The organism is Corynebacterium striatum ATCC 6940, assembly GCF_000159135.1.
GTDB classification, from domain to species: domain Bacteria; phylum Actinomycetota; class Actinomycetes; order Mycobacteriales; family Mycobacteriaceae; genus Corynebacterium; species Corynebacterium striatum.
In genome coordinates this window covers 374,519-430,125 of sequence record NZ_GG667520.1, presented here as the reverse complement: position 1 = coordinate 430,125, position 55,607 = coordinate 374,519, and the positions used below count along the sequence as shown (strand labels likewise).

The following is a 55,607-nucleotide window of genomic DNA, read 5'->3' as shown; positions in this document are numbered from 1 at the left end:
GCCCGATTCCCGCACGATGCCATTTATGCTCATCTGCTGGGCCCGACACCTAGGCCCAGCAAAGGCTTTGCGCGGATGGCTAGTTGTTCACGCTGGCTTGCACAACCTGCTGAGTTCCCTGCGGCGCAGCGCCCCCATCAGCCGTGAGACCACCAAACACAGTTCCGATGAACACTGCCACGCCGAACACCGCACCAAGAAGATAATTTCCGCGATTCGAGTTTTCACGCGAATTTGCCACCTCGCGCTGACCAGCATGATCGGTGCGTGGACGACACTGAGGAACACCGCTGTATGTTCGATTATCCACACTGAGTGTTCGAACATCACGCACATGTGGACTCCGTGTAGCGCCGTAGCGTGCAGATGCATCAGCATCCCAAACAGACGCCGCTGGAACAACGCTGGCGCGGTACGCACGGGATGACTTGAAGTAGTTAACCTGCTTGTTGTTGGAGTTGAGTACGATTGCCATGATGTTTCCTTAAGCGTTTTTCTTTGACGATTAGTTTGTGGCTACAGCCTATTCAAACGCTACGACACGTTCGAAAATTCCCATCGCCAATTCGTTCGAATTAGTTGCCATGTTCGATTTATAACAGCTTTTCGAAAGTTTGTCCATATCGAAGCGAAAATTCTCGAACATTTGCCCGCAACGTGATAGAAATGAAGAGAAGCTTTTCGAAAATTCGAACAGATAGTAGCTAACCAACCCACCCAAGCAGATTCGACGCCATATCTATCCCACCCAAGGAGACCCGATGCCACGCAAACCCGCCAAGAATTCTGGGAAGCCGGACATCAATTCACTCTCTGCGCGCCAGCGCCGCATCCTGGACGTCATCCACGACGCTGTGATGCTGCGCGGCTACCCGCCTAGCATCCGTGAAATCGGCGACGCCGCCGGACTGCAATCCACCTCCTCCGTGGCCTACCAGCTCAAGCAACTCGAGGAGAAGGGCTTTCTGCGTCGCGACCCTAACAAGCCACGAGCCGTAGACGTCCGACACCTCAATAATGAGGAAGACACCAAGAAGCCGGGCCGCAAGACAGGAGCCAAGGCAGATAAACCAGAACCTGGTTCATCGATGACGCCTGAAGAGGCTTCTGAGGTTGCTTACATTCCAGTTGTTGGCCGTATCGCTGCGGGCTCCCCCATCACGGCTGAAGAAAATATTGACACTTATTTCCCGATGCCAAACGACGTAGTGGGAACCGGTGAGCTATATATGCTGCAGGTTGTCGGGGACTCCATGCGTGATGCCGGTATCCTCAATGGAGACTGGGTCATTATCCGCTCCCAGAATGTCGCTGAAGAGGGCGAATTCGTAGCAGCGCTGCTGGACGGCGACGAGGCAACTGTCAAGGAATTCCACCGCGATTCCTCGGGCATCTGGCTCCTGCCACACAATGACGCCTACTCCCCAATCAAGGGTGACGATGCGGAGATCATGGGCAAGGTTGTTTCCGTCTTCCGCAAGCTTTAGCAGGCGATGTAACATCTTTTCTAGCGGGCATTACCCTCTAATTCCACCCCCTTAAGGGACAGAATTCCACTTCTCGGGTTTTAGCGCCCAAAATCACACATTCCAAAAGTGCAGGCAGTGACTTTAAATTTCACTGCCTGCACTTTTTCTTATATGTGTACACCTTTGGTTTATTCCGATTCGTAGGGTTTTCTGGAAAACTAGGGTTAAGTCAGTTCTATTACTGCGAAAGTACCGCCCCCAACCCCGAGGGCGGAACGGAATACCCAATGCCCCACCCCGTTACGGGCATATTGTTGGAGGACTCTATGTACGCAGAGGAGCGTCGCCGCCAGATCGCATCCCTCACTGCTGTTGAGGGACGCGTTAATGTAACTGAGCTTTCCGAGCGGTTCGATGTCACCGCCGAAACCATCAGACGAGATCTCGCCGTCTTGGATAGAGAGGGCGTGGTTCATCGTGTGCATGGCGGCGCAGTGGCGTCCCAGTCTTTCCAAACCGCTGAGTTCACCTTGGACACGCGCCAGCGTTCAGCCACGGGCGCAAAAATCGCCATTGCGCGCGCCGCGATGCAATTCTTGCCTGAAGCCGGTGGCAGCATCTTCCTTGACGCGGGTACGACCACCAATGCTCTTGCCGATCTGATCGGGCAACAGAATGCGGCGGGTCAGTTCTCTATTGTGTCCAATAGCTTGCCCATCGCTTTGTCTTTGGCTAGCAACGGCGTCCCCGATGTGCAGCTTCTTGGCGGTACCGTGCGCGCTATCACCCAGGCAGTAGTGGGTGATACCGCACTGCGAACCATGGCGCTCATGCGCGCGGACGTTGCCTTCATCGGCACCAACGCCCTTACATTAGATCATGGACTGTCCACAGCCGATTCCCAAGAGGCCGCCATCAAGACCGCCTTCGTGACCAACGCCCACAAGGTTGTAGTTCTCTGCGACTCTTCCAAGCTCGGGAATGATTACCTAGTTAGCTTCGCATCCATCGCCGACATTGATGTTGTGGTCACCGACGCCGCTGCCCCTGAAAGCTTCGTCGAAGCACTGCGTGAACAAGAGATCGAAGTCGTCGTCGCAGCCGAGAAGTAGCTTCCTGCTTAATTACTCCATTCTCAGCTGAGTTTGATCCTCAGCTGAGTTTGTCAGCAGGAGGACAGGGCAGAATCTAAAACGAATCGAAGCCCCCAAAACCGTTGGGGGCTTCCTCGTATCTCAGACTCTTAAGCCTTGAACTCTTCCATCAGATCCAGGGCTGCGGTGCGAGCCTCAGACGGACCTTCAGCGTTAATTGCAGCTTCAGCCAGCTTCTGGCACTGCTCGAGGGTCAGCTCGGAAATCTGAGCGCCAACGCCTGCAACAGCAGTCGATGCAGCGGAAAGCGAGTTGACGCCCAAGCCGGTGAGTACGCAAGCAAGCAGCGGATCAGCTGCAGCCTCGCCACAGACGCCGACCGGCACGTTGTTGTCGCTGCCAACCACGCAGGTGTGCTGGATGAGTCGCAGAACAGCCGGCTGCCACGGATCTGTCAGGTAGGCCAACTGTGGGGAGAGACGGTCCGCCGCCATCGTGTACTGGGTGAGGTCATTTGTACCGATGGAGACGAAGTCGAGGTGCGGCATGATGGTGTCAGCCATAAGCGCAGCTGCAGGGACCTCAATCATGGCGCCAGCAGTCAGGCCGCGTTCGCGGCACAGACCCGCAAACCACTTTGCCTCAACTGCGGTTGCCACCATTGGAGCCATGACCCACGTTGGGACATCGTCGCCACGGTCAGCTGCAGCCTGTGCGATTGCATCCAGCTGGCGAGTCAGCAAAGACTCATTGTCTCGCGCAATACGCAGGCCGCGAACACCCAGTGCTGGGTTTTCTTCCGAAGACAAAGTTGCGTAGGAAATTGGCTTATCGGAACCAGCGTCGAGGGTGCGAACAACGACCTTCGACTCGGGAAAAGCGTTGAAGACCTTGGCATAGATACGTGCCTGCTCGTCCACGGTTGGCTCTTCACTAGCTGAAAGGAAGGACAGCTCTGTGCGGTAGAGGCCAATACCTTCTGCCTGAGAATCGGACGCAATACGAGCTGCGTTGCCGTCAGCAACGTTAGCCAGCAGCTGCACACGGTGACCATCCTTGGTCTGGGCCGGGCCACGCCACTGAGCAACGCGAGCAGCCTTTTCGCGGTACTCCTCCACAGCCTTCAGGGATTCTGCACGGTTAGCGCCAAGGCTGACGGTGCCGACGGACCCATCAACAAAGAGCAGGGTGCCGGACTCGATGTTGCGCAGATCCGCGCCAACCGCCACGATGCAAGGAATGTCCAGCTGACGAGCGATGATCGCGGTGTGGCTAGTTGGGCCACCGAGCTCAGTAACGAGAGCCTTGATGTGTGCAGTATCGAGCGTTGCGGTGTCTGCCGGCGCCAAATCATCGGCCAACAGGACTGCTTCGCCGCTGACCATCGGCAGACCAGGCTCCTGCTCGCCACGCAGCTGTGCGATAACGCGATCGCGGACGTCCTTCAAGTCAGTGGTGCGCTCAGCCATCACGCCACCGGCGGCTTCAAACAGGGTGACAAACTTTTCGGTCGCACTGGCAGTTGCATACTCTGCTGGACGGCCACTGCGGATGCTCTTACGTACTGCCTTGTGCCAGCCACGGTCCTTAACCATGCCTGCAGTAGCTCCCAGCACTTCAGCGGCCTGCCCCTCAGCCCCTGCTGCACGCTGCTCCAGACGACTTGCAACTACGTCGACAGCTTCGAGGAAGCGGTCGTACTCTCCGTCGCGCTTCTCCTCATCGATCAGCTCACCAGCAGTGGGCAGTTCTGGGCGCGGGCGAACCCACACAGCCTCGGCGTATGCGACACCAGCGACAACGCCGGTGCCCTTGATGGTTGATTGAGATACGTTTTCCATCACACATTTCCTTCAGAAGGGGATTTTGCTCTCATCCTAGATCATCACAGACCGGACAAAAAAGCAACGAATACCACAGTGATTTGATTGACTTTCGGACACATTCGGACAACAATCAAAAGTGAACAGAAAACTATGCTTGGCCATCGTCCGGCGCGTTTTCTCCCAATATACGCAAACTGCGAAAGGGACGAGTTTCCACAATGATTCTCACACTGACCCCCAACCCCAGTATTGACGCCACGCTTGCCCTTAACGAGACCATCAATCCTGGTGCAGTCCACCGCGCTTCCCAGGTTTCCCAGGTCGCAGGCGGCAAAGGCGTCAATGTCACCCACGCCGTCCATTTGGCCGGAGTAAAAAGCGTCGCCCTTCTGCCCGCGCACAAAGGCGATCACTTCCTCAACCTGATGGAAGAAGCACACATTCCATTCGACGCCGTCGCAATGCCTGGCACCGTCCGGATCAATACGACGGTCACCGAACCAAACGGTCGCACCACCAAGATCAATGGCCCGGGACCAGTCCTCAACGAATCCGTGCAGTCAGCAATAACCTCTTCTCTCGGCGCGCTCGCAATCGGCGCCGATTGGGTAGTACTTGCTGGCTCCTTACCTAAGGGTGTTCCTACTGAGTGGTACGCCATGCTTGTCGACGCAATCCGTGCCGCAGCGCCCCAGGCCAAGGTTGCGGTGGATACCTCCGATGCCCCGATGGTCGCACTCAGCGAGCGTCTTGAGACCTCTGCGCCGAACCTCATCAAGCCCAATGGCTTGGAACTTGGTCAGCTCACAGGAACCGACGGCGAAGCATTGGAAGCGGCAGCGGAAAAGGGCGACTTCAGCGGAGTCGTGGAAGCTGCTCAAGTCGTTGTAAAGCGCGGCATTGGCGAGGTGCTCGTAACGCTCGGCGGCGCAGGCGCCGTGCTCGTCACTGCTGATGGTGCATGGGCTGCGACTCCCCCACCAACCAAAGTTATGTCTACGGTGGGCGCTGGAGACTCCTCCCTGGCTGGCTACATTCTGGCTCGCCGTGCAGGCAAAGACTTCGCAGAATCACTGCGGCAATCGGTGGCTTATGGCTCCGCAGCGGCAGCGCTTCCTGGCACCCAGATCCCGACCCCCGAACAAATCAATATCGACCAAACAATCGTCTCTTCCTTGTAAAGACTGAATTTTCTCATTAATCGAAGGAGTGTCTCATGGCATCCGATCTCATCACGACTGACCTAGTCGCGTTGGACGCCGATTTCGGCGATAGCATCGAATCAGTCATCACTAATCTGGCCACTTTGGTCCATGGCACCGGTCGCGCTTCCTCTATCGAGGGCTTGGCGCAACCAGCCATCGACCGCGAAGCCAAGGCTGGCACCGGCGTTCCCGGCGGCGTTGCCATTCCGCACTGCCGCTCTGAGGTCGTCACCGAACCAACCCTGGCTTTCGCTCGCCTGAGCCGTGGCGTGGATTTCTCCGGCCCAGACGGTGACGCACAGCTCGTCTTCCTCATCGCCGCACCAGCTGGTGGTGGCAAGGCTCACCTGAAGATTTTGTCCAAGCTAGCTCGAGCTTTGGTCAAGAAAGACTTCTTGGAAGCCCTCCGCTCGGCTCAGAGCAAAGAGGAAATCGTCAAGCTGGTTCTCGACGTAGTCAACGCCGAGAAGCCAAAGAAGCCTGCTGCTGAGGCAGGTGCCGCCGCTGGCGCAGCAGGTGCTGCGGTGGCTTCGGCCGAGCCAGCTACGGCAAAGGCCGGAGCCACCAACATCGTGGCGATTACCGCGTGCCCTACCGGCATTGCGCACACCTACATGGCTGCCGACGCACTGACGCAGACGGCCGCGGAGCGCGACGACGTCAACCTCACGGTGGAAACCCAGGGCTCGTCCAACAACACCTCTGTTTCCCAGTCCGTCATCGATGCGGCTGATGCCGTCATCTTCGCCACCGACGTGGGAGTTCGTGACCGCGAGCGGTTCGCGGGTAAGCCGGTCATCGAGTCCGGTGTTAAGCGCGCTATTAACGAGCCAGGCGTCATGCTCGACGAAGCAGTTGCCGCTGCCAAGAACCCGAACGCTCGTCGTGTTGCTGGCGAGGCGGGCGCGGCGTCGTCAAGCGCTGCTGAAGAAGGCGACTCCCTGGGCTGGGGCAAGCGCATCCAGCAGGCCATCATGACCGGTGTTTCCTACATGGTGCCTTTCGTTGCTGCCGGTGGTTTGCTCCTCGCTTTGGGCTTCCTCTTCGGCGGCTACGACATGGCTAACGGCTGGCAGGCCATCTCTACGAACTACTCGCTGACGAACCTGCCGGGTCACGAGGTTGAGGTCGACGGCACGATGATGACCTTCGACCGCTCCGGATTCCTCCTCTACTTCGGCGCCGTACTTTTCGCTATTGGTCAAGCCGCGATGGGATTCATCGTCGCTGCACTGTCTGGCTACATTGCCTTCGCGTTCGCTGGCCGTCCTGGCATCGCACCGGGCTTTGCTGGTGGCGCCATCGCAGTCACCCTGGGTGCTGGCTTCATCGGTGGTCTGGTTACCGGCCTCATCGCGGGGCTCGTGGCCATGTGGATTGGCAACTGGAAGGTTCCACGCTGGATCGGCTCCCTCATGCCGGTTGTCATCATCCCGCTGCTGACCTCGCTCATCACCGGCCTGCTCATGTACCTGCTGCTCGGCGCTCCGCTGGCTGCACTTATGGAAGGCCTGCAGAACTGGCTGTCCTCCATGTCCGGCTCCTCTGCAGTGCTGCTGGGTATCATCCTCGGCCTGATGATGTGCTTCGACTTGGGTGGCCCAGTCAACAAGGCTGCATACTTGTTCGCTACTGCGGGTCTTTCCACTGGTGACCAGGCTTCCATGGAAATCATGGCTGCGGTTATGGCTTCCGGTATGGTTCCGCCAATCGCGCTGTCCATCGCCACCTTCGTTCGTAAGAACCTGTTCACCCCTGCTGAGCAGGAGAACGGTAAGTCTGCATGGCTGCTGGGGCTGTCCTTCGTTTCCGAAGGCGCTATCCCGTTCGCTGCTGCTGACCCGCTGCGCGTCATCCCTGCGATGATGCTGGGTGGCGCAACCACCGGTGCTCTCTCGATGGCGATGAACGTTGGCTCCCGCGCTCCGCACGGCGGCATCTTCGTCTTCTTCGCAATCGACCCGGCCTGGGCTTACTTCCTCGCAATCGCTATTGGCGTGGTCGTCTCCGCGGCCGCCGTCATTGCGCTGAAGCAGTTCTGGCCAAACAAGACGGTCGAAGAGGCTGCCGCCAAGGCGGAAGCTGCCAAGACTGCACAGGCCGCTGCATAACGCGTACACTTGTAATCACGAAAACACTTACAGTCGAAAGGACTTATCATCATGGCATCTAAGACCGTCAAGGTTGGATCTTCCGTTGGCCTGCACGCTCGTCCGGCTTCCATCATCGCGGACGCTGCTGAAGCTTACGACGAGGACATCTTCCTGACCCTCGTGGGCAGCGATGACGATGAAGAAACCGACGCCGCTTCCTCCCTGATGATCATGGCTCTGGGCGCAGAGCAAGGTGACGAGGTTACCGTTACCTCCGAGAACGCCGAGGCAGTCGAGAAGATTGCCGGCCTCATCGAGCAGGATCTGGACGCTTCCTAAGGCTCCAGAGTCTCCCGACTTAAAGACTTAACTCCCGGGCTCTTTTAGAAGAGCTCGGGAGTTATTTTTATGTTTAATTCTTATGCGCCGAGGCAGCTGTACTTAGTACTTCGCTCCCTTGCCCTCACCGAAGGTTTCATAGAGCCACTTGGCGGCTGGGTAGACCACGATGACGCCGATGGAGCCCCAAGCGATGCCCTCGAGGGAGATGGAGCCGATGTTAAGTGTCAGATTGCCGATGCCGGCGATAAGGGCCACAGCAGCGCAGGTGAGGTTAACCGGATTGTTGAAGTTAACCTTGTTGTCCATCCAGATGCGCACGCCCAGCATGCCGATGAGGCCGTATAGAACCAGAGTGGCACCGCCCAGCACGCCTGTAGGGATGGTGAAGATCAATGCGCCAAACTTCGGTATGAAGGCCAAACAGATAGCGAAGCTTGCCGCGACCCAATAGGCTGCCGTGGAGTAAACACGAGTAGCGGCCATGACGCCGATGTTCTCAGCGTAAGTCGTGGTACCCGAACCACCGAAGCCGCCGGCGATGGCGGTGCCCAAGCCGTCGGCGATGAGGGCGTCACCAGCAAGGTCATCGAGGTCTCGTTTGGTCATCTCAGACACGGCCTTTACGTGGCCGATGTTTTCCGCAATGAGGACCACCAAGACTGGCAGCGCCACGGCAATCGCAGAGAACTTGAATTCAGGGGTGTGGAACTGCGGAAGACCAATCCATGCCGCCTGGCGAATGGTCTCGGCTGTTCCTTCAGCAAGGTTGCCAGTCACCGCCGCGAAGACCCAGCCAATCACAACGCCGATAAGGATGCCCAAGCGCGCGACCATGCCGCGACCGCCCACGGTCGCAACGATGATCGCCACGAGAGTCACCACGGCCACCAGCGGCTGCGTCTGGAAGTTGCTCGTGGCAGCAGGCGCCAGGTTAAGGCCGATGAGCGCAACAATTGCGCCAGTCACCGCCGGAGGCATCACAGCATCAAGCACGCGGCGTCCCGCAGCCTTCACTACAAAACCGATGAGCACCAGCACCAGACCGGTCACCAGAATGGAACCTGCCTGCGCACCAATGCCGTACTGTTGCGAGGCAGACAGCGGCGCGATGAACGCAAAGGAGGAGCCCAGGTACGAAGGAAGGCGGTTGCGGGTGATCAGCAAGAAGAGAATCGTGCTGATTCCGGAGAACAGCAGCGTGGTGTTGACCGGGAAGCCGGTCAGTGTCGGCACCAGCAGAGTCGCGCCAAACATGGCGACCACGTGCTGCATACCGATACTGATGGTGCGGCCCCAGCTCAGTCGTTCTTCGGGCGCGACAACCGCGCCGGGTTCAATATTTTTACCATCGCCGTGCAGGCGCCAACCAAAAGTACTCACGAGCTTTCATTATTACCCACAAGCACGATTTTAGGAAACTTCCTCCACCACGAACTCCGAAAGCTCACGTGCGATGGACGCAGGAAGGCGGACGTCGACAAGCGTGCCCTCGTTGGTGTACTCCTCGTAGCGCACCGTGCCCTCAGCATGCACGCGAGATACGACGTCGCCGCGGGTAAACGGAACCAGTAGGCGGACGTGGCTGTCGCGAGAGTTAAGGAAGAGCTCAATGCGCGAGGTCAGTTCGTCAATGCCCTCGCCGGTGTGCGCAGAAACATACACCACGTTTTCGTGGTCGAGGACGTGGCGAATCTCTGCCAACACCAGCGGGTCCGCCTGGTCAATCTTGTTGATAACAATGATTTCCGGCGGTGCCTGCTCCCCTGTCTCCTTAACAATGTCGTAGATGACCTTGTTTACGGCCTCAATCTGCTTAATGGGGAAAGGATCGGATCCATCCACCACATGCAGCATGATGTCCGCCGCCAAGACTTCCTCGAGCGTGGACTTGAAAGCCTCAACCAGCTGCGTGGGCAGGTGGCGCACGAAACCGACGGTATCGGTGAACACCACCTGGCGGCCGTCTGCAAGCTCAGCGCGGCGCGTGGTGGGGTCCAGGGTTGCGAACAACGCGTCTTCCACCAGCACGCCCGCTCCAGTCATCGCATTAATCAGCGAGGACTTGCCCGCGTTGGTGTAACCCGCGATGGCAATCTGTGGAATCGTTGAAGACTGACGCTTGGAGCGCTTGACCTCACGCGCTGTCTTCATACCGCGCAATTCCTTGCGCAGGCGAGCCATTTCGGTGCGGATGCGGCGGCGGTCCGACTCAATCTTGGTCTCACCAGGGCCGCGCAGGCCGACGCCGCCGTTGGAGCCAGCTCGGCCACCGGCCTGACGGGACAGGTTGCCGCCCCAACCACGCGTGTGGGTGTACAGGTATTCCAGCTGCGCGAGCGAAACCTGGGCTTTGCCCTCTTTGGACTTCGCGTGCTGCGCGAAGATATCGAGAATCAGCATCGTACGGTCAATGACCTTGGTATTGAGCTCGCGCTCCAATGCGGAGAGCTGACCTGGCTGCAACTCACCGTCACAAATGACGGTATCCGCACCCGTTGCCTCAACAATCTCTTTGAGTTCCTGTACCTTGCCGCGGCCAATGTAAGTACCAGGGTCCGGCTTGTCACGTCTTTGGTAGATAGCCTCAACGACCTCGGCGCCCGCGGTCTCAGTCAGCGCCGCGAGCTCAGCCATGGTGGCCTCGACCTCGGCAACCGTACCTTCGGTCCAAACTCCTACGAGAACGACCTGCTCAAGGCGGAGTTTTCGGTACTCAACCTCGTAGCCGTCGGTGGTGTCTTCGGCGCGAATTGTGGTGGAAACGCGGCGGAAAGAATTACGCTCGGCTAGGTCGAGGTCACCCGTTGTAGGGTCTTGCGGCTGATAGTCGCCAAATGCCTGTGCGAGAAGTTCTTCGTGATTTTCGTTCATGTTCCCTCCATTCTTGCACGTCGTTGGCTTAAACCCCCAATTAGCGCTGAGCAAATATAGTTGCCATCTTTTCTCCGGCTTATTCCTTTAATATTCTTCCGCGGCAGCTTTTGGCCAGCACTAACGGCGGGATACAATGGCCACCATGACCGAGAATCCCACCGCCACTAAGGCCAACGCTGAAATGGAGGCCATCGGCCTCAACTTCGAGCGCTGGCAAGATGCCGTCGAGGCAGCCATCTCCACTAATCTGCTCACCGTCACTGGTGAAATCCGCGACGGCCAGCTCATCCAATTCGCAGACCCTTCAGGCGCCCAGATCAACATCTTGGCCGTAGAGCCGTTTGCCACCTACATCGGTTTCGAGTCTGTAACCCAGGCCTTCGCCCACGTATCCATGGTCAACGACGTTCTCGCTTTCTTGGAGATCCTCGATCCGTTCGGCACCGTGCTGGCACAAGCCACCGCCAACCTCGCCCAGGGCCCACTCCTCGTTGACGAGGAAACCCAGCCCTGGCAGCAGATCGGCCTGACTGCTATGGGCCTCAAGGTCCAGCGCTACGCCACTGCGGAAGCCTACGAGGCCGAGTTTGGAGCATACCCGGCCGCCTTCGAGTCCGAGGGGGCGGAAATCGTTTCCTCCGGCTCCGGTGCCGCGGCCCCTACTCCAGGATGCCGTTTCGCAGCTCGCGTTATGGAATCCTCGTGGCGCCACAACCAACTGACCGGTGAAAAGTTCATGCACTTGGTCATGGACGGTGCTTTCCCGTTCGATCTGTGCCTGCCAGCTTCCTTTGGCGAGCTCCCTGCGAAAGATGAAGTATTAGCCGGAACTGCTATGCTGACTGCTTCAATCGAAATGCCGACCGGTGGCTGCGGATCCGGCGGCGGTTGCTCCTGCGGCTCCGGCGGCTGCGGCGGACACTAAGTAGCAAAGCAGAAAGGCCAGGTATGGGTTCAGGCAGTCGTCATGCGCTGGCCATCGCCCTCGCGGTGGTGGCTGCCGTTGCGCTCATCGGGACGCTAAAGCTATCTGGTCTTTTTATTGCCCTTTTGGTTGCGGGCGCCATGTGGTTGCTCGCCTCAAGACGGCCCGATGCTTCCGAGCATTCCGCGCTGCGTACCTCCATCGATCTTTCCGCGGACGATATTCGTGACGTGATCGCTGAATACGACGATTTCTGTAACTCAGAAAGCACCGACTCCATCGCTGATCGCACCATGTACCGTCCAGCGCTGTTGGATCTCGATTGCGTGGATCCCACAATCGAGGCCTTTCACTACGAGCTGGGCGGCGCCAAGCGTTTCCTGCGCCGGCTCGAAACCCGCGTCTACCGCAACGACATCGAGACAGATGAACTCGAATCGCTCCTCAAGGTCACCGATGAGCGCGCCACCGAGCTGCGCGAGACCTGGCTCGCGGCTCGGCGCGCGGCCCATTCGTTGGGCACGAAATATGACCGCCGCCCGCAGGAGAACCGCGAGCTACGTCGCACTGAGTCCCCTAAGGCCCCTGAGGACCCTGAGACCCCTGAGGACAAAGCCTAAAGCTGTGTCTGCAAAGACTGCAGCTAAACAGCCATGAGCTAGAGAACCGTGGTGCCCTCAGCCACGATGCGCGAAGGCCCAGTAAGACGTGAACCCCCGTCGAAGATCTCTACCTGCACCTGGCCGCCGGGAACATTGACGATGACGGTTCCGGCACCCTCGCCGGCGTCGGCAAGCGCGGCTCGTGCCGCGGCCACCGTACCGGTTCCGCAAGACCGGGTCTCCCCCACCCCGCGCTCGAAGACGCGCATGGATACCGCGCCGTCGACAAGCTGTGTCAGTACCTCAACGTTGACGCCATGCGGGAAGAACTCGTGGTCGAACTCCGGCTGCGCGAAAGCCATATCCGCCAAAGACTCCGGCGTGAGGCCCGGAATCACTGCAGCCAAGTGCGGGTTGCCCATGTCAACGCCCAAGCCGGCAAAGTTTTCTCCAACCATCGAGGCAGTGGACACGCCGGTAACCTCCGCAGGGCCCATCTCCACGCTGACCTGCGCATCATGCTCGTCGAAGGAATGCACGGTGACCTGCTTTGCCCCTGCGCGAGTGCCGACGACGAAGCTCTCGCTGTCCACCAAACCGCGGGAGCGCACCCAGTGTGCGAAGACACGCGTGCCATTGCCGCACATCTCAGCCACAGAGCCATCGGCATTGCGGTAATCCATGAACCAGTCCGCAGGGGCAATGCCCTCAGCCACTGGCTCACCCAGTGCGCCAGCGCGCACCACGCGCAGAAGGCCGTCGCCGCCGATGCCAGCGCGGCGATCGCACAGAACGCGGACCCGCTCTGAGCTTAGTTCTAGAGTGCCCTCGTGATCCTCGATGATGACGAAGTCGTTTTCAGTACCGTGTCCCTTGGCAAATTTCATGCCTCAATAATACGCAGCGCCTGCTGGTAGGTATCACCGGCTGCATCCAGCCAGTTGATGCGCTTGTCGCGGTTGAACCAGGCCCGCTGCCGGCGCACATAGCGGCGCGTTCCAGTAATCGTGCGCTCAACGGCCTCTTCCCACGTCAACTCGCCGCGTTGGGCCTGGAATACCTGCGCGTATCCGATTGCGCGGCTCGCCGTGGAATCCTCCACTAAGCCTGCGTCCTGCAGGGCCTCGACCTCTGCCACAAGCCCGCGCTCGAACATGCGCCGGCTACGCAGCTCAATGCGTGGATTGAGCCATTCTGCCTCGGTGCGCAGCCCCAGCAACAACGTGTCCCAGCGCGGCGGCGCATCTTTGGGAGGCTGGCTGGCTTTGAAAGGCTTGCCGGTCAGCTCGATGACTTCCAGGGCGCGAACAGTCCGGCGCGGGTCCTTGTCCTCGATGATCGAGGCTGCGGCTGGGTCAATCTCCGCGAGCTCCGCGTGCAGCTTCTCGATGCCGATATCTTTACGCCGCGCCTCATACTTCGCGCGCACTGCCGGATCCGTGGGCGGAAACTGCCAATCGTCCACGAGTGCTTGCACATAAAGCATGGAGCCCCCGACCAAGATAGGCGTCTTGCCGCGGGCCATGATGTCCTCGACGTCAGCGATGGCGTCTTGCTGGTAGCGCGCCACGGAAGCCGTCTCTGTCACCTCCCACACATCGAGTTGGTGGTGCGGGATGCCTTCCCGTTCCTCTACGGTGAGCTTGGCAGTGCCGATGTCCATGCCACGGTAAAGCTGCATTGAGTCGACGTTTACTACTTCGCCGTCTAGTTCATGGGCCAACTTGACGCCCAGGTCCGATTTACCGGATCCGGTGGGCCCCACGACTGCGATGGGCCTTAGCATTGCCACCCCGCAACGTAGCGCCCTACGCCCAGCGTGGAATCGGCCGCACGCAATTCCGCTTGCGTGGGCCGCAAAGCTGCAAGCTCAGCCCACAAGCGGGTTTCCAGCACGCCCGTCTCCGCCAGCAAAGACTCGTCGCAGTCCACGTCCACGCCGGAGAGCAGGGACTCGCACCACAGGGCGGTGTCTGCCGCGCCGTCGACAAGCGCAAGCGGCGCCCGCGCTGTAAGCCCCGCACTGCCATCCACGCACACCATGGTGAGGACGCCGGCACGCGGGGTACCCACGTGGTCTCGGGTATCGGCGACGCGGTGCTTAACGACGCCGTCTAGCACATACCGCGCCATGAGCTCCGGGAGATAGTTTCCCGCACCAAGCTCGACGCTGGGTGCGCCCCATGCCCGCAGTGAGCCGCTGAGGTTAGTATGCCAACGCGGATCGCGCGAACCGACGATGTCCACCTCGATTTCCGCTGCTTCCTCCCCTAATCTTGAGGCCTCCGCAAACTCCACAACCAGTTGGCGAGCAGCGGCAAGAAGGGCCCGGCTGGCGCCATCAGCAGGCGAAAGCTCAGCCGCGAGGGCGGGGGAAGAAGGCATTACCAAAAGATTTAACATTGCTTCCTCATCCTAGTGTAGGAGAAGGTACTGTAAGGGAGAACACTCTAGGCAGCCGTGACGCGCGGCGCGACTTTTCACGAAGGCGGTTTCAACCATGTCGATCCCAACCCCAGGTTCAATGCCCAAGAAGGGTGCTCGTCCAGGCCCTCGTCCTGGTGCGCAGCCGGTGAAGCAGACTCCTCACAATGATCCGGCCAAGTGGGGCCGCGTGGAAGAAGACGGTTCGGTCTACGTCAACGCCCCGGAGGGCGAGCGCAAGATTGGCGAGTGGAAGGCTGGTACCCCGGCCGAGGGCCTGGCTCACTACGGCGCACGTTACGACGATCTCTCCACCGAGATCGAGCTCCTCGAGGCTCGCCTCAAGGCACATCCTGGCGAGGCTGAGTCCATCAAGGCCACCGCTGCTGAGCTGCGTGAGACCTTGCCTACCGCTGCAGTTATCGGCGACATTGCGGCACTCAATAAGCGCTTGGGCGCTGTCATCGAGCACTCCGTAACTGCTGGTGAGCAAGCACAGGCAGACAAAGCACGCCGCCGCGAGGAAGGCATCGCTGCCAAGGAGAAGCTGGCCGCCGAGGCAGAAGACATCGCAGAAAACTCCACCGACTGGAAGGCCGCGGGTGACCGTATCCGCGCCATCCTCGAAGAGTGGAAGCAGATCCGCGGCATTGACCGCAAGACTGACGACGCACTCTGGAAGCGCTACTCCCGTGCGCGCGATTCTTTCAACCGCCGCCGCGGCGCCCACTTCGCGGAGCTCGACCGCAACCGCGCCGCCGCACGCAAGCGCAAGGAGGAACTTGTTGAGCGCGCCGTAGCACTTCAGGACTCCACGGAATGGGGTCAGACCGCTCGCGCTTACCGCGACCTCATGACCGAGTGGAAGGCAGCCGGCCGCGCACCGCGCGAGGCTGATGACAAGCTCTGGGCGCAGTTCCGCGCCGCACAAGACCACTTCTTCTCTGCACGCAACGCTGTCAATGACGAGCGCGACAAAGAGTTCGCCGCCAACGCTGCGGCCAAGGACGCACTCATCGCTGAGTACGATTCCCAGATCGATCCTTCCAAGTCCATCGAGACTGCCAAGGCAAAGCTGCGTGAGCTGCAGGAAAAGTGGGAGGAGATTGGCTACGTTCCGCGTAACCAGGTCCGCGAGTACGAGGCAAAGATCGAGGTACTCGAAAAGCGCGTCGCTGAGGCCGAGGACTCCGAGTGGCGCCGCACTGATCCAGAAGCACAGGCACGCGTAGCCCAGTTCCAGTCCAAGGTTGATGACTTGACGGCTCAGGCTGCAGCAGCCGAGTCCAAGGGCAATGCCAAGAAGGCCGAGGACCTGCGCGCACAGGCTGCGCAGTGGCAGGAATTCGCCGACGCAGCTGCCGCTGCAGTCAACGACAAGTGACGGTCACCCGCAAGTAATTGCTCGTTCAGATCGTACCCGGCCGCGGGGAGCCCGCCGACTGCGTGCGCAGTTTCGTCTTCGATGCGAACCTTTACGCACAGGAGGCCTCCGGCGATCCCGCGGCCTCTTCCGCGCCTTCGCGGGTGGTACAGCGCCTACAAGGTTCCACCGAATCTGTCACCTACTTGTTTGGACTGACTGAGGACACCCCGCTGGAGGTCGGTGAGCTAGGCTTTCCCACTATTCCAGCGGTAGAGCCCAGCCCGGAGCTCGACTTTGACGGCTTTATCCATATCTCCCTTCCGCTGCTCGAGGAGACCCAGAATGCCGAGATCGAATGCGTGCTCGGCGCTGATTACCTGCCCCTGCCGGGCGAAGAACTTGAGCCCGAGGCGTTGGCAGTAACGCGTCAGCTCGCCGAACACGCAATGGCTTTGGCCCGCCAGTTTGGTCGCAGTGTGGCGCAAATCGGCATGCTCTACCCAGCTGAAGCGGACTACTCTTACGATCCTTTTTCCACCGCTTATACGGAGCTGGGATTCCAGCCCAAGCATTCAGAACACCAGATGTTCATCGAGTTCCCCGACTCCCCTGCCCGGCCTTTCCCGGTGGCGGGCCGCAGCTTCCACGTGTTCGCGGACTATGACATCCCAGAGCATCACCTCGACGACATCTTGGACCTTCTAACGGTCGCATCCACGGATGCGGTCTACGGGGATCTCAACACGGAGCCTATTAATTGGACACGGGAGCGCTTGGCCGAAGCCCACTCCCGCCTGCGGGTGCGCAAGTCACACACGCTGCTCATTGCAGTGGAGGAAGAAGGCCGTATCGTGGCACTCACCGAGTTGGCGCGCCATCACGACGCAGATCCCGAGGTATGCGAGTGGACGCTCACGGTCACTGCGCGCGATAGGCGGCGTGTGGGACTAGCCACGTCAGCGAAGCTGCATGCACTGCACGAGGTGGCTCAGTGGTGGCCTGATACCCGGCGTGCTTATTGCTCGGTAGCCGACGCCGATCCGGCCATGATCCGCATCTACCAGCACCTTGGCGCGGAGGTCATCTCTACCTCGTCGGCGTGGGAGCTCAAGCTTTAGGACTTCTTATAACGCTGCGCTGCTTGGCGACGTCGGTCGTCGATAAGCAGCGGGTTCTCCTCCGGCGGGAGGGTGGTTGCTGCCTCGGTTTGCAGGATTCCCACCTGGTCCAGCTTGCTGGCTTCGCGGCGGGCCTTCTCAGCAGCTGCGACCTGCTCTGGGCTGCGCTTGAACGCCACTTGACAGTATGCAAGAAAGGCGATGAGGCTCGCGAGGGTTCCTACCCACATGCCGATGGAAGGGCTATCAGCGGTGGAACCGCGGAACCAGAAGCTCCACAGGTTAATGAAGAAGGAAATGGTCACCATCATCCACGCGGCGAGCGCAAAGTTGGTGCAACGTGTGGCCACAGTCAGGGTGGTCAGCACGCCAATGCCCACGAGGGAGAACCATGCAGAGACAGTTTCCATGATGGAGATCCGCACGCCGTCATCCGTGGTGCCCAGTTGCAGCGCTTCCCACCCATGCGCCGGGCCAGCATAGGGCAGAACCAAGTACGCAACCCACACCACGATAGCGATGATGAGAGTGACCTTGTGGTTTCCCAGTTCCATCTTCTTGGCAGCCGCGCGTTCAGCGGCGTGGGCTTGTTCGTACTGATTACTCATGGTGGTCTAGCGTACTCCTCTAGCAGCCGCAGGCGTCATCTTGCTGGCGCGCAGGCTTGCCAATCTGCGGCAGTCCCAGGCCCACACCAATCGGCGCGGTGGTGGGTGTCTGACCGGCTGCGGACATATCGCCCGCCTTGGTGCGGCGGTGCGAGGTTACGCCGGAGTCAGCCACGAGGAAGAAGGAACCCGCATCGGTCACGGTGGTGTGAACAACGTCGCCAGGGCGGATGTCCGCGGTGATTTCGGTGCGAGTGCCAGCGGCGTCGACAAGCACGGGCGCAAAGTGCACCAGGCGCCCATCGCGGGAGCGGCCCGTCAGGCGGTGGGTCTCCCCTGCCTTGCGGCCCCCCTCGGCCTGGACCAGCAGCTCAGCGTCGGTGCCGATGAGCTTGGCGTTTTCTTCAGCCTGAATGGAATCCTGCAGGGCAACCAGACGCTCGAAGCGCTCTTGCACGATGTGCTTGGGTACCTGCTGCTCCATCTCGGCAGCAGGGGTGCCCGGGCGCGGCGAGTACTGGAAAGTGAAGGCCGAGGCGAAACGCGCGCGCTTGACGACGTCCATGGTGGCCTCGAAGTCCTCTTCGGTCTCACCCGGGAAGCCGACGATGATGTCGGTGGTGATCGCCGCGTGCGGCATTTTTTCGCGCACTTCGTCGAGGATGGCCAAGAACTTCTTAGAACGGTAGGAACGGCGCATCTCTTTCAGGATGCGATCGGAGCCAGACTGCAAAGGCATGTGCAGCTGCGGACACACGGCCGGGGTCTCAGCCATGGCGTCGATGACGTCAGAGGTGAACTCAGCTGGGTGCGGCGAGGTAAAGCGCAGGCGCTCGAGGCCCTCAATCTTGCCTACCTCGCGCAGCAGCTTGGAAAAGGCGAACTTGTCACGCGGCAAATCTGGGTCAGCGAAGTTCACTCCATAGGCATTAACGTTCTGGCCGAGGAGGGTGACCTCGGAAACACCCTGGTCAACCAAGGCTTGAACCTCAGCGAGGATGTCACCTGGGCGGCGATCCTCTTCTTTACCACGGAGGGAAGGAACGATGCAGAAGGTACAAGTGTTGTTGCAGCCCACGGACACGGATACCCAGCCTGCGTAGGCGGACTCGCGCTTGGCCGGGAGCACGGACGGGAAGGCCTCTAGAGAATCGACGATTTCCACCTGCGCCTCGTCGTTGTGACGAGCGCGCTCGAGCAGCGTGGGAAGTGCTGCCATGTTGTGGGTACCGAAGACTGCATCGACCCACGGCGCGTTGTCGAGGACGGTATCTTTGTCTTTCTGTGCCAAACAACCGCCCACGGCGATCTGCATGCCAGGGTGGTTTTCCTTGGTCTTCTTCAACGCGCCCAACGTGCCGTACAGGCGCTTATCGGCGTTCTCACGCACCGCGCAGGTATTGAAGACGATGAGGTCAGGCTCTTGTTCCTCCGCGGCAGCAACATAGCCAGCCTCTTCGAGCAGGCCCGAGATGCGCTCAGAATCGTGGACGTTCATCTGGCAGCCGAAAGTACGCACCTCATAGGTGCGGGCGGAACCATCCGGGTTGGTGCCGGCGCTCTGCGCGATCTGACCGAGGGAGACCTCCGGATCAACTCCGGTGACGGCGTTCTTGGGGTTTCTAGTGTTCATGGGGGCGCTCACGTCGGTTCATTCTAACGACGCTCGGGGGTAACTCATAAACGCGCTCCTCCCCTGTTTACCAACTTCGCCGCATGAATATTTCTCCTCATTTACCAGGTATTTCTATATTACGACAGATAGAATCCTCTTTACAGACGGGTGAAGCGTTATCAAAACGTGACCCTATTGCCCAACCTTGTGACACAGCGCACCCTATTATCCCAACATGACCCGTTCAACATACGGAAGGAAGTAATGATGTGAGCGACTCCCCAATGATTCGCATCAGCGACGTACAAAAGTACTTCGACGATTATCACGCATTGCGCGACATTAATCTCGAGATCCAGCGCGGCGAAGTCGTTGTCGTGCTCGGTCCCTCGGGATCCGGTAAGTCCACGCTGTGCCGCACCATCAACCGCCTCGAGACCATCGAGTCCGGCTCCATCGCCATCGACGGCACCCCACTGCCGGAGGAAGGCAAGGCCCTGGCCACGTTGCGCGCCGACGTGGGCATGGTCTTCCAGCAGTTCAACCTCTTCCCTCACTTGACTATCAAGGACAACGTAACGCTGGGCCCCATCAAGGTGCGCAAGATGTCCAAGTCCGCCGCGAACGACCTAGCACTCCAGCTCCTCGACCGCGTGGGGATTGCCAACCAGGCAGACAAATACCCGGCGCAGCTCTCCGGTGGCCAGCAACAGCGCGTCGCCATCGCCCGCGCGCTCGCGATGAAGCCGAAGGTCATGCTCTTCGATGAACCGACCTCCGCTCTCGATCCGGAGGTGGTCAACGAGGTCTTGGACGTCATGACGGACCTCGCCAAGGAGGGCATGACCATGGTCGTCGTCACGCACGAGATGGGATTCGCCCGCAAAGCCGCAGACCGCATCTTGTTCATGGCCGACGGCGAGATCGTCGAAGATACCGACCCTGACTCTTTCTTCACCAACCCGCAATCGGGTCGCGCCCGGGACTTCCTGGGCAAGATCCTCCACCATTAATCCCATCCTCATCTCAAGGAGAAACACCATGTCTCGTTCCCACATCACCCGCGTTATCGCCGCCACCTCCGCCGTCCTTGCCTCTGGCGCCCTGCTCGCTGCCTGCGGCGGCTCCTCCGACTCCGCCCCCGGCGAAGGCGAGGGCCTACTCGCCCACATCGAGTCTGGCAACGTCACCCTCGGCACCAAGTTCGACCAGCCGGGTCTCGGCCTGCGCGAGGGCGACGGGTCCATGTCCGGCCTGGACGTCGACGTCGCGACCTACGTCGTCAACCACATCGCCAAGGAGAAGGGTTGGGCTGAGCCAAAAATCGAGTGGAAGGAGACCCCCTCCGCGCAGCGCGAGACCCTCATCGAGAACGGCCAGGTCGACATGATCGCCGCGACCTACTCCATCAACGCCTCCCGCGCAGAGAAGGTCAACTTCGGTGGCCCGTACCTTGTCACCCACCAGGCCCTGCTCGTTTCTGCCGACAACGCGGAAATTAAGGGTCTCGACGGTCTCGACGGCAAGATCCTCTGCTCTGTCACCGGCTCTACCCCGGCTCAGAAGGTCAAGGAGGCTCTGCCGTCCGTCCAGCTTCAGGAGTTCGACACCTACTCCTCCTGCGTTGAGGCACTCTCCCAGGGCACCATCGACGCGATGACCACGGACGCGACCATCCTCAACGGCTACGCCGCTCAGAACGAGGGCAAGTTCAAGGTCGTCGAGCTCGAGAAGGACGGCAAGCCGTTCACCGACGAGTACTACGGCATCGGCCTGGCCAAGGACGACCAAGAAGCCACGGAAGCCATCAACGCTGCACTCAAGGAGATGCACTCCTCCGGCGAGTTCGACAAGCTCGTCTCTGCCAACCTCGGCAAGGGCGACGCCATCGAGCCGGGTACCCCGGGCGACCTGTCCTTCGTGGAATAACGCCCCCTTAGGCCGGGCACAAAAGCCCGGCCCCTCCCATCCCCAATGAACGAGGAGAAACCATGAGCTCCATGTGGAGCCAGCTGGGTCCAGAACTCTGGCCCGCGTTTTGGCTCACTATCAAACTCACGCTGTGGTCGGCGTTGGGTTCCATGATTCTAGGCACCATCCTGACCGCGATGCGCGTCTCCCCCGTCGGCATTCTGCGCTTCCTGGCTACGGCGTACATCACGATCGTGCGCAATACGCCGCTCACGCTGGTCGTGCTGTTCTGTTCCTTCGGCCTGTACCAGACCCTCGGCGTCACGCTCGCGAGCCGCGAGTCGGCGACATTCCTCATCGACAACAACGTGCGTTTGGCCATCGTGGGCTTTATCCTCTACACCTCCGCCTTCGTCGCCGAGTCGTTGCGCTCCGGCATCAACACCGTGGACTTCGGTCAGGCAGAGGCCGCCCGCTCGCTCGGGCTGTCCTTTACCCAGACATTTAGCACCATCGTCTTCCCACAGGCAGTCCGCGCGGCTATCGTCCCGCTGGGCAATACACTCATCGCGCTAACGAAGAACACGACCATCGCGTCCGTCATCGGCGTCGCCGAGGCCTCGCTGCTCATGAAGTCGACCATCGAGTTCCACGCCAGCCAGCTCTTTGTCATCTTCCTCATCTTCGCAGCAGGCTTCATCATCCTCACCCTGCCCATGGGCCTTGGCCTGGGCAAGCTCTCTGAGAAATTGGCGGTGAAGAAATAATGTCCGTACGCGCCACAGTGCTTTACGATGCCCCCGGCCCCAAGGGCCGACGCAACAACGCCATCTATACAGTCATCACCGCCATCGTCGCCACCGCGGTCCTCGCGTGGGTGTTTATGAAGTTGAACGAGCGCAACCAGCTCAGCCCTGAGCTGTGGACGCCGTTCCTCAACTCGCAGACATGGACGACGTATCTGCTCCCGGGTCTCAAGGGCACGATCTTCTCCGCCGTCGCCTCCATTCTGTTGGCCATCGTCTTTGGCGTGGTCTTCGGTCTGGGACGCCTGAGCGAGCACCGCCCCATCCGCTGGGTGTGCGGCGTGGTCGTGGAGTTCTTCCGCGCCATCCCCGTGCTGCTGCTCATGATTTTCGCCTACCAGCTCTTCGCGGTCTACGACCTCGTGCCGTCCAAGCACCTCGCTTTCGGTGCCGTTGTCTTCGCGCTCACGCTCTACAACGGCTCCGTCGTCGCCGAGATTCTGCGCTCCGGCATCCGTTCGCTGCCCAAGGGCCAAACCGAGGCAGCTAAGGCGCTGGGACTGAGCCACCAGCAGACCATGTTCAAGGTGCTGCTCCCCCAGGCCGTCGCGGCGATGCTGCCTGCGCTCATCTCGCAGATGGTCATCGCCCTCAAGGACTCCGCGCTCGGCTACCAGATAGGCTATGTCGAAGTTGTCCGCTCCGGTATCCAGTCCGCGTCCTTCAACAAAAACTACCTGGCTTCGCTCATCGCCGTCGCCATCATCATGATCCTTATCAACTGGGGACTGACAGTGCTGGCCCAACGCATCGAGCGCCAGCTGCGCGCCGGCCGCGCCCGCAAGAATATCGTGGCCGCCGTGCCGCACCATCGCTCGCAGGGCCTCGACACCAAGGACGAGGTCAACGCCGATTGGCACGCACCCGGCTACAAGGAAATCCGCAACCCCGCGGAATAAACACCTCACATGGGCAAGCCGAACCCTCAGCAACCAGCTGGGGGTTTACTCGTTTTCCAGCTCCGCGCAGCGCGCCTCGAGAGCCGCCTTCGCCACGCGCAACGACGCACCCTCGTTAAAGCCGCGGCGGGCAAGCACGCCCACGATGCGCCGCAGCACCTTGTCGCGCTCCGCACGGTCTTCCGGGATCGTCTTCACCGAGCGCGCCTTCTTAGCAGCGAGCTCCTCCATGATGGACTGCTCGGACTCCTGCGTCACCTGCTCGAGCGCCTCCGCACGGTCTGCTTGCGCTACCCCCTTGCGCTGCAGCTCGCGGTCGAGCACCCGCGCCGACTTGCCGCGGCGCGCATGGCGTTGGCGCACCCATTCACGCGCGAATGCCGCGTCATCGAGCAGGCCCACGTTCGCAAGATCGTCAAGCACCGACTCGACGACCTCCGGGTCAAACTCCAACCCAATGAGACGATCGGAGAGTTCCTTTCGCGAACGCGCGCGCTGATCCAGTAACAGCAACGCACGATTGCGTACCTTTGCTTTAGCTTCTTCTGCTTCGACATCAAAAAGCCCGCCTCCAGTGGCGCCGGATTCATAATCTTCCAGCGCCCGGCGTAGCTTCTCGAGCTTCTCTGGGGCGGGCTTGTTCATTTATTCGTCGTCAAAGTCGACGTTTGGCACCAAGTCGACTGCCTCATCAGTTAGCGGATCATCCGCACCTGGCACGTCCATTGGAATGTCTTCGTCGGTAGTCGCACCAGAGCCGATCCCCAACTTGTTGAAGATCTTCTTCTCGATCTCGTCAGCGAGGTCCTTGTTTTCCTTCAAGAAGTTACGCGCCTTCTCCTTACCCTGACCGAGCTGGTCACCTTCATAGGTAAACCAGGAACCGGACTTCTTGATGAAGCCATGTTCCACGCCCAAATCGATGATGGAGGACTCCCTAGAAATGCCCTCGCCGTACATGATGTCGAACTCGGCAATCTTGAATGGTGGGGAGACTTTGTTCTTCACGATCTTGATCTTGGTGCGGTTACCAATTGCATCCTGGCCGTCCTTCAGGGTCTGAATGCGGCGGATGTCGCAACGGACAGACGCGTAGAACTTCAGTGCCTTACCACCGGTGGTGGTCTCCGGCGAACCGAACATGACACCAATCTTCTCGCGCAGCTGGTTAATGAAGATTGCGGTAGTGCCGGAGTTATAAAGCGCACCGGTCATCTTGCGCAAAGCCTGGGACATCAGACGAGCTTGGAGACCCACATGGGAGTCACCCATCTCGCCCTCAATTTCTGCCTTCGGGGTCAGCGCTGCCACGGAGTCAATAACGATGATGTCAATAGCGCCGGAACGAACAAGCATGTCCGCGATTTCCAGCGCCTGCTCACCAGTATCCGGCTGGGAGACCAAGAGGTTGTCGGTGTCTACGCCCAGCAGACGGGCGTATTCCGGATCCAATGCGTGCTCCGCATCGATAAAGGCGGCAATGCCGCCGTCCTTCTGTGCAGAAGCAATGGCGTGCAACGCAACAGTTGTCTTACCGGAAGACTCAGGACCGTAAATCTCAACGATACGGCCGCGCGGGAAACCGCCGATACCCAGAGCAATATCGATCGCGGTATTACCGGAGGAGATCGCCTGGATTGGCGGGCGTTCGTCATCACCCAGACGCATGACTGCGCCTTTACCAAAATCCTTCTCAATCATCGCCATTGCGGCGTCAAGAGCCTTTTGGCGGTCATCACCTTTAGCTGCCGCGGCAGTGGACTTCTTCTTGGTTGCCATTTATTTCCCTAACTTTGATTATTTACGCAGAATGATTCACGCGCCGATGAGCGCGAGTTCTTCTTTTTAGACTGTTATTGCGCAACATTGGTTCCGCCGACAGACAAAAGCTATCGAATCAGCCTGACATCCCCCACAACAATACACACACAGATGTTCGAATTTCCACTCAAATTCAACGTGTCTGTTCTATTTTCAGGCCATAAAGGTTTCAACGCGTTCGAAAGGCCGAGCTAACGATTACAAGGTTGGATAGTCGACCCCAAGGCGCCTTTCTTCGGGAGCGTCAAAGTCATCGCACAATCCGTCCCACACGTCGCCCGGGTCAACACCTCGCTCTATTAGCTCGTCGGCGGTCTCACCATATTTTGCTAGTACATGGGAATGGCTAATCCACTTCCCCTCGGACTCGCCGAACTCGTCGACAACCAGTTGGTGATATTCCGTCAATCGCATGCCAGCCATCCTACAGGGCGGCCTTGCACACCCTCCCTAGGACAAGTCCCCCATCTAGGGCATAGAGCGCCGCCGAAACCCCACGTTGAACGCTGTTCAAAACTGCCGGTTTCCTGCTTCGTTGGCAAACGTGTAATCTCCCCACCATGAAAAAGAACTCTGTCGCGACTGACATCGCATACGTTGCAGTCTTTACCGCTCTCATCATCGTTTTTGCGTTCGTTTCCATTCCAAGTCCTGTCTCCGGTGTTCCCATCGTTATCCAGAACGCCGTCATCACCCTGGCGGGTCTAGTTCTTGGCGGTCGCCGCGGATTCTTCGTGGGCCTGCTGTTTATCCTTCTCGGCCTCGTAGGCCTTCCGGTCCTTGCTGGCGGACGTAGCGTCATCAGCGCCCTGCCTGGCCCAACCGTTGGCTACATCGTGGGCTACCTCATCTCCCCTGCCATCGGCGGCGCTGTGGCTTACCGTGCACCGCGCAACAAGACAGGCCTTGCCATCATGATTACCGTCGCCGGCTTTGTCAGCTTGCTCGTTCAGTACGCTTGCGGCACCGTCGGCCTGGCGCTGCGCGCGGGCATGGGCTGGGGAGAAGCTGCCCTGGCACAGATCCCATTCCTCGGCCCAGATGCGCTCAAGCTGGTGATCATGATCATCATCGCCATCGGTGTGCACTCAGCTTTCCCTGATCTCATGGGCCGCAAGCCTGTGACAAAGAAGGCTGAATCCGCGGCTTAAGCACTATGCCAACAATCGAATTTCAAGGGGTCTGCGTCTCTTTCGAGGACAAGGAGATCCTTTCTGATATCAACCTGACCCTCAGTGAGCAGCGCATTGGAATCATCGGTGCCAACGGTGGGGGCAAGTCCACGCTGACGCGTCTCATCAATGGTTTGGGTGAGCCAACTACGGGCACAGTGCTTGTCGACTCCGTCGATGTAGCGAAGAGCGGCAAAGAAGTCCGCCGCAAAGTGGGTTTCGTATTCTCCGATGCAGAGAACCAAATCGTGATGCCAAATGTGCGTGACGACGTCGCCTTTTCCTTGCGTCGCATGAAACTAGCTAAGGAAGAAAAGAAGGCGCGTGTCGACGCCGCCCTCGAGAGATTCGGGCTCTCACATCTAGCGGAGCAATCACCACACACGCTGTCAGGTGGTCAGAAACAATTGCTTGCGCTGGCGGCTGTACTAGTCATGGACCCGTCGCTCATCATCGCCGACGAGCCGACAACCTTGCTCGACCTACGCAACCGTGACCGCATCCGGCGTGAGTTCGCGGCACTTGAGCAACAGCTCATCGTGGTCACCCACGACCTCGAATTCATCAATGACTTCGACCGCGTCATCTGCATCAATGACCACAAGATCGCTGCCGACGGCGCACCCGAGGAGGTCATTACCTTCTACCGCAAACTCATGGCCTCACGGCCGCGCTAAAGAAGTCAGCTTAAAAGAACCGACCCACTCAGCAATCGCCCCAACCAAAACTCTTTGTGAAGTAGGAAGCCAGCCGTGCCGAAAAACATCCCCCTTGGCTATTACGTTGATGCCGACACCATCATCCACCGGTGTCCGACGTGGGTGAAGTTTGTGGTTCTCATTACATTCATTGTGGTCACCACACTGTGGGCTAAATCCATTCCCACCGCGATCGGCGCCGCCGCGATAGCAGTGGCTTACTACCCCATTGCACGTATCCCTATCAGTGTGGCATGGGGCCAACTTTTGCCGCCTCTTTATCTCTTGCTGGCCCTAGCCGCGTTTCAGTGGTGGCAAAAGGACTTTGTCACCGCAGTGGTGATGTTTTTTAGTGTCTATGCCTCAATCATCGCGGCCGTTTTGCTGACCTTGACTACCAAGGTTTCAGACATGATGGAGTCTTTCGAGCGGGCACTACAGCCTTTCGCGAAACTCGGACTGCCGGTAGAAAACCTCAGCCTTGCCATGTCGCTGACAATCCGTCTGTTGCCGCTAATGCTCGGCACAGTCAATGAAGTCCTCGACGCCCGCAAAGCACGCGGCGCCGGCACGTCACTGCTCGCCTTCGGTACACCGGTGGTCATCCGCTCTATCCGCCGCGCCCAGGCCATGGGTGAGGCCCTGCAAGCCCGCGGCGTCGGCGATTAGCGCTAGCAAGAGTAGCTCCATGAATTTGGAACCCGAGTTTCAGTCCCCAGAAACTCACTACATGCAGGAAGGGCCTCACCCGGCGGATGCCAAGGGTGAGGCCCTTCCTATGCTCGAGGCTATCGGCTACTTTCGTAGCGTCAATTAAGGCTTACTCGCCGCGCAACTCGCGGAGACGAGCCTGGACAGCATCATCAGCTGCAGCATTTGGCTGAGCTGCCTTGTCAGCAGCGGAACCAGCAGTGCGGTTGCCCTCGATTGCCTGCTGGGGGTTGCCCTCCACAGCCTTGGTGGTGTTCATTTCAGCACGAATCTGCTCGAGACGGGAGTGGCCTGCGAGCTGAACGCCAGCCTGCTCAATCTCGTGCATGCGATTAGAAACGGAGTTCTCGGCGAGCTCAGCCTGGCCCAATGCCTTGGTGTAGCGGCGCTCAATCTTGTCACGCACAGAATCCAGCGAAGGGGAGTTGCCGTTCGCGGTCAGCTCGTTCATGGAGTTAAGCGACTCGGAGACCTTCTCCTGCATCTTGGCCTGCTCAAGCTGAGACAGCAGCTTGGAGCGCTCGTTGACCTTCTCACGCAGAGCCATGCCGTTGCGCTCGACAGCCTTCTTAGCCTGCTCAGCCTGCTGAAGTGCCTGATCGTGAAGCTTCTTGGTGTCCTCTACAGACTGCTCAGCAGTAACGAGCTGTGCAGCGAAAGCCTCCGCAGCGTTCTCGTACTCGGTGGCCTTGGTTGCGTCACCTGCAGCACGAGCTTTATCAGCGAGCTCTAGAGCCTGGCGGGTATTGCCCTGCAGCTTCTCAATTTCGCTCAGGCGACGGTTAAGCTGCATCTCCAGCTGACGCTGGTTACCAATGACAGCAGCTGCCTGCTGCGAAAGCTCCTGGTGCTGACGCTGTGCTTCCTCGATAGCCTGCTCGATCTGAACCTTCGGATCAGCATTTTCTTCGATCTTGGAATCGAAGAGTGCCATCAAGTACTTCCATGCCTTTACGAATGGATTCGCCATTGTATTCTGGGGCCTTCCTAATTAGCTTTCAAAATTTTCTGAAAAAGTATTTCTCCGGTTCTCTATACTAGCGAAGCCCGCGCCTCACTGCGTTGCCTAGGGCATAAAGTTCGCTGTGGAGCGCGGGCTATTAAAAGCTAGTTAGAGCTCAGATGCTGCAGGGGCAGTCGACGCCAGTTCCTCATCCATCGACGGCAGTGCCATGTAGCCCGCTGCCTCAATGAGAACGTCAGCAACGCTTACCTCGAGTGCATGGCAGACAGATGCCAGAAGCTCTGAAGATACTTCCTTGCGTCCACGCTCTAGCTCGGAGAGGTAACCCGGGGATACACGGGCCACGCCGGCGAGCTCGCGGAGAGTCACGCCCTTGTCAGCGCGGAAGGCGCGGAGCGTGAGCCCCAAAGCCTCACGAAGGAGCGGTTCCGGAGCGCGTTTAGGGGTTTCGACGGCACCCGGTACCCGCGCCTGGGTGGCGTTTAAAGGCTTTTCAAGAAGTGCTGTTGTAGTGTTCATCATCCTGTATAACGTGCTAAGTCAGCACTTTGTTCCCGACAGTGCTAATTTTCTTCCAAAGTTGATAGAAGCAGGCTCAATGCTGCGGCTACAGCACCCGTTCGAATCTCGTCGCGCGAGCCAGAAAGGTGCTCCGTCTGAATCGCCGTTGGTTCAACGCTGGGACCCACAATCCCTACGAATACCGTGCCCGCGGGTTTGCCCTCCTGAGTATCAGGGCCTGCGACACCAGTTAGCGAGACCGCCCAATCCGCGCCAGTCTCACGGGCGGCAGCCACGGCCATCTCCTGCGCCGTCGACGCGGAAACCACGCCCCGTTCCTCCAGCTGCTCCAGAGGAACGTGCAAGAAATGGGACTTTACCTCGGTTGCGTAGGTAACCAATCCCCCGCGCAACACTGCAGAGGCGCCGGGCACGGTGGCCACGGTGGCCGCGGCTAGGCCAGCAGTCAGAGACTCGCAAAACGCCACGGTTTCCCGGCGCCGCTTGAGCGTTTCAACTACTTGGCTAGCCAGAGAATCCATTAGCAATTCTGCTTCCTACCGTCAATGAGGTACTGCACACCGGTGACCACGGTGACCACAACTGCCGCCAGCATGACCACAAAGGTAGGGATATCCATCCAGCTCGGTAGCGGGCACAGGTACATGGCAACGGCGATGGTTTGGAGAACAGTCTTTAGCTTGCCACCCTTAGATGCCGGGACCACCTTGCCCTGGCGCAGCAAAGCCATGCGCCACAAGGTAATGCCGAACTCGCGCACCAGGATAACCACCGTCACCCACACAGGCAGCACACCGATGATATTGAGACAGACGAATGCAGCCGTCATCAGTGCTTTATCTGCGATGGGGTCAGCAATCTTGCCAAAGTTTGTAATCAGACCGCGGGAACGAGCAATGTCGCCGTCCAGCTTGTCCGTGATCATCAAAGCCACAAATAGGCCAAACGCCCACCACTCATGGTCCGCCAGGACAAGCCATGCAAAGACTGGGATAAAAAGAATTCGCAAGCTGGTCAAGACGTTGGGCAGATTCCAGTTGGAAACGTTGGGATTTACATCCGACGCCGCTGCTGCCTTTTGCTGAGCTTGAGAATCATTCACGGGACTAATCCTACCTGCCATGTTGAAGCTCCTGCGGCTGACTCCCCCAACTCCCTAAGATGAGGGGCATGAAGTACATTGCAACACTCTACGAATATGACCCTGAAAATCCGGCCATCGCTGATAACCGTCCGGCGCACCGCGAATTCATCAACGGCCTCAATGCCGAAGGCAAGATTCTTGGCTCAGGACCATTCCCAGATGCCAAGGGCGGCGCGTTGATTATCCTCCAGTTCACGGATGAGACGGCCACCATCGAAGACGCTGCCGCAACCATGGACAACGATCCTTTCTTTACATCCGGCGCAGTCACCGCCCGCGACTTCCGCGAGTGGAATCCAGTCATCAACTCGTTTAGCTAGTAGCTAGTAAGCGCCCAACCTCGATAAATGCTAAGACCCGGAGAGGAATGCACAGTGTTTCTCTCCGGGCCTTTATGATGCGGTGTAAACGCCTCTTAAACTTGTGGTTTAAGGCAATTCTGACTGCGGTAGGTCCGCAGCTTTGCCTACAAACTCGCCGCTCTTGGTGCGAACTATCTTGTTACCCTCTTCGTCCCAATCATAGTGGTTGTGAGATATCGAGATACCACCCTGGGCCTCATCGCGCTTGCTCTTCAAAACAGAGGCGGCAACGGTCACCGCGAGGACGCCCACGATAACCAGCAGGGACATCAAGGTCGGGATCTCTGGAATGCCGCCAACGTTTTCACCGCCATTCACGAACGGAAGGTTGTTTTCGTGCAGCGCGTGGAAGAGGAGCTTCACGCCGATGAAGCCCAAGATGATGCCCAGGCCATAAGGCAGGTAGACCAGACGCTCCAAGAGGCCATCAATCAGGAAGAACATCTGGCGCAGGCCCATCAAGGCAAACGCGTTAGTAGTAAAGACCAGGAACGGCTCCGAAGTAATGCCGTAGATAGCCGGGATGGAGTCAAACGCGAACATAACGTCGATGAGGCCAATAGCGGTCAGTGCCACGAACAGTGGCGTCAGAGCCAGCTTGCCCTTCTTCGGGCCGGATTCCTCGCGGTGGGTGAGTTTGTCACCGTGGTAGCGCGGCGTCACGTGAACGACCTTGCGCAGCCACTTGATGACGAGCATGTCGTTGGGGTCCGTCTCCTCAGCGTCGCGGATCTCATCGATGATGAGTTTGACTGCGGTGTAGATAAGGAAGATTGCGAACAGATAGAACACGTCGGACCACGCCTGGATGATCGCAGCACCGAGCATGATGAAGATGAGGCGGAATAGCAGCGCCAACACGATACCGATCAACAGCACCTTCTGCTGGAAGCGGCGAGGAATCTTGAACGAGCCCATAATCAGTGCGAACACGAAGAGGTTGTCCACGCTCAAGGCCTGCTCAGTCACCCAGCCTGTGTAGAACTGAATGGCGTGCTCGTGATCCCACAGCACCCAGACGATTCCGCCGAAGATGACGGCAAGGCCCATATAAAACAGGGTCCAGGAGCCGGATTCCTTGATGGAAGGCTCGTGCGGGGATCGCACGTGGCTGTAGAAATCAAAGATGAAAAATCCGAGAATGACGACGATGGTGATCGCCCAGATCCACAATGGGACATGCATATATAAATATCCTCCGGTCGGGTTACGAAATTGACCGGAGGTCTCCCCCACCCGCTCGACGCGGGCCAGCGAGACCGGGAACCCTGGTAATAAAACCGAGCTGCCGTGTTGACGATCATCGCTGTGGAGCGGGGTACTCCCCTCCAAGACTCGTCCTATATTACACAAAAGAAAATGCCCTACCGCATTTAAATCGGTAGGGCATTAAATCACCAGCGCAACTGGAGTCCGGTTCTTAGAACGCCCCAGAAGATGGGTTGTAGGTGGCCTGCACGGTGCGTGTGTCGTCGGAGGACGCGGCATCGTCAAGCGCTGCGTCGCCACCGTCAGCAGACTGCGCCATCTCCTCCTGGATTTCCTTCGGGGCTTCAGCCGGATCCGCGCCCTTAATCATCCAGATTATGGTGTCGAGTTCTTCCGGCTTGACCAGAACCTCACGTGCCTTCGAGCCCTCGGAAGGACCCACGACACCGCGGGATTCCATCAAGTCCATCAGGCGACCAGCCTTAGCAAAGCCGATGCGGAGCTTGCGCTGGAGCATCGACGTCGAACCCAACTGGGAGGTAACCACAAGTTCGACGGCCTCAAGCAGATCATCCAGGTCTTTTCCGATGTCCTCGTCGATTTCCTTCTTCGCCTCGGACTTCTTTTCTTCCGTGACGCCTTCAGTGTAGTTCGGCTGGCCTTGTGCCTTCGCGGCATCGACAACAGCCTGAACCTCTTCGTCAGAAACGAACGCGCCCTGCATACGCACCGGGCGTCCGCCTTGCGGGATGAACAGACCGTCGCCCATACCGATGAGCTTCTCGGCGCCACCCTGGTCCAAAATGACGCGGGAGTCAGTCAGCGACGAGGTAGCAAAGGCGAGGCGGGAAGGAACGTTGGTCTTGATCAGACCGGTCACGACGTCCACGGAAGGGCGCTGGGTTGCTAGGACCAGGTGGATACCCGCCGCACGTGCCTTCTGAGTAATGCGGACGATGGACTCCTCGATTTCCTTCGGGGCGGTCATCATGAGGTCGGCCAACTCATCCACCACGCACACGATGTATGGGTACGGGCGCATCTCACGCTGGGAGCCGGCAGGTGCCTGGTGCTCGCCGGAGATGACCTTGCGGTTGTAATCCTCAATCTTGCGCACGCGGGCGGACTGCATGTCCATGTAGCGCTGCTCCATCTCCTCGACCAGCCACTGGAGGGCGGCTGCCGCCTTCTTCGGCTGAGTGATGATCGGGGTAATGAGGTGTGGAATTCCTTCGTACGGGGTGAGCTCCACCATCTTCGGGTCAACGAGAATGAGGCGCACCTCCTCCGGGGTCGCGCGGGTGAGCAACGAGACGAGCATGGAGTTCACGAATGCGGACTTACCGGAACCGGTAGCACCCGCCACCAAAAGGTGTGGCATCTTCTTCACGGAGAAGGACGAGTATTCACCCTCAATGTCCTTGCCCAAGCCGATGAGCATTGGATCGTCGGAACCAACGATGGCCGGGGAATCAAGCACGTCGCGCAGACGCACCATCTCTCGGTCTGCGTTCGGCACCTCGATGCCCACTGCGGACTTGCCCGGGATCGGGGTCAGCAGACGCAGGTTGTCCGTGGCCACGGCGTAGGCCAGGTTGGACTGCAGGTTCGTAATCTTGGAGACCTTGACGCCTGGTCCAAGCTCGATTTCGTAGCGAGTAACTGTTGGGCCACGGCTAAAGCCGGTGACCTGGGCGTCGACCTTGAACTCCTCGAAGACATCAGTGATGGCCTCGATGATGCGGTCGTTGGCCTCGGTACGAGCCTTGGCAGGCTTGCCCGGGGTCAGCAGGTCAGTGGTCGGCACGTCGTAGTCGGATTCGCTAGCCACACCAGGGGCAGGTGCCGGGGCCGGTGCAGCAGAAGCCGCCTGTGCGGGTTGCGCCTGTGGTGCGGACTGCTGGGACTGCGTTGCTGACTCTTCGACGGACTTGCCGGTCGTGGCATCGCGCCCGGATCGCTGTTGGAACAGGCGCACTGCCTCAGCGTGTGCCGAGGAGACCACGTCTGCTGCGGAGTCGAGAGCAGCGCTTGGCGACGCCGCTCCTGCCGCAGCACCCGCAGCCGCGCCAGCGGCAGCACCGGCGGCACCGCCGATTGCGGCACCGGCTGCGCTGGCAGATGCCTGGGAAGTACGGCGCGGGGTTGCCGAGCGCGGAGACGCTGGGAGCACGGTGGTTGACACCTCGTCGCGGACTACTGGAATCTCATCGGTGTCGTCGACGCTGCGCGGGATAGCTGAATTGAATTCTGGGCGGCCATGCTGCACTGGGTGCGCCGGCGTGGCCGGTTGTGAGATAACCTCGGTCGGCTGCCCCGCATCATCGAGCAGCGCGGACTGCTCGGCGCGCGCTGCAGTAGCTGCGGCGTCCTCATCAGCGTCCTGCATCGGCGCTTGAGCGGAGTCGAAGGAGACCGTTGCGTTTGCGTCTGCCGGGTAGTTATCCATCGGCGTCGACAGGCGGCGTGGGCGCTGGCGGCGTGCGCGGCGCGGCTGCTGCGCCTGGCGTTCCTCACGCGGTGCGCGTTCACGCCCCTCGGCGATGTCCTCGATATCGTCATTGACGTGACCATAGGCGTCGTCGTGGAGCTCCTCGTCGTAGTCCTCGTAGCGTCCGTCCTTGCGCTCGCGCAAGCCGGCCATGAGGTCGTTGAAGACCGCCGAGATGTAGTCGAAGGCCTCGCGCAGGGTGATACCCGTGATGTTCAGGGCACCGTAAATTATCAACAGGAACAGCAACGGGACCGCAACATAAGCAGAGAACGCCGCCTCGAGCAGCTGGCCCACGACAAAACCGATGGCGCCGCCGGCGTCACCTGCAGCGTTGTTTGACCACGACAGGGCAGGCAGTCCGGCAAAGATGTGGATGAGGCCCAGCATGCACACGATGATGAGGGTGGTACCGCCCACGACGCGTGGCTTGAGGTGACCGGCCACGCCGGATACCCCCATCATGAGCGCCATGGCGAGGGCCACCAGCGCCACTGGTAGCACGTACGCACCTGCGCCGATGACGTAGCGCACCGCATTGGTGAGGTAGGCACCGATGACGCCCACGATGTCGAACCACACCGCACACGCGAGGACAATCGCGATGCCAATCAGGGTCAGCGCAACCGCATCCGGATTGGAAATCTGGATGGTGCGTTCCTGCCGGGCGACGCGGCCCTCAGGATCGACAGAGCGGTCCAGCGCAGTCTCAGGATTATTCGCGACGTCCTCGCCCCGACCTTTGCCATTGTCCTTGGCGCGGGTTACCTTGCTCTTCTTGGTTTTGCCCCGAGTAGAAATTTCCTCCGGCTCCCTTACATCATCGTAATCTTCAGTGTCATAGTCGCCGTAGATATCGCGATCATCCGCACCGCCGTCACTCGGTCGCAGATTGTTCATTCCACGGCCGACGCCGCGTGCCATATCGCCCATGCCACGCGCTGTGGCGCCAAAAGCCGCGCTTAGCCCACGACCGACAGCACGAAATGCGCTGCCGGTCCTCTCGGAAGAGGTCTCAGCAGCGCGGTTTGCGGAAGTCAGCGTGAGATGCTCGGAGTTTCCCCGGCTCGAGGACTTACCTGTACCGGTACGGCCAGACGGCCGCGATCGGTTCGCAGGGCGGGCGCTTCCCTTTGAGGAGCGGCCACGGTGCGAGGCGCGTGACGGTGCGTTTTTGACAGACATATCCGCCACTCTAGTAGCCCTTGCACCACTATTCACATACGCCACACTAGTTTCGGGTGGATATTTTCCCGAGTGAATAAGGCTTCTATATGCTTTTACATCCTCAATGGGCAGCAAATCGCTATTTGCTGCGCTTATTCTAGTCTAAGGGCTTGACGCAAAGTTAGAGGCCGGATCGGACGATAGCATTGTTATCGCCCTCAATCTTGACGTCACTGGCGTCACGGCCGTAGGTCCACAGAACCAGTTCGGAGACTGGGCCCAGGACGCGGACGACGTCGTCCCCGCGCTCAGCCACCTTCTTACTATCGCCCACGACGATGCGAGCAAGGCCCTCCGGGTACAAGACAACCGGCTTCGCGGACTTGCTCAACATGCGGGGAGCCAACATTTTCAACCCCTTGTGGAGTTCCTTCTCCACTGCCTTTGAAAAGTCGCGCGGCTCGGTCATACCGTTGGCACGGCGAATGTCCTCATGGTGGATGAAGTGCTCAGTGAAGTTTGCCAGTGAATCAACGTAGCGCATTGGGTTCGTCTTCTTCGCTCCCCTCCCCCAAGCATCAACCAGCTCATCGAAGTCACGCGCTGCTGCTTTCTGCATCGCCGACTCAAGGCGCTTTTGCAGCTGCGGGATGAACATCCCAGCGGCCGCGTCAGGGCGGTTTTCCCTTACCCACAAGTGCGCGGCAAGGTCGCGAGTGGTCCAGCCTTCGCACAGCGTAGGGGCATCCGGACCGAGTTTATGGAACAGCGCCACCATCTTGACGCGCTCAGCAGAAGAAAACGACATGTGCCCCAGCATAGACTGCCGGGGCACATGTCGTTTGAGAGGTTTAGCCTAAAGCTCCTAAAGCTACTGCCTCATTTAAAGAGACTCGCGGGAAGCCTCTACCTCTTCGTCATCAGCCAAGAGCGGACCAGAGTTTGTCGGGATGATGGTCGGCAAGATGACTGGCTCGCGCTTGTACTTGGAATCCATGAGCTTGGATACCTTGCGGCGCAGCTTCTGCACCATGCGGTAGGTATCGTTCTCGCCCTCAGCGGCGAGATCGTTCATCGTGGACTCAACCAACTTGGCAACCTCCGGCACGATGCCGCGGTCATCGTCAGAGAAACCAGTGGTGGATACAGCCGGATGCTCAAGCAGCCGGGACGTGCGGTTATCAATCACACAGGTGATGGAAACGACGCCGCCAGAGCCGAGGTTGGTGCGGTCTGCCAGGGTATCTGCGTCGACGTCACCCATGGAGACGCCATCGACGTAGAGGTTACCCACGGTAATCTGGCCAACAACCTCTGCACGGCCGTTGCGCAGATCAACGACAACGCCGTTCTGTGCCAGAACCACGCGGTCGCGGTCAACGCCAGTGGAGACTGCCAGTTCCTTGTTTGCACGCAGGTGACGCCACTCGCCGTGGACCGGCATAACGTTCTTCGGACGCGCAGCGTTGTACAGGAAGAGCAGCTCGCCGCCGTAGCCGTGGCCGGAGGCGTGAACCTTGGCTTCCTTGTTGGTGATAACTTCAGCACCAATCTGGGAGAGCATGTTCATGACACCGTAAACGGCCTCTTCGTTGCCCGGAATCAGGGACGAGGAGAAGATGATGAGGTCGCCGTCGCGGACGGTGATCTGACGGTGCTCACGGCGTGCCATGCGTGACAACGCAGCCATTGGCTCGCCCTGGGTACCGGTGGTGATGAGCAAGACCTTGTGCGGTGCCATCTTGGCAGCCTCGTCGATCGGGATGATGGTTCCGCGCGGAACCTTCAGGAAGCCCATCTTCTCGGCGATTTCCATGTTGCGCATCATCGAGCGGCCGTTGAAGGCAACCTTGCGGCCAGCATAAACGGCGGCGTCGATAGCTGCCTGTACACGGTACACGTTGGACGCGAAGGTTGCGATGATGACGCGCTGCTTAGCATTGGACACCAGGCGGCGGAAGGTAGCCGGGATATCTCCCTCGGATGCGGAAACGCCCGGGATGTTCGCGTTGGTGGATTCGCAGAGCATCAGGTCGACGCCCTCATCACCGTAGCGAGATAGCGCCGGAAGGTCGGTCGGACGGTTATCCAGCGGGGTCTGGTCCAGCTTGATGTCACCGGTGTGGATGATATTGCCAGCCGGGGTGCCCAGCATGATGCCCAGTGCATCCGGAACGGAGTGGTTAACTGCCCAAAAACGGCAGCGGAACGAACCGTAGTTCACATCCGACTTCTCGTTGACCTCAACGAACTTCGGCTTCTGGCGGTGCTCCTTACACTTCGCCGCAATCAGCGCGATGGTAAAGCGCGATGCCACGATTGGAATATCCGGGCGCAGCTTCAGCAGCCACGGGATAGCACCAATGTGGTCCTCGTGAGCGTGGGTGACAACGAGTGCCTTGACCTTGTGAATCTTCTTCTCGATCGGGCCAAAGTCCGGCAGGATCAGGTCGACGCCCGGCTCGCCAGAGGACGGGAAGAGCACGCCGCAGTCGATGATGAGCAGCTCATCCTGGTACTCGAAGACGGTCATGTTACGGCCAATTTCGGAGATACCGCCCAGAGCGTAGATGCGCAGGGCATCCTTCGGCTGCTTTGGTGGTTCCGGCAGACGCTTAGTCAGATCCGCGCCCTGCATCGACTTCGGCACGTTGCGGCGACCGCGGTTGTTGTTACGGTGGCCGCGGCCACCGTTGTTGCCGTTGCCATTGTTCTCATTACCGCCATTGTTTCCGTTGCCGCCGCGACCGCGACCACGGCCGCCACGGGAGCCACGGGAACGGGAGCGACGGTTGTTGCCGCCCTCGTTGTTGCCCGATTTATCGGAATTGTTGCCACCGTTGTTGCCGTTGCCAGAGGACTGGCCATCGGAGGTGTTCTTGGAATTGTTCTCACCGGATTCCGTGCGCGCCGAATTGGTCGGTGCCTGAAAAACCGGCGAAGCCGCCTCGTTCGAGGCGGTCTCAGTTTCCGCTGGTGGGCCCGCCTTGCGGGTAACCTTGCGGGAACGGTTACGGGGTTCAGTCATTCTTAAAGGACTCCAGCCTTTTCCATATCACGGCGAAGCTCCTCGATCTCCTGCGCGGAGGCCGCGACAACTGGGAGACGAGGGTCGCCGACTTCGATGCCCTGCAGACGCAGGGCAGCCTTTGCGAGTGTTGCTCCTCCCAGACGCGCTTGCGCCTGGATGAGCGGGGTCAAAGTTTGTGCATTGATCTCCCTTGCGCGTGCAAGGTCGCCTTCTTCGAAGGCAACAAGGAGATCCGCGAGAGCACGCGGAGCTGCGTGGCCGACGACCGAAATGACGCCGGAGGCGCCCAAGGTCAGCCAAGGCAGGTTCAGCGGATCATCGCCGGAGTACCAAGCCAAGCCGGTCTCCTGAATAAGCGGTGCGGCCGCGCCAAGGTCGCCTTTAGCGTCCTTGACAGCCTTGATGTTCGGCAATTCCGCAAGGCGGCGGATGGTCTCCGTCGCAATTGGAATGCCCGAGCGGCCAGGAATGTCATAGAGGCAGATCGGAAGATCGGTTGCCTCGGCAATTGCTGCGAAGTGGGCGTACACACCTTCTTGAGAAGGCTTGGAGTAGTAAGGAGCCACAACGAGCAGGCTGTCTGCACCCGCTTCTGCGGAAGCCTTGGCCAACTCGATGGACACTGCGGTGTTGTTGGTACCTGCACCTGCGCAGAGCTTTGCGCGGTCCCCTACTTCTTCCTTGACGGCCTTGAGCAGCTCTAGCTTCTCATCCAGCGTTGTCGTCGGCGATTCACCCGTGGTACCAGCCAGGATGAGGGAATCTACGCCGTTGTCAACGAGGTGAGCTGCTAGACGACGCCCCGCGGCTACATCGAGTTTGCCATCGCGGTCAAACGGGGTGACCATGGCTACTCCGACGCGGCCGAAGGTTTCTACGCCTGTCTTTGCTGTCATACCTGTGCTCATAGCCGTCAAGATTACCCGCTTCCCGCGAAAATTTGTTCATCGGGGTCGCGTGGCGGAACAAGCTATGGCCACCGCCACGGACTTGAACTAGGCGTATGGGCTCGATGCCATTTCGGTGCCGTCGGCAAGCTGGGTGATGTGGAAGTCATCGAATACCACCGGCGACTGCTCGCGCAACAGCTTGAGGCAGGCAATCGCTAGCTCGCGCATCTCGGTATCCGCCTGCTCTGTGGCACGCGCGCCGATGAAATGGCGCCAAGCGCGGTAGTTACCAGTCACGACAATGCGCGATTCCGTCAGGTTGGGCAGCACGGCGCGCGCTGCTTGCCGCGCCTGCTTCTTCCGCAGGAGGGCATTCGGCTCGTCTTCCAGCTTGCCCTCCAGCGCGCTGAGCAACTCGTTGTAGACAAAACGCGTCTCATCCACTGCTTGCATGGTCAGTCGCGTCAGCTGCTCGTCCTCTGCAATGAGCTTGGGCAGCACCACCTGTGTTTCTTCCGGGTGCACGTAGCGTTGCGAAAGCTGCGAGAAGGAAAAGTGGCGGTGGCGCACCAGCTCATGACTGGCAGAGCGCGACAGGCCGCGGATGTAGAGCGTAGCCGTGGCGTGTTCCAGCAGCGCATCGTGGCCCACCTCAAGGATGTGACGCAGGTACGCGGGGTTGCTGGCGGTGCGTGGATTCGGCTTATCGAAGGACTCGTAGCAAGCCCGGCCGGCAAATTCGACGAGAGCCTCGCCATCGGAGGCTGCCTGCTCCCTCTCCCACTCGATGCCCTGCGGCGGGTGGAACTGCGTTGCCGCGATGAGCTGGACGTCCAGTTCGCTAATGCGTGCCATATTTAATGCCTTATGTCTTCCCGAAAGTCCGACTTATAGGCCCAAGTACTTCTCAAGGCCCACGGTCAGCCCTGGGTGCTCTGCAATCTGGCGAACACCAACCAGCACGCCCGGGGTGAAGGAAGAACGATCATAGGAATCCTGGCGGATGGTCAAGGACTGCCCCTGGGCGCCGAAGATGACCTCCTCGTGGGCAACCATGCCGCGGGTACGCACGGCGTGGACTGGGACACCGTCGACGTCGGCGCCGCGTGCGCCTTCGAGAGCCTGCTCGGTAGCGTCCGGCATCTCCCCTAGGCCCGCTTCCTTGCGGGCGGCCGCAATGCCTTGCGCGGTGTGGATGGCGGTGCCAGAAGGCGCATCCAGCTTGGTTGGGTGGTGGTACTCCACAACCTCGGCGGTCTCGAAGTACTTCGCAGCCTGTGCTGCGAAAACCATGGTCAGCACGGCGGAGATAGCAAAGTTTGGTGCAATCAGGACGTTGCCGACGCCATCTTGTTTGGTCCACTCCTCGACCTGTGCCAGGCGGTCTGCGTCGAAACCGGTGGTGCCCACGACGCAGTGAATGCCGTTGCCAATGCAGAACTCGAGGTTTGCCATCACCGAAGACGGCTGGGTGAAGTCAACGATAACCTCGGCGTGGTTATCCACCAGCACCTGCAGGTCAGTATCGCGGTCAACCTCAGCGACCAGCTCGAGGTCATCTGCCGCATCAACGCCTTCTACAATCGCCTGGCCCACGCGGCCCTTCGCACCCAAGACGCCAACTTTGATAGCCATAAATGCTCCTTTGCCCTGTTCAATGTTCGATGTTCGATCTTCGATATTCAATCTAAATTTACATACGTATAAGCACGCTACATCTAGCGCAGGCCTTATTTCCTGCCCCAACGCCGACCAGTCTAACGCGCCAGTTGGCAACGCAGACTTTGTGCCATGCGTATCTAGATTGCTTCCGTGCTTGTCGACGACGTCGCTCGCGCCCACGATTTCTACGTCAACACCTTGGGATTCAAGGTTAAAGACGATGTCACCCACGGCGACTTCCGTTGGCTCACTGTCACCAACGCCTCCGGTCCAGCCGAAGACAGCGGCATCGAACTCCTGCTAGAGCCCAAGGGCCATCCAGCAGCAGCTCCTTTTACTGAGGAACTCAAAAAGACGGTATTCCGTTTACCCAGTTCCTGTCTGAGGACGTGCAGGCCGAGTACGAAAAGCTCAGCGCAAAGGGCGTTGACTTCACCATGGAACCAACCGACGTCGGCCCTTCTATCATCGCCATTTTCGATGACACCGTGGGCAACCTCATCCAAATGGTGCAACTCAAGCTTTAGCGTCGATGCATCTGGCGGGCAGTGCAGGAATGATTTAAAGATTGTGCACAAGCGTGAGCCCGTTTTCTTAGACTGGTCAGCATGATTCCTCTCAAGTTCTCTGCGCCTGCCTATTCGCTTTCTCATCGCCGCCGCCTGTACGTTGTGGCCGCCACCTTAACCACGGCCACGCTTACGCTTTCCGCCTGCACCGGCAGTGCCTCCAATGGCAACAGCCACAGCGCGCCGCTATCTACCGTGGCGCCTTCTGAGACTACGCCGCCGACGAGCAGTCAAACGTTAGAGGAGACCACAAACCCGCAGCCGACAAGCACCGAACAGAAATCAGATGGGCTTCCAGAGGGCTTCTTAGGCACTCCAGATACGGCAGACATCGACTTCGACGAAACCTCCGAAGGCGAACTAATCCCAACCACTATGCGTGCTGGTAGCCATCAAGGCTACGACCGCGTTGTCATAGAGTTCGCGGGCGCCGGCATTCCGCGGTGGTGGGCACACTACACCGAGTCCACAAGCGCACCAGGGTCGGGGTTCCCCGTGCCCTACTCCGGCAATATCGCTCTCGAAATAGGCCTCGAACACACACCGTGGCCCGTTAGCCAAAAGCTCCGAGACGCAATGCTCAAGCCCCATGCCCAAACGCCTGGCGCGGGTGTCGTGCGCAGCGTGGAATTTGTCAGCGCATTCGAGGCCCAGTCTCACTTCGTTATTGGGCTCGATAAGAAAGTGCCCTATTCCATCACGTACTTGGACGGTCCACCTCGCATTGTCATTGACTTCCTCGCCAACTCTTAAGGCTTGTCCCTAGCCACCGATGACGCTAGAGACAAGGAAAGGCGCCCTCGCTAGCAGCCGGCATAGTTGCGACCGCCAAGCGAGGGCGCCGTTGTGAGACAGCCGCATCACACGGCTTGTCGGGAGGATGCGACTAGTCTTCCTCGACTGGAACCAAGGAGATCTTGCCGCGGTTGTCGATGTCTGCGATTTCCACCTGGATCTTATCGCCGACGTTGACGACGTCCTCGACCTTCTCGATGCGCTCGTCGCCGCCGAGCTTCGAGATGTGGATGAGGCCATCGCGGCCTGGGGTCAGGGAGACAAACGCGCCGAAGGCTACGGTCTTAACGACGGTGCCTAGGAAGCGCTCGCCGACCTTTGGCAGCTGCGGGTTAGCAATAGAGTTAACCTTCTCGATTGCAGCGTCGGCAGCCTCACCGGTAGCGGCGGAGATGTAGACGGTGCCGTCTTCCTCGATAGAGACCTCAGCGCCGGTTTCCTCAGTAATCGAGTTAATGGTCTTACCCTTCGGGCCGATGAGCTCGCCGATCTTGTTGACCGGAATCTTCACAGAAGTGATCTTCGGAGCCAGACCAGACATCTCGTCTGGGCCTTCGATGACCTCAGCCATGGTGTCCAGGATGGTGGCGCGGGCGTCGCGAGCCTGCTCCAGGGCCTGTGCCAAGACCTTGGACGGGATGCCGTCCAGCTTGGTGTCCAGCTGCAGAGCGGTGATGTACTCGGAGGTACCTGCGACCTTGAAGTCCATGTCACCGAAAGCGTCCTCAGCACCGAGGATGTCAGTCAGAGCGACGAACTTCTCCTTGCCGTCTACCTCGCCGGAGACAAGACCCATTGCGATACCTGCAACCGGTGCCTTCAGTGGAACGCCAGCGTTGTACAGGGACAGCGTGGAAGCGCAAACGGAGCCCATGGAGGTAGAACCGTTGGAGCCAAGCGCCTCAGAGACCTGACGGATGGCGTACGGGAAGTCCTCACGGGAAGGAATAACCGGAAGCAGTGCGCGCTCAGCGAGTGCACCGTGGCCGATTTCGCGGCGCTTCGGGGAGCCAACGCGGCCGGTCTCACCCGTGGAATACGGCGGGAAGTTGTAGTGGTGCATGTAGCGCTTGCCCGTGACCGGGGTCAGGGAATCGATCTGCTGCTCCATCTTGAGCATGTCCAGGGTGGTAACGCCCAGGATCTGGGTCTCGCCGCGCTCGAACAGGGAGGAACCGTGGGCGCGTGGGATGAGGTCAACCTCAACGCCCAGGTCACGGATGTCGGTAACGCCACGGCCGTCGATACGGAAGCCCTCGGTGAGGATCTTCTTACGCACGATGGCCTTCATGACAGCGTTATACGCAGCGCGGATCTGCTTGGAGGCATCCTCGTCCTCGAACTTCTCATGGAGATCCGCCTCGACCTGCTCCATGTACTCGTTCGTTGCGTCGTCGCGGTCCTGCTTGCCCGGGATGGTCAGCAGCTTCTCCAGCTTCTTGGAGGCTGCCTTCTCAACTGCGGCGAAGACATCATCGGTGTACGGCGGGAAGAGCGGGAACTCCTGAGTTTCCTTAGCAGCGCGCTCAGCCAGACCTGCCTGAGCCTCGCACAGGGTCTTGATGAACGGCTTGGCTGCTTCGAGGCCCTCAGCAACAGTGGATTCCTGCGGTGCCGGTGCGCCTTCCTTGATGCGCTCAGCAACGTTGGTGCCTGCGCCAGCCTCGACCATCATGATGGCAACGTCTTCCTTGTTGCCCTTCTTTACGATGCGGCCGGCCACGACCATCTCGAACAGTGCGCGCTCGTGCTGCTCGTGGTTCGGGAATGCAACCCACTGGCCCTTCGGGTGCTTGTCATCAGCGATGAGTGCCATGCGCACGCCGCCGACAGCGCCGGAAACCGGCAGGCCAGACAGCTGCGTGGAAGCAGAAGCGCCATTGATGGCGATGACGTCGTAGTACTCCTCCGGCGCCATAGAAAGCACGGTAACAACGACCTGTACCTCATTGCGCAGACCCTTGACAAAGGTCGGGCGCAGTGGACGGTCAATCAGGCGGCAGGCCAGGATGGCCTCGGTGGAGGGTCGGCCCTCACGGCGGAAGAAGGAGCCCGGAATCTTTCCGGCTGCGTACATTCGCTCCTCGACGTCCACGGTCAGTGGGAAGAAGTCAAAACCTTCACGTGGCTGGTTGGAGGCAGTGGTGGTGGACAGGAGCATGGTGTCCTCGTCCAGGTAAGTGGTGACAGAGCCGCCCGCCTGACGAGCCAGCAGGCCAGTCTCGAAACGGATGGTGCGGGTGCCAAAATCGCCATTGTCAAGGGTGGCGATTGCTTCGGTGATACCGAATTCTTCATCAATGTTGAACTCAACAGCGTTTCTAGCGCTCAAAGTTTTCTACTCCTTGTAGCCCGGCGATCATCGGTGCCGCCGGTGAAAAATGGTGGGGTTTCTACAACGAGTAGCGATTTTAGCAGCTTTCCTGGGATTATGTCGAACATCACGCGCCCCGACTCGCGGTACAGACTTAGACTTAAGCCATGGCCATGTTGTTGCTGTGGTCGCTTCCCACACTCATCTACCTGCTCCTGCGCCACCAGCCGGCAGTCGCCGTCTGCGGACTGGGACGTCCATGGGCGCGCGGGTGGGCGTGGGCAGCGATGATGCTGCTCGTGTTGCTGGTGCTGAGCTACCTCGCGTTGTTGCCTGTGTCGGCGGAGGTTGTCGCGCAGGTCACGACTGCAACAACGGCAATGGGATTCCTCGCGATGGCGCTGCGCGCGGTGGGCGAAGAAATCTTCTTCCGCGGTTTCCTACAAGGAATTATCACCCAGCGCTGGAATGCCGGCGCGGGAATTACAGTGCAGGGCCTCCTCTTCGGCCTCATCCACCTACCGCTGGCCATGCTGGATATCAGCCTCATCCCGCTCTTTGTTTTGCAGATTGCCACCGGCTTCGCCCTGGGTTGGCTGCGCGAGAAAAGCGCTTCTCTATGGCCCGGCGCCGCCGTGCACGCTACCATCAACGTCCTCACGGCAGTGCTCCTCGTGTAGCCCACGCGCGGGACTAGGCGAACGGGTCGCGCCCTCCCAGCATCATTTCGAAGCGCGCATAGTCCTCAAGCGACGCAAAGTGGCGCGCATAGAGGTCCACGTCTCCCTCGACCGTGCCGTCGAGTGCGGGCGCGACATCCACGATGTGGCGCATCACGATTGTGGGATGCTCTGCCGATTCTTGGCTACGCGCCAGCGCCTCGACCTTCGCGCGCGCCTCATCGTCGTCTATGGCACGGACGAGGACAAAATCTTCCCGGAAATACGACGGCTCACTGGGCTCTACCGATTCAAGTTCAAAGACGACAATGCCGATATAAGGTTCCATGGTGCCAAGCTACCGCCTCCAGGGCCGCGACACCTGCTTCGCGATCAAGATGGCCCTAAAACGCAACAAACCCCGTCCGAAGACGGGGTTTGAAAGCTACCGAAAGGCTTAGCGGCGCAGGCCCAGGCGGGAGATGAGGTCACGGTAACGATCGATGTCGTTAGCTGCGAGGTACTTCAGCAGGCCGCGGCGACGACCAACCATCAGCAGCAGACCACGACGGGAGTGGTGATCGTGCTTGTGGAACTTCAGGTGCTCGGTCAGGGTGTTGATACGGGAGGTCAGCAGAGCGATCTGTGCCTCTGGGGAGCCGGTGTCGGTCTCGTGCAGGCCGTACTCCTTGAGGATCTCTGCCTTCTTCTCGGTGCTCAAAGCCATGTTGGATTTCTCCTATTGTATTTCAGTCCGCATGAAATTCTTAGCGCCTTTAACTGCTGCGGACCGCAGTCACAAAGCCAAGCGATAACTTTAACAGCTTTTCTGCCCCAAACCCAAACTGCGGCTTCTTGGCACAATTCGCAGAAGACATGTCACTTGCTGCACGTCAATGCTGTTGCAGGAGCGAATTGAGCTTGTCCATCAGCTCAGCCGCAAAGCGCGGGGCATCCACCTCTACTGCCACGTGGGCAGCCTTGTGTGGTTCTTTCATCCTGGCAACATCGCCGATGGTGCGGCCCGGGGTCGTGCCAGTGGTTTCGCAGGCCAGGTTGGTATCGAAGCAGGTGACCAGGCGAGGGTCTGCCGCCACGGCCACCGCGAGCGGATCGTGCAGGCCACAACCGCCAAGGTCCGGTTCGATGGCGGCATAGGCACGGATGTAATAGTCCAGCATGTCCGCATAAACGCGTCCGGCCTGCGTACCGAGCCCACGCCACTGCCTGGTCTCCGCAGTGGTCAGAAGCGTTTGCAGCGTGACATCCAAGCCCACCATCGTGACATCGCGTGCAGTGCGGAAGAGGAAGTCCGTGGCGGCGGGGTCCTGTGCCACATTGGCCTCAGACCAGGTGGTGACGTTGCCCGGCACGGTCAGCGCCCCGCCCATCATGACGATGCGAGTATCCGCCAGAGCCGGCTCAGCTTTCAGCGCCGCCGCGATCGTGGTGGACGGCCCAGTCGGGATAATCACCAGTTCCTGGCCGTGCTCCCGCGCGGCGCGGCACAGAAACTCCACCGCGGATTCTTCCTGTACCTGCCCGCGCGGCGGCGGAAGCAGGACGTCGCCAATGCCATTGCGTCCATGGATGAAGGCAGAAATGGGCTTAACCTGGAACCCCGCCGGCTGCGTACCGGCAAAGACCGGGACGTCGCCCGCACCGAGCAGCTCCAGCAGAACCAAGGTATTGCGCACGCCCAGTTCCACCGGCACGTTGCCATAGGTCACCGTTACGCCGATGAGCTCAAGGTCTGGGTGCGCCAGCGCATAGGCCAGCGCCAGGGCATCGTCGATCCCGGTATCGAGATCCAAAATGACCTTCATTTAGCCCTCCTGCAGGAAGTACTGGTCCTTCTCCCAACCACATGCCTTAGCATCCTCGGCGAGGACCTCACGCGCCTTGGCCACATCTGCCGCCATCGCATCCAGCAGCTCCTCCACGGAATTGAACTTCACCATGTCGCGCAGATGATCCACGAACTTCACGGTGGCCACGTGCCCATATAGATCAGCATCGCGATCCAGCACGAAGGACTCGATGGAACGCTCCTCGTCGCCGAAGGTCGGGTTCGTGCCCACAGAGATCGCCGCCGCATAAGCCATGCCGTGGTCCATGTTGCCCTCAACGGGTGCCTCAGCCGGCTCCAGAATGAACCAGCCCGCATAGACGCCATCGGCCGGAATCGCCACGCTGTCCGGGAAGTACTGATTGGCGGTCGGGAATCCCAGCTCCTTGCCGCCGCGTCCGGCACCGCGCACCACCGGGCCCGTCACCGAGAAGTGGCGGCCAAGCGCCCAATTAGCCTTGGCAATCTCACCTGCTGCCAAGTTGGCGCGGATATTTGTGGAGCAGATTCGCACCCCGGCGTCGTCAAGCAACGGCACCACGTCGACGCTAAAGCCATGGGTTTTACCGAACTCCACCATCGCGTCCGCCGTGCCGCTCGCGCCCGCACCGAACGTGAAATTCTCCCCCACGACCACGTGACGCGCATGCAACTTTCCCACAATCAGGTCTTCGACGTAGTGCTGCGGAGTCGTGCCCACGAGCTCCTTGGTGAAGTCGATGACGAGCACCGCATCGATGCCCATCTCTTCCGCCAACTGCAAGCGCCGCTCAAACGTCACCACGGACAGCGGCGCGCGCTCCGGGAGGAAGACCGCGACGGGGTGCGGATCAAAAGTCACCATCACCGTGCGCAATTCCTCCGCGCGCGCATAGCTCACCGCATTATTAATGAGCTGCTGATGGCCGCGGTGTACGCCGTCAAAGACGCCGATGGTCACCGCAGTCGGGCCAAAGTCACCGGGGATGCTGTCGATTCCGTACCAAATATCCACGGCCACCATGCTAATGCACGGCGAGGCGTGGAATAGACTGCAGGGCATGACTGATGCGCTCGCAAATTCTGGCCTAGTGGTAGTGGACAAGCCGCAAGGCATGACCTCACACGATGTGGTGGGCCGCCTCCGCCGCATATTTCACACCCGCAAAGTGGGCCACGCAGGCACCCTCGACCCGATGGCCACCGGCGTTTTGGTGGTCGGTTTGGAACGCGGCACCAAGTTCCTCGCGCACATGGTCGCGTCAACCAAGTCCTACGCCGCCACCATTCGCCTTGGCATGGCAACGCATACTGACGACGCCGAGGGCGAGCGCACCTGGGGCGAGCCTGCAAGCGAACTCGATATGGAGCAGGTTAATAAAGAGGTCGCAGCTCTCACCGGTGACATCATGCAGCGCCCCGCCGCGGTTTCCGCAATCAAGATCGACGGCAAGCGCGCCCACGAGCGCGTGCGTGAGGGCGAAGAGGTAGAAATCCCCGCCCGCCCGGTTACGGTCAGCCGCTTCGACATCCTCGCCCACCGCATCGAAGGTAAGTACCTGGACCTCGACGTCACCGTTGATTGCTCGTCTGGCACCTATATCCGCTCCCTCGCTCGCGACTTAGGTGAGGCGCTCGGCGTGGGCGGCCACCTCACCGCTCTGTGCCGCACAGAGGTAGGGCCATTTACGCTTGGCGACGCCCGGACCCTCGACGAGCTCGCTGACGCTCCGGCGCTTTCGCTCTCCCTCGACGAGGCGCTCGCCCGCTCCTACCCTGTCCTTCAGGTCACCGAAGACGAGGCAAAGGCGCTCGCCATGGGCAAATGGCTCGAGCCGCGCGGGCTTAAGGGCACCTATGCGGCGGTAGATCCTGATGGTCACTCGATTGCGCTCATCAAGGAAAAGGGCAAGCGCCTGGCCACGGTCTTCGTGGCGCGGCCGTCGACGCTTTAGGCCCGTGGGTGGGCTATTAAGAGCCCGCCACTAAAAGCCCACCGCGGGCACCACCGTGGAAACGATGACGAAGCCATCGCGGATCATCCAACGGCCGCTAATCAGCGGCACGGGGGTCGGCCGGGCCAAGATATAGGAGATCAAGGTGCCGTCGAGGCGCAGGTCGATCTCTGCTTGGTCGAAGTCCAGCCAGCGATGAGTCATGGGAAACCACGCTTTGTACGTGGCTTCCTTGGCGCAGAACAATAAGCGATCGGGGCAGCTAATCCCGGCGTCGGCAAGCCGCGTTAACTGCGTCATCTCCCCTGCGCGCGCAATCATGGTCAGCACGTGATCGGGCAATGGCTCGGCAGGTTCGGCATCCAGGCCCATGGAGCGCACGTGTTTACTCGGAGCCGCTACTGCCGCGCGCAGGCCCTCTGTATGCGTCATGGAACCGGTATAGCCGTGCGGCCACAGCGGCATGCCCCGCTCGCCGCGCATGATGGGCTCCTGACTTTCACAGCCCAGCTCCTGCAAAGCGCGATGCGCGCACCAGCGGACGTCTCCGAATTCCGCCTTGCGCACGTCAACTGCCTGGGAGACCAAGGATTGCTCCTGCGGGTCCAGCTGCGTGTAATTCATCAGATCCGTAATCGCAGCGTCGGTGCGCACGTAGCAGTAGCGGGCAGTATCTGGGAACAGGTTTGGTTCCAGCATTAGCGCACCTCCTCAAGCGCCGAGGACGCAGACTCATCACTGTGTAGGACCGGATAGGGCCACTGCTGGAGATGGCCGTGCGCCTCCCACTCGCGGGGATAGCCCAGTGAGACCTCGATGTGGTCTACCCCATCGACGTTGATGCAGCCGGGCAGATGCAGGTGACCGTAGATGACCGCCTGCGCGTTATAGCGCCGCGCCCACGAGCGGGTATGGCGAGTGCCGCACCACAGGGCGATTTCCGGCCACGCCATGCGCAGCGTGGGTTCTTGAACCAGCGGCCAGTGATTGACCAACACCGTAGGCCCACTTACCCGGGAAAGGCGCTTGATGGAATAGGCAAGGCGATCCCAGCACCAGGCGCGAATGTCGACGAAAGGAGCGATGGCGAAGTCATCGGTCATGACAATCTGGTGTTCACGGGCACGCTCTAAGGCGCCCTCGACGGTAGTGCCGGGTGGGCGAAAGCTGTAATCATAAAGGGTAAACAGCGGCACGATGGTCACCCCGCCGAAGACGGGATATGGGTCTTCCGGAGTCACCACGCCGATTTCGCGGCAGCCCTCCACCAGCTCGTCATACTTGGCGCGGCCCTGGCACCTATCTTGGGAACGCGAGAAGAGCTCGTGGTTTCCCGGCACCCAGATCACCTTGGCATAGCGCCGCGAAAGCTTGGTGAGGATGCGCAGTACGAGTTCGGTGCGCTCGGCCACGTCACCGGCCACGATGAGCCAATCGGCAGGATCTTCCGGGTAAAGCTCATCGATGCGGCTGGAATTAGCGCGCACTGCCGCGTGGAGATCTGACACCGCCCATAAGGTGGCCATGGCATGCTCCTTTCTTCATTTTCCTTCAGATTAGACCACAGCCCAGCGCATCGAGCGGAAGCGATAGACCACGCCGAGGAAACGGATGAAAACAAACAGCGCAAGGCCGCACCACACACCGGGCAGGCCCGCTCCCAAGGCGTAGGCCGCCCACACACCGGGCAGGAATCCGCAAAGCACCGAAACGATGGTCAGTGTGCGCAGGAAGGCGGCATCGCTGGCGCCGAGCAGGACGCCGTCGAGTGCAAAGACCACGCCTCCCAGAACCACCATGGCAATCATGATGAACCACGGCACACGGATAACCTCGAGCACCACTGCATCGGTGGTGAAAAGCGCAGGGATGATGCCGATGCCCAGGGCTAGGACTGCGCCGAGCCCGAGCGCAAAGGCTGTGGAGTAGAAAGTGACCTTGGTTCCGACGCTGCGTGCATGCTTGGCCGAGCCCGCTCCGAGCGCCGCGCCGGTCAGGGCCTGGGCGGCGATGGCCAGAGAATCCAGCACGAGCGACAGGAAGTTCCACAGCTGAATCATGATCTGGTGCGCGGCAAGCTGGGCCGTACCGAAGCGGGAAGCCACGGCGGCGGCCGAAAGAAAGGCCACCTGGAAGCTGGCAGAGCGCACGATGAGATCGCGGCCCAACACGAGCTGGCGCTTGACGACGCCCCACTGCAGCCGCCAAGAGCCCACGTGCTCACGGTGAAGTTCCCACAGGAAGAGCGAGGCCATGATAGCCATGCCCAGCACCGTGGCCCAGGCGGAGCCGGCAAGGCCCCACTGGTGGACAAAGAGCGGCACCGCGATGGCGCCGGGGATGAGGCCGGCCAGGGTAAAGATCAGCGGCTTTACTGTGTTTTGAACGCCGCGCATCCAACCGTTGCCTGCCATCTCGATGAGATTGAGCGGGATAGCGAAGGCGGCGATGCGCAGCCACAGCGCGGTGTCCTGGGCGGTCTCAGGGTTGCCGGTCAGCCACTGGGCAAAGTGGCCGGCACCGATCCACATGATGACGGCCAGGGACATGCCCACGCCAAGGGCTACGTAGGTTGCCTGCACGCCCTCGGCTACGGCTTCGTTCTTCTTGCCCGCGCCGAAAAGCCGCGAGGCGCGCGCCGTGGTGCCATAGGAAAGGAAGGTCAGCTGGGTTGTCACCATCGTATGGATGGTGGCAGCAGCGCCGAGTGCCGCGAGTTGGTGCGCGCCGAGGCGGCCCACCACTGCGGTATCGAGCAGTAGGTACAACGGCATGGCAGCCAACACGCCCAGCGCCGGAAATGCGAGGCGAAATACCTCACCAGCGCTCACGCGGGTGACTGCCTTACCTAGCTTCGAAGTATCTTCTGCTTCTGCCGAAGCATTGTCCTGTTCGCGCCGCGTGATGGTTACTCCCCTACAGCATTTTCTTCGTCGTAAGCGGCAAGTGCGTCGACGAGATGAGCAATGATTTCTTCTGGCTTGCCCAGGGCCGTATAACCGGCCGCCGGGATGTGCCCGCCGCCGTCAAACATGAGCGCCACCTGCGCGCAGTTAACGGTGGAAGAACGCAGCGACACCGCCCAGACTCCCGCGCGTTGCTCTTTGAACACCACGCCCATGTCGGTGCCTTTGAGCGCGCGCACGAAGTCCACCATGGATTCCACGGCGGAATCGGAGTGTGACTGTACTTCTTCAACGGGAACAATAAGCGTGCCGAGGCGGTGCTCGCCGGCTTCGATGATGCGCAGACCAGACAGCACGCGGCCGACCATCTGCACGTCGTCTGCAGTATTGGAGTCCATCAGATCCACTGCGATCTGCTTGGTATCGAGCCCGTAGAACATCAGGCGGGCAGCGATGTCGTGCATGGCTGGCCGGCCCCAGCGGAAGCTGCCGGTGTCGGTGACCAGACCGGCATAGAGGCAATGCGCAATCCCGCGATCGATCTGCACGGAGAGCATATCGAGGACGTCGAGAAGCACCACAGTGGTGGACTCGCACTCCGGATCAATCAGGTTGATGGAACCGAAACCGCGGTTCGATGCGTGGTGGTCGATGCACAGAACGCGGCCGGTGCCCGCCATCTTCTCCAACTCCCGCATGAGAGCTCCGGTGCGGTCGATGGAACCGCAGTCCACCGTGACATAAAGGTCATAGCCTTTGGGCAGGGTGTTAACGAGCTCAATCTCGTCGGCGGCAGGGATGGTGAAGAGATTGTTCGAAATCGGGTGTTCCTGGCCGATAACGGTGCGGGTCTGCTTGCCTCGCTGGCGCAACGCCAGGTTCAACGCGGCGGCAGAGCCGATAGCATCGGCATCGGGGCGCAGGTGCGTAATGATGCAGATGCTGCTCGCTTCTATCAAGGCGTCGGCGGCGCTTTGATAATCAGTGCGGCGCACCCTAGGCCTCTTCCCGAGCGGAATCCTTGTATGGGTTCGCGTCTCCAGCGGGCTTCGCGTTGGCCTTCAGCTTGGCAAGCTCCGCATCGCGGGCGCGGGCGCGCGCCAGCAAATCCTCCATGTGGGCGGAAGCCTCCGGAACGGTATCGACCTCGAAGGCGAGCGTCGGGGTAAAGCGCACGGAGAGCTGATCGCCCACAATCTTGCGCAGTTGGCCCTTCGCGCGATTGAGTGCCTCTGCTGCCTTGTCAAAGTCCGGCTCGGAGTCGATGTCCTTGCCGCGCACGGTGTAGTAAACGGTGGCATCGTGAAGATCACCCGTGACGCGAGTATCGGTGATGGTCACCATCTCGAGGCGACGGTCCTTGATCTCGCGTTCGATGGCACTCGCCACGATTTCCTGAATACGCTTAGCCATTCGTGCAGCACGCGCGTGGTCAACCATGGTGCAACTCCTTCTCCGTCGAACTAGCGATCTCTACCAAGATCTATAAAACCGTGTTCATCTTACATTACTCCGCATTCATGTCCTGCAGCAGAAGCTGCAAATAGAATCGCCAGGGCTTCCCCCATCGGGGAAACACCTGGCGATTATATTTACTCCGCTTGCGGACTAGGTACGCGGAACCTCGACCTCTTCGTAGGCCTGGATCTGGTCACCCACCTGGATGTCCGGGTAGGACAGGACCATACCGCACTCGTAGCCGGCGTTGATCTCGTTTGCGTCGTCCTTTTCGTGGCGCAGGGACTCGATCTTGGCGTCGGAAGTGATGACGTTGCCATCGCGAACGATGCGGACCTTGCCGTTGCGCTTGACCTTGCCCTCGGTGACCATGCAGCCCGCGATGGTGCCGACGGCGGAGGACTTGAACAGCGCACGGATCTCCGCAGCACCGGTGTCGCGCTCCTCGTAGATTGGCTTAAGCATGCCCTTGAGAGCAGCCTCGACCTCTTCGATGGCGCGGTAGATAACCGTGTAGTAGCGGATATCCACACCCTCGGCGTTAGCTTCCTCAGTTGCCTTACCCTCAGCGCGAACGTTGAAGGCGATGATGATGGCGTCGGAAGCCGCTGCCAGGGAGACGTTGGTCTGGGTTACAGCACCGACGCCACGGTCGATGATGTTGAGCTGTACCTCGTCGTCGATCTCGATGTCCAACAACGCATCTTCCAGGGCTTCCACCGAACCGGCGTTGTCGCCCTTGAGGATGAGGTTGAGGGTCGAGGTCTCCTTGAGAACTGCATCCAGATCCTCGAGAGAGACGCGCTTGCGAGCCTTTGCCTGCAAAGCGGAACGCTTGCGAGCATCACGCTGTGCAGCAATCTGGCGGGCCACGCGGTCGTCTTCGACCACGAGGAGGTTGTCGCCAGCGCCTGGCACACCGTTGAGGCCCTGGACCTGAACCGGACGGGACGGACCTGCCTCTTCGACGTCGTTGCCGAACTCGTCGAGCATGCGGCGGACACGGCCGTGAGCGTCACCGACGACAATGGAGTCACCAACGCGGAGGGTACCGCGCTGAACGATGACAGTGGCAACTGGACCACGGCCACGATCGAGGTGAGCCTCGATGGCTACGCCCTGTGCGTCCATCTCTGGGTTAGCAGTCAGCTCGAGAGCTGCATCGGCAGTCAGGATAACTGCCTCCAACAGACCATCGATGTTGATGTTCTGCTTTGCAGAGATGTCGACGAACATGGTATCGCCGCCGTACTCCTCCGGAACCAGTCCATACTCGGTGAGCTGGCCACGGATCTTGTCCGGGGATGCCTCCGGCTTATCGATCTTGTTAACAGCAACCACGACTGGGATGTCCGCAGCCTTGGCGTGGTTAATAGCCTCAACGGTCTGCGGCATGACGCCGTCGTCCGCTGCGACAACCAAGATTGCCAAGTCGGTGGACTTTGCACCACGCGCACGCATAGCGGTAAACGCCTCGTGACCCGGGGTATCCAGGAAAGTGATGGTGCGCTCGCCATCTTCCAGTTCAACGGTGGTCTGGTATGCACCGATGCCCTGGGTGATGCCGCCGGCCTCGCCCTCGCGCTCGTTGGTCTTACGGATGGAGTCCAAAAGGCGGGTCTTACCGTGGTCAACGTGACCCATGACGGTAACGACTGGAGGACGCTTCTCGAGCGCCTCTTCGCCGCCCTCGTCCTCACCGAACTGCAGGTCGAAGGACTCGAGCAGCTCACGGTCCTCGTCTTCTGGGGAGACGACCTGAACGTCGTAGTTGATCTCGGCGCCGAGCAGCTGCAGGGTTTCCTCGGAAACGGAGGCGGTAGCGGTGACCATCTCACCGAGGTTAAACAGAGCCTGTACCAATGCTGCTGGATCTGCACCAATCTTCTCAGCGAAGTCAGCCAAAGATGCACCTCGGCGCAGACGTACAGTCTGGCCCTTGCCGTCAGGCAAACGTACGCCGCCTACCTCATGCTTCTGCTGCTCTTCGAACTCATGACGCTTCTGACGCTTGGACTTCTTGCCCCTGCGTGGTGCGCCACCTGGACGGCCGAATGCGCCAGCGGTGCCGCCGCGACGACCGCCGCGACCGCCACCACGGA

55 protein-coding genes and 1 pseudogene are annotated in these 55,607 nt (G+C 59.9%); 22 read left to right on the top strand and 34 right to left on the bottom strand.

The window, feature by feature from the left end; genetic code table 11:
- Positions 1–79 precede the first annotated feature (79 nt).
- Positions 80–475, bottom strand: coding sequence for a hypothetical protein (locus tag HMPREF0308_RS04275; RefSeq protein ID WP_005529049.1), 396 nt, complete (start codon positions 473–475; stop codon positions 80–82).
- 286 nt (positions 476–761) lie between these two features.
- Here HMPREF0308_RS04275 and lexA point away from each other — a divergent pair, with 286 nt between their 5' ends.
- A complete protein-coding gene (gene lexA / locus HMPREF0308_RS04270; protein WP_005529045.1) occupies positions 762–1,487 on the top strand; it encodes a transcriptional repressor LexA in 726 nt (241 codons plus the stop codon).
- Between the two features lie 308 nt (positions 1,488–1,795).
- A complete protein-coding gene (locus HMPREF0308_RS04265) occupies positions 1,796–2,581 on the top strand; it encodes a DeoR/GlpR family DNA-binding transcription regulator (RefSeq protein WP_034656840.1) in 786 nt (261 codons plus the stop codon).
- Positions 2,582–2,712: 131 nt separating this feature from the next.
- Here the strand turns inward: HMPREF0308_RS04265 and ptsP are convergent, their stop codons facing one another.
- A complete protein-coding gene (ptsP, locus tag HMPREF0308_RS04260) occupies positions 2,713–4,404 on the bottom strand; it encodes a phosphoenolpyruvate--protein phosphotransferase (protein WP_005529041.1) in 1,692 nt (563 codons plus the stop codon).
- Positions 4,405–4,607: 203 nt separating this feature from the next.
- Here ptsP and HMPREF0308_RS04255 point away from each other — a divergent pair, with 203 nt between their 5' ends.
- The 3 genes from HMPREF0308_RS04255 to HMPREF0308_RS04245 are packed head-to-tail and all read left to right on the top strand — an operon-like array spanning position 4,608 to position 8,026.
- Positions 4,608–5,570, top strand: coding sequence for a 1-phosphofructokinase family hexose kinase (locus tag HMPREF0308_RS04255; RefSeq protein WP_005529040.1), 963 nt, complete (start codon positions 4,608–4,610; stop codon positions 5,568–5,570).
- Between the two features lie 35 nt (positions 5,571–5,605).
- Positions 5,606–7,705, top strand: a complete 2,100-nt coding sequence (locus HMPREF0308_RS04250; RefSeq protein ID WP_005529039.1) for a PTS fructose transporter subunit IIABC — start codon at positions 5,606–5,608, stop codon at positions 7,703–7,705.
- A gap of 51 nt (positions 7,706–7,756) precedes the next feature.
- A complete protein-coding gene (locus HMPREF0308_RS04245) occupies positions 7,757–8,026 on the top strand; it encodes an HPr family phosphocarrier protein (protein ID WP_005529038.1) in 270 nt (89 codons plus the stop codon).
- Between the two features lie 102 nt (positions 8,027–8,128).
- Here the strand turns inward: HMPREF0308_RS04245 and HMPREF0308_RS04240 are convergent, their stop codons facing one another.
- Together HMPREF0308_RS04240 and hflX are read right to left on the bottom strand one after the other, a co-directional pair.
- Positions 8,129–9,409 (bottom strand): uracil-xanthine permease family protein, encoded by a 1,281-nt coding sequence (locus tag HMPREF0308_RS04240; protein ID WP_034656838.1) that lies wholly within the window; start codon positions 9,407–9,409, stop codon positions 8,129–8,131.
- Positions 9,410–9,439: 30 nt separating this feature from the next.
- Positions 9,440–10,900, bottom strand: coding sequence for a GTPase HflX (gene hflX, locus HMPREF0308_RS04235; RefSeq protein WP_005529030.1), 1,461 nt, complete (start codon positions 10,898–10,900; stop codon positions 9,440–9,442).
- A 136-nt stretch (positions 10,901–11,036) separates the two neighbouring features.
- Between hflX and HMPREF0308_RS04230 the strand changes: the two genes are divergently transcribed.
- Both HMPREF0308_RS04230 and HMPREF0308_RS04225 read left to right on the top strand, forming a co-directional pair.
- Positions 11,037–11,828, top strand: coding sequence for a hypothetical protein (locus HMPREF0308_RS04230; RefSeq protein ID WP_005529029.1), 792 nt, complete (start codon positions 11,037–11,039; stop codon positions 11,826–11,828).
- 23 nt (positions 11,829–11,851) lie between these two features.
- Entirely contained in the window at positions 11,852–12,448 is a 597-nt protein-coding gene (locus HMPREF0308_RS04225; protein ID WP_005529028.1) for a hypothetical protein, read from the top strand.
- A 38-nt stretch (positions 12,449–12,486) separates the two neighbouring features.
- Here the strand turns inward: HMPREF0308_RS04225 and dapF are convergent, their stop codons facing one another.
- Genes dapF through HMPREF0308_RS04210 form a run of 3 tightly spaced genes read right to left on the bottom strand, consistent with a single transcriptional unit; the run spans position 12,487 to position 14,833 of the window.
- Positions 12,487–13,317: a diaminopimelate epimerase gene (gene dapF / locus HMPREF0308_RS04220; protein WP_005529026.1), complete on the bottom strand. Its 831-nt coding sequence runs from the start codon at positions 13,315–13,317 to the stop codon at positions 12,487–12,489.
- On the bottom strand, positions 13,314–14,216 hold the full coding sequence (gene miaA / locus HMPREF0308_RS04215) for a tRNA (adenosine(37)-N6)-dimethylallyltransferase MiaA (RefSeq protein ID WP_005529025.1): 903 nt from the start codon (positions 14,214–14,216) through the stop codon (positions 13,314–13,316). Before miaA ends, dapF begins: the two co-directional genes overlap by 4 nt.
- Positions 14,210–14,833 carry a hypothetical protein gene (locus HMPREF0308_RS04210; RefSeq protein ID WP_005529024.1) on the bottom strand — a complete coding sequence of 208 codons (624 nt, stop codon included), beginning with the start codon at positions 14,831–14,833 and terminating at the stop codon, positions 14,210–14,212. The genes miaA and HMPREF0308_RS04210 overlap by 7 nt, the downstream gene beginning before the upstream one ends.
- A 97-nt stretch (positions 14,834–14,930) precedes the next feature.
- Here HMPREF0308_RS04210 and HMPREF0308_RS04205 point away from each other — a divergent pair, with 97 nt between their 5' ends.
- Positions 14,931–16,238: a DUF349 domain-containing protein gene (locus HMPREF0308_RS04205; protein ID WP_005529023.1), complete on the top strand. Its 1,308-nt coding sequence runs from the start codon at positions 14,931–14,933 to the stop codon at positions 16,236–16,238.
- A 62-nt stretch (positions 16,239–16,300) separates the two neighbouring features.
- On the top strand, positions 16,301–17,338 hold the full coding sequence (locus HMPREF0308_RS04200; RefSeq protein WP_248630691.1) for a GNAT family N-acetyltransferase: 1,038 nt from the start codon (positions 16,301–16,303) through the stop codon (positions 17,336–17,338).
- Here HMPREF0308_RS04200 and HMPREF0308_RS04195 read toward each other — a convergent pair.
- Entirely contained in the window at positions 17,335–17,946 is a 612-nt protein-coding gene (locus HMPREF0308_RS04195; RefSeq protein WP_005529017.1) for an Rv2732c family membrane protein, read from the bottom strand. The genes HMPREF0308_RS04200 and HMPREF0308_RS04195 overlap by 4 nt on opposite strands.
- Before the next feature lie 19 nt (positions 17,947–17,965).
- Positions 17,966–19,579 (bottom strand): tRNA (N6-isopentenyl adenosine(37)-C2)-methylthiotransferase MiaB, encoded by a 1,614-nt coding sequence (miaB, locus tag HMPREF0308_RS04190; RefSeq protein WP_005529016.1) that lies wholly within the window; start codon positions 19,577–19,579, stop codon positions 17,966–17,968.
- Between the two features lie 266 nt (positions 19,580–19,845).
- Between miaB and gluA the strand changes: the two genes are divergently transcribed.
- From gluA to HMPREF0308_RS04170, 4 genes are all read left to right on the top strand, one after another.
- The gene (gluA, locus tag HMPREF0308_RS04185) at positions 19,846–20,574 is read left to right on the top strand and encodes a glutamate ABC transporter ATP-binding protein GluA (protein WP_034656837.1); all 729 of its coding nucleotides are present in this window, start codon (positions 19,846–19,848) and stop codon (positions 20,572–20,574) included.
- A 28-nt stretch (positions 20,575–20,602) separates the two neighbouring features.
- Positions 20,603–21,490, top strand: a complete 888-nt coding sequence (locus HMPREF0308_RS04180; RefSeq protein ID WP_005529014.1) for a glutamate ABC transporter substrate-binding protein — start codon at positions 20,603–20,605, stop codon at positions 21,488–21,490.
- 62 nt (positions 21,491–21,552) lie between these two features.
- Positions 21,553–22,239 carry a glutamate ABC transporter permease GluC gene (gene gluC, locus HMPREF0308_RS04175; protein ID WP_005529013.1) on the top strand — a complete coding sequence of 229 codons (687 nt, stop codon included), beginning with the start codon at positions 21,553–21,555 and terminating at the stop codon, positions 22,237–22,239.
- Positions 22,239–23,177 (top strand): amino acid ABC transporter permease, encoded by a 939-nt coding sequence (locus tag HMPREF0308_RS04170; protein WP_005529012.1) that lies wholly within the window; start codon positions 22,239–22,241, stop codon positions 23,175–23,177. The genes gluC and HMPREF0308_RS04170 overlap by 1 nt, the downstream gene beginning before the upstream one ends.
- Before the next feature lie 45 nt (positions 23,178–23,222).
- On the opposite strand, the gene recX is transcribed toward HMPREF0308_RS04170, so the two are convergent.
- The 3 genes from recX to HMPREF0308_RS04155 all read right to left on the bottom strand — a co-directional run bounded on the left by recX (position 23,223) and on the right by HMPREF0308_RS04155 (position 25,412).
- Complete coding sequence (recX, locus tag HMPREF0308_RS04165) at positions 23,223–23,822, bottom strand: recombination regulator RecX (protein WP_005529011.1); 600 nt, start codon at positions 23,820–23,822, stop codon at positions 23,223–23,225.
- Entirely contained in the window at positions 23,823–24,956 is a 1,134-nt protein-coding gene (recA, locus tag HMPREF0308_RS04160) for a recombinase RecA (RefSeq protein WP_005529010.1), read from the bottom strand.
- Positions 24,957–25,196: 240 nt separating this feature from the next.
- Positions 25,197–25,412, bottom strand: coding sequence for a DUF3046 domain-containing protein (locus tag HMPREF0308_RS04155; protein ID WP_034656836.1), 216 nt, complete (start codon positions 25,410–25,412; stop codon positions 25,197–25,199).
- Positions 25,413–25,558: 146 nt separating this feature from the next.
- Here HMPREF0308_RS04155 and HMPREF0308_RS04150 point away from each other — a divergent pair, with 146 nt between their 5' ends.
- The 4 genes from HMPREF0308_RS04150 to HMPREF0308_RS14325 all read left to right on the top strand — a co-directional run bounded on the left by HMPREF0308_RS04150 (position 25,559) and on the right by HMPREF0308_RS14325 (position 27,685).
- The gene (locus HMPREF0308_RS04150; protein WP_005529007.1) at positions 25,559–26,149 is read left to right on the top strand and encodes a biotin transporter BioY; all 591 of its coding nucleotides are present in this window, start codon (positions 25,559–25,561) and stop codon (positions 26,147–26,149) included.
- 5 nt (positions 26,150–26,154) lie between these two features.
- A complete protein-coding gene (locus HMPREF0308_RS04145; protein WP_005529005.1) occupies positions 26,155–26,847 on the top strand; it encodes an energy-coupling factor ABC transporter ATP-binding protein in 693 nt (230 codons plus the stop codon).
- Between the two features lie 75 nt (positions 26,848–26,922).
- The gene (locus HMPREF0308_RS04140; RefSeq protein ID WP_005529003.1) at positions 26,923–27,537 is read left to right on the top strand and encodes an energy-coupling factor transporter transmembrane component T family protein; all 615 of its coding nucleotides are present in this window, start codon (positions 26,923–26,925) and stop codon (positions 27,535–27,537) included.
- A 19-nt stretch (positions 27,538–27,556) separates the two neighbouring features.
- Positions 27,557–27,685 carry a hypothetical protein gene (locus HMPREF0308_RS14325; RefSeq protein WP_005529002.1) on the top strand — a complete coding sequence of 43 codons (129 nt, stop codon included), beginning with the start codon at positions 27,557–27,559 and terminating at the stop codon, positions 27,683–27,685.
- 3 nt (positions 27,686–27,688) lie between these two features.
- Here the strand turns inward: HMPREF0308_RS14325 and HMPREF0308_RS04135 are convergent, their stop codons facing one another.
- The 4 genes from HMPREF0308_RS04135 to pgsA form a co-directional block, all read right to left on the bottom strand.
- On the bottom strand, positions 27,689–28,549 hold the full coding sequence (locus HMPREF0308_RS04135) for a PspA/IM30 family protein (protein ID WP_005529001.1): 861 nt from the start codon (positions 28,547–28,549) through the stop codon (positions 27,689–27,691).
- 141 nt (positions 28,550–28,690) lie between these two features.
- Entirely contained in the window at positions 28,691–29,062 is a 372-nt protein-coding gene (locus HMPREF0308_RS04130; protein WP_034656969.1) for a helix-turn-helix domain-containing protein, read from the bottom strand.
- A gap of 44 nt (positions 29,063–29,106) precedes the next feature.
- Entirely contained in the window at positions 29,107–29,586 is a 480-nt protein-coding gene (locus tag HMPREF0308_RS04125; protein ID WP_005528999.1) for a nicotinamide-nucleotide amidohydrolase family protein, read from the bottom strand.
- Positions 29,586–30,188 (bottom strand): CDP-diacylglycerol--glycerol-3-phosphate 3-phosphatidyltransferase, encoded by a 603-nt coding sequence (gene pgsA, locus HMPREF0308_RS04120; RefSeq protein WP_005528998.1) that lies wholly within the window; start codon positions 30,186–30,188, stop codon positions 29,586–29,588. Before pgsA ends, HMPREF0308_RS04125 begins: the two co-directional genes overlap by 1 nt.
- 47 nt (positions 30,189–30,235) lie before the next feature.
- Between pgsA and HMPREF0308_RS04115 the strand changes: the two genes are divergently transcribed.
- The gene (locus tag HMPREF0308_RS04115) at positions 30,236–30,529 is read left to right on the top strand and encodes a YciI family protein (protein ID WP_034656833.1); all 294 of its coding nucleotides are present in this window, start codon (positions 30,236–30,238) and stop codon (positions 30,527–30,529) included.
- A 108-nt stretch (positions 30,530–30,637) separates the two neighbouring features.
- On the opposite strand, the gene HMPREF0308_RS04110 is transcribed toward HMPREF0308_RS04115, so the two are convergent.
- The 7 genes from HMPREF0308_RS04110 to dapB all read right to left on the bottom strand — a co-directional run bounded on the left by HMPREF0308_RS04110 (position 30,638) and on the right by dapB (position 40,994).
- Complete coding sequence (locus tag HMPREF0308_RS04110; RefSeq protein WP_005528996.1) at positions 30,638–31,756, bottom strand: TerC family protein; 1,119 nt, start codon at positions 31,754–31,756, stop codon at positions 30,638–30,640.
- Positions 31,757–31,991: 235 nt separating this feature from the next.
- Positions 31,992–35,456, bottom strand: coding sequence for an FtsK/SpoIIIE family DNA translocase (locus tag HMPREF0308_RS04105; RefSeq protein ID WP_080548600.1), 3,465 nt, complete (start codon positions 35,454–35,456; stop codon positions 31,992–31,994).
- A gap of 163 nt (positions 35,457–35,619) precedes the next feature.
- On the bottom strand, positions 35,620–36,258 hold the full coding sequence (locus tag HMPREF0308_RS04100) for a TIGR03085 family metal-binding protein (protein WP_005528994.1): 639 nt from the start codon (positions 36,256–36,258) through the stop codon (positions 35,620–35,622).
- A 63-nt stretch (positions 36,259–36,321) separates the two neighbouring features.
- The gene (locus tag HMPREF0308_RS04095; protein WP_080548599.1) at positions 36,322–38,466 is read right to left on the bottom strand and encodes a ribonuclease J; all 2,145 of its coding nucleotides are present in this window, start codon (positions 38,464–38,466) and stop codon (positions 36,322–36,324) included.
- A gap of 2 nt (positions 38,467–38,468) precedes the next feature.
- Positions 38,469–39,377, bottom strand: coding sequence for a 4-hydroxy-tetrahydrodipicolinate synthase (gene dapA, locus HMPREF0308_RS04090; RefSeq protein WP_005528992.1), 909 nt, complete (start codon positions 39,375–39,377; stop codon positions 38,469–38,471).
- 87 nt (positions 39,378–39,464) lie between these two features.
- Positions 39,465–40,214, bottom strand: coding sequence for an FAD-dependent thymidylate synthase (gene thyX, locus HMPREF0308_RS04085; RefSeq protein ID WP_005528990.1), 750 nt, complete (start codon positions 40,212–40,214; stop codon positions 39,465–39,467).
- 33 nt (positions 40,215–40,247) lie between these two features.
- A complete protein-coding gene (gene dapB / locus HMPREF0308_RS04080) occupies positions 40,248–40,994 on the bottom strand; it encodes a 4-hydroxy-tetrahydrodipicolinate reductase (RefSeq protein ID WP_034656831.1) in 747 nt (248 codons plus the stop codon).
- Between the two features lie 168 nt (positions 40,995–41,162).
- On the opposite strand from dapB, the pseudogene HMPREF0308_RS13195 reads away from it, so the two are divergent.
- Both HMPREF0308_RS13195 and HMPREF0308_RS04070 read left to right on the top strand, forming a co-directional pair.
- Positions 41,163–41,548: pseudogene (locus HMPREF0308_RS13195) on the top strand (VOC family protein).
- Positions 41,549–41,629: 81 nt separating this feature from the next.
- Positions 41,630–42,343, top strand: coding sequence for an AMIN-like domain-containing (lipo)protein (locus tag HMPREF0308_RS04070; protein WP_005528984.1), 714 nt, complete (start codon positions 41,630–41,632; stop codon positions 42,341–42,343).
- Between the two features lie 133 nt (positions 42,344–42,476).
- Here HMPREF0308_RS04070 and HMPREF0308_RS04065 read toward each other — a convergent pair whose 3' ends face one another.
- Positions 42,477–44,717 (bottom strand): polyribonucleotide nucleotidyltransferase, encoded by a 2,241-nt coding sequence (locus HMPREF0308_RS04065; protein WP_005528983.1) that lies wholly within the window; start codon positions 44,715–44,717, stop codon positions 42,477–42,479.
- Positions 44,718–44,866: 149 nt separating this feature from the next.
- Between HMPREF0308_RS04065 and HMPREF0308_RS04060 the strand changes: the two genes are divergently transcribed.
- Entirely contained in the window at positions 44,867–45,379 is a 513-nt protein-coding gene (locus tag HMPREF0308_RS04060) for a CPBP family intramembrane glutamic endopeptidase (protein ID WP_005528982.1), read from the top strand.
- Between the two features lie 13 nt (positions 45,380–45,392).
- On the opposite strand, the gene HMPREF0308_RS04055 is transcribed toward HMPREF0308_RS04060, so the two are convergent.
- From HMPREF0308_RS04055 to HMPREF0308_RS04040, 4 genes are all read right to left on the bottom strand, one after another.
- Complete coding sequence (locus HMPREF0308_RS04055; protein ID WP_005528981.1) at positions 45,393–45,707, bottom strand: DUF4288 domain-containing protein; 315 nt, start codon at positions 45,705–45,707, stop codon at positions 45,393–45,395.
- A 108-nt stretch (positions 45,708–45,815) separates the two neighbouring features.
- Positions 45,816–46,085, bottom strand: coding sequence for a 30S ribosomal protein S15 (gene rpsO, locus HMPREF0308_RS04050; protein ID WP_005528980.1), 270 nt, complete (start codon positions 46,083–46,085; stop codon positions 45,816–45,818).
- Positions 46,086–46,251: 166 nt separating this feature from the next.
- Positions 46,252–47,184 carry a nucleoside hydrolase gene (locus HMPREF0308_RS04045; protein ID WP_005528979.1) on the bottom strand — a complete coding sequence of 311 codons (933 nt, stop codon included), beginning with the start codon at positions 47,182–47,184 and terminating at the stop codon, positions 46,252–46,254.
- Positions 47,185–48,210, bottom strand: a complete 1,026-nt coding sequence (locus HMPREF0308_RS04040; protein WP_005528978.1) for a bifunctional riboflavin kinase/FAD synthetase — start codon at positions 48,208–48,210, stop codon at positions 47,185–47,187.
- 37 nt (positions 48,211–48,247) lie between these two features.
- Here HMPREF0308_RS04040 and truB point away from each other — a divergent pair, with 37 nt between their 5' ends.
- The gene (gene truB, locus HMPREF0308_RS04035; protein WP_034656830.1) at positions 48,248–49,141 is read left to right on the top strand and encodes a tRNA pseudouridine(55) synthase TruB; all 894 of its coding nucleotides are present in this window, start codon (positions 48,248–48,250) and stop codon (positions 49,139–49,141) included.
- A gap of 30 nt (positions 49,142–49,171) precedes the next feature.
- Here the strand turns inward: truB and HMPREF0308_RS04030 are convergent, their stop codons facing one another.
- The 6 genes from HMPREF0308_RS04030 to infB form a co-directional block, all read right to left on the bottom strand.
- Entirely contained in the window at positions 49,172–49,840 is a 669-nt protein-coding gene (locus HMPREF0308_RS04030; protein ID WP_005528976.1) for a 4'-phosphopantetheinyl transferase family protein, read from the bottom strand.
- Entirely contained in the window at positions 49,840–50,667 is an 828-nt protein-coding gene (locus HMPREF0308_RS04025; RefSeq protein WP_005528975.1) for a metallophosphoesterase family protein, read from the bottom strand. The genes HMPREF0308_RS04030 and HMPREF0308_RS04025 overlap by 1 nt, the downstream gene beginning before the upstream one ends.
- 30 nt (positions 50,668–50,697) lie before the next feature.
- Positions 50,698–51,972 (bottom strand): MATE family efflux transporter, encoded by a 1,275-nt coding sequence (locus HMPREF0308_RS04020; RefSeq protein ID WP_005528974.1) that lies wholly within the window; start codon positions 51,970–51,972, stop codon positions 50,698–50,700.
- Positions 51,973–52,049: 77 nt separating this feature from the next.
- A complete protein-coding gene (locus tag HMPREF0308_RS04015; RefSeq protein ID WP_005528972.1) occupies positions 52,050–53,042 on the bottom strand; it encodes a DHH family phosphoesterase in 993 nt (330 codons plus the stop codon).
- Between the two features lies 1 nt (position 53,043).
- A complete protein-coding gene (rbfA, locus tag HMPREF0308_RS04010; protein ID WP_034656829.1) occupies positions 53,044–53,487 on the bottom strand; it encodes a 30S ribosome-binding factor RbfA in 444 nt (147 codons plus the stop codon).
- A gap of 168 nt (positions 53,488–53,655) precedes the next feature.
- Positions 53,656–55,607: translation initiation factor IF-2 (infB, locus tag HMPREF0308_RS04005; protein WP_080548598.1), on the bottom strand; the 1,952-nt coding region annotated here is incomplete at its 5' end.

Coding starts and splice junctions, on each gene's coding strand:
- rbfA (WP_034656829.1), bottom strand. CDS start 53,487: ATGGTTGACCACGCGCGTGCTGCACGAATGGCTAAGCGTATTCAGGAA.
- HMPREF0308_RS04040 (WP_005528978.1), bottom strand. CDS start 48,210: ATGGTGGCCGTGGATATTTGGTACGGAATCGACAGCATCCCCGGTGAC.
- recA (WP_005529010.1), bottom strand. CDS start 24,956: ATGGCAACCAAGAAGAAGTCCACTGCCGCGGCAGCTAAAGGTGATGAC.
- HMPREF0308_RS04130 (WP_034656969.1), bottom strand. CDS start 29,062: ATGAACACTACAACAGCACTTCTTGAAAAGCCTTTAAACGCCACCCAG.
- HMPREF0308_RS04135 (WP_005529001.1), bottom strand. CDS start 28,549: ATGGCGAATCCATTCGTAAAGGCATGGAAGTACTTGATGGCACTCTTC.
- dapF (WP_005529026.1), bottom strand. CDS start 13,317: ATGAAATTTGCCAAGGGACACGGTACTGAAAACGACTTCGTCATCATC.
- dapA (WP_005528992.1), bottom strand. CDS start 39,377: ATGAGCACAGGTATGACAGCAAAGACAGGCGTAGAAACCTTCGGCCGC.
- HMPREF0308_RS04275 (WP_005529049.1), bottom strand. CDS start 475: ATGGCAATCGTACTCAACTCCAACAACAAGCAGGTTAACTACTTCAAG.
- pgsA (WP_005528998.1), bottom strand. CDS start 30,188: ATGGCAGGTAGGATTAGTCCCGTGAATGATTCTCAAGCTCAGCAAAAG.
- miaB (WP_005529016.1), bottom strand. CDS start 19,579: ATGAACACTAGAAACCCCAAGAACGCCGTCACCGGAGTTGATCCGGAG.
- HMPREF0308_RS04155 (WP_034656836.1), bottom strand. CDS start 25,412: ATGCGATTGACGGAATATCACCAACTGGTTGTCGACGAGTTCGGCGAG.
- HMPREF0308_RS04095 (WP_080548599.1), bottom strand. CDS start 38,466: ATGACTGAACCCCGTAACCGTTCCCGCAAGGTTACCCGCAAGGCGGGC.
- gluA (WP_034656837.1), top strand. CDS start 19,846: ATGATTCGCATCAGCGACGTACAAAAGTACTTCGACGATTATCACGCA.
- lexA (WP_005529045.1), top strand. CDS start 762: ATGCCACGCAAACCCGCCAAGAATTCTGGGAAGCCGGACATCAATTCA.
- HMPREF0308_RS04230 (WP_005529029.1), top strand. CDS start 11,037: ATGGCCACCATGACCGAGAATCCCACCGCCACTAAGGCCAACGCTGAA.
- rpsO (WP_005528980.1), bottom strand. CDS start 46,085: ATGGCTTTGAGCACCGAGAAGAAGGCAGAGATCCTCAAGGAGTACGGC.
- HMPREF0308_RS04245 (WP_005529038.1), top strand. CDS start 7,757: ATGGCATCTAAGACCGTCAAGGTTGGATCTTCCGTTGGCCTGCACGCT.
- HMPREF0308_RS04205 (WP_005529023.1), top strand. CDS start 14,931: ATGTCGATCCCAACCCCAGGTTCAATGCCCAAGAAGGGTGCTCGTCCA.
- gluC (WP_005529013.1), top strand. CDS start 21,553: ATGAGCTCCATGTGGAGCCAGCTGGGTCCAGAACTCTGGCCCGCGTTT.
- HMPREF0308_RS04170 (WP_005529012.1), top strand. CDS start 22,239: ATGTCCGTACGCGCCACAGTGCTTTACGATGCCCCCGGCCCCAAGGGC.
- HMPREF0308_RS04070 (WP_005528984.1), top strand. CDS start 41,630: ATGATTCCTCTCAAGTTCTCTGCGCCTGCCTATTCGCTTTCTCATCGC.
- HMPREF0308_RS04115 (WP_034656833.1), top strand. CDS start 30,236: ATGAAGTACATTGCAACACTCTACGAATATGACCCTGAAAATCCGGCC.
- HMPREF0308_RS04255 (WP_005529040.1), top strand. CDS start 4,608: ATGATTCTCACACTGACCCCCAACCCCAGTATTGACGCCACGCTTGCC.
- recX (WP_005529011.1), bottom strand. CDS start 23,822: ATGAACAAGCCCGCCCCAGAGAAGCTCGAGAAGCTACGCCGGGCGCTG.
- thyX (WP_005528990.1), bottom strand. CDS start 40,214: ATGGCACGCATTAGCGAACTGGACGTCCAGCTCATCGCGGCAACGCAG.
- ptsP (WP_005529041.1), bottom strand. CDS start 4,404: ATGGAAAACGTATCTCAATCAACCATCAAGGGCACCGGCGTTGTCGCT.
- HMPREF0308_RS04265 (WP_034656840.1), top strand. CDS start 1,796: ATGTACGCAGAGGAGCGTCGCCGCCAGATCGCATCCCTCACTGCTGTT.
- dapB (WP_034656831.1), bottom strand. CDS start 40,994: ATGGCTATCAAAGTTGGCGTCTTGGGTGCGAAGGGCCGCGTGGGCCAG.
- HMPREF0308_RS04225 (WP_005529028.1), top strand. CDS start 11,852: ATGGGTTCAGGCAGTCGTCATGCGCTGGCCATCGCCCTCGCGGTGGTG.
- HMPREF0308_RS04125 (WP_005528999.1), bottom strand. CDS start 29,586: ATGGATTCTCTGGCTAGCCAAGTAGTTGAAACGCTCAAGCGGCGCCGG.
- HMPREF0308_RS04150 (WP_005529007.1), top strand. CDS start 25,559: ATGAAAAAGAACTCTGTCGCGACTGACATCGCATACGTTGCAGTCTTT.
- HMPREF0308_RS04250 (WP_005529039.1), top strand. CDS start 5,606: ATGGCATCCGATCTCATCACGACTGACCTAGTCGCGTTGGACGCCGAT.
- miaA (WP_005529025.1), bottom strand. CDS start 14,216: ATGCTAAGGCCCATCGCAGTCGTGGGGCCCACCGGATCCGGTAAATCG.
- truB (WP_034656830.1), top strand. CDS start 48,248: ATGACTGATGCGCTCGCAAATTCTGGCCTAGTGGTAGTGGACAAGCCG.
- HMPREF0308_RS14325 (WP_005529002.1), top strand. CDS start 27,557: ATGAATTTGGAACCCGAGTTTCAGTCCCCAGAAACTCACTACATGCAG.
- HMPREF0308_RS04210 (WP_005529024.1), bottom strand. CDS start 14,833: ATGTTAAATCTTTTGGTAATGCCTTCTTCCCCCGCCCTCGCGGCTGAG.
- HMPREF0308_RS04100 (WP_005528994.1), bottom strand. CDS start 36,258: ATGCTGGGGCACATGTCGTTTTCTTCTGCTGAGCGCGTCAAGATGGTG.
- HMPREF0308_RS04195 (WP_005529017.1), bottom strand. CDS start 17,946: ATGAGTAATCAGTACGAACAAGCCCACGCCGCTGAACGCGCGGCTGCC.
- HMPREF0308_RS04145 (WP_005529005.1), top strand. CDS start 26,155: ATGCCAACAATCGAATTTCAAGGGGTCTGCGTCTCTTTCGAGGACAAG.
- HMPREF0308_RS04055 (WP_005528981.1), bottom strand. CDS start 45,707: ATGGAACCTTATATCGGCATTGTCGTCTTTGAACTTGAATCGGTAGAG.
- HMPREF0308_RS04110 (WP_005528996.1), bottom strand. CDS start 31,756: ATGCATGTCCCATTGTGGATCTGGGCGATCACCATCGTCGTCATTCTC.
- HMPREF0308_RS04030 (WP_005528976.1), bottom strand. CDS start 49,840: ATGCTGGAACCAAACCTGTTCCCAGATACTGCCCGCTACTGCTACGTG.
- HMPREF0308_RS04045 (WP_005528979.1), bottom strand. CDS start 47,184: ATGAAGGTCATTTTGGATCTCGATACCGGGATCGACGATGCCCTGGCG.
- HMPREF0308_RS04060 (WP_005528982.1), top strand. CDS start 44,867: ATGGCCATGTTGTTGCTGTGGTCGCTTCCCACACTCATCTACCTGCTC.
- HMPREF0308_RS04180 (WP_005529014.1), top strand. CDS start 20,603: ATGTCTCGTTCCCACATCACCCGCGTTATCGCCGCCACCTCCGCCGTC.
- HMPREF0308_RS04105 (WP_080548600.1), bottom strand. CDS start 35,456: ATGTCTGTCAAAAACGCACCGTCACGCGCCTCGCACCGTGGCCGCTCC.
- HMPREF0308_RS04025 (WP_005528975.1), bottom strand. CDS start 50,667: ATGGCCACCTTATGGGCGGTGTCAGATCTCCACGCGGCAGTGCGCGCT.
- hflX (WP_005529030.1), bottom strand. CDS start 10,900: ATGAACGAAAATCACGAAGAACTTCTCGCACAGGCATTTGGCGACTAT.